This is a genomic window from Halorubrum aquaticum (assembly GCF_900113615.1).
In the GTDB taxonomy this organism is placed as follows: Archaea; Halobacteriota; Halobacteria; order Halobacteriales; family Haloferacaceae; genus Halorubrum; species Halorubrum aquaticum.
This window is the reverse complement of record NZ_FOPZ01000012.1, coordinates 1-57,671: the sequence shown is the minus strand read 5'-3', so window position 1 is coordinate 57,671 and position 57,671 is coordinate 1. Positions and strand designations below refer to the sequence as shown.

Sequence of the window (57,671 nt, the reverse complement as noted above, 5' to 3'; positions counted from 1 at the left end):
CTCGCCCGCCTCGGGGTCGAACCCGAGCGCCAGAAGGCTCAAGAGGTAGCTCCGGGCGTGCTCGTCGATCTCGTCCCAGGACATCCCGCGCGCGGAGTGGGCCTCGAGGTCGGCGATCAGCCCGAACACGTCGCCGCCCCGCTCCTGATGCCAGATCAGCTCGTCGAACACGAGCTTGTGGCCGATGTGCGGGTCGCCGGTGGGCATGAAGCCCGAGAGCGCGGCGAACGGCTCGTCGTTCGCCATCGCCTCCGCGACTGCGTCGTACTCGCGGTGCCCGAAGATGACGCCGCGGCGCATCAGGTAGTGCGGGTCGATCACGTCGTCGGCGACGTCGTCGAACGCCTCGATCCCGAACTCGGCGAAGAGGTCGGCGTAGTCGCCGACCGACGCCGACCCCCACGGGTCGAGCGCGACGTCCTCGCTCGGCTCGCCGTCGGCGCGCTCGGTCCCGCCGTCCGTGCGGGGGGTGTCCTCGTTCATACCTTCCCTCCCGTCGGTCGACGCAAAAACCGTTCGCTTGCGCGGGAGCGACTCGCACGCCTCCGGCGACTCGGAGGCGACCGACGGCTTGCGGGCTTTATGCCCCCGCCGGCCGATCGTCCGGTATGACCCCCGATCACGTGCTCGTTCCCCTCGACGGCTCGCCGCTGGCCGAGGAGGCGCTGGCACACGCGCTCGCGACCTTCGACCGTCCGGTGACGGTGTTGAACGTCCTCACCCCGCTGGACGCCGGCATGGCCGAGGGCGGCGTCCTGGAGCCGGACGGGAAACGGGAGCGGAACGCGGCGGCGCGCGCGGAGCGGCTGGTCGAGGACGCCCGCGATCGAGCCGCCGCCGACGGTCGGACCGTCGAGACCGCGGTGGAGACCGGCGATCCCGCGGAGACGATCCTCGGGTACGTCGAGGACCACGACGTCGACCACGTCGTGATGGGCGGCCACGGCGGCGAGCGCGGCTCGATCGCTCGACGGCTCCTCGGGACGGTCGCGACCGCGGTCGTCGGGGAGGCGCCCGTCACGGTCACCGTCGTTCGGTGACCGGATACGCGGGATCCCCCGGCCTCACGCGATCCCGAGGACCGTCGAGAGGAGCCGGTAGAGGCCGAAACCGATCGCGATGGACGTGACGAGCGTTATCACCCAGAACGCGAGCGTCACGCCGATCTTCCGGCGTGAGACGCCCGCGGAGCCCGCCGCGAGTCCGCCGCCGATGACGCCCGAGATGATGATGTTGTTGAACGAGATGGGGATCCCCAGCGTGATCGCCGCCTGCGCGATGACGAACCCCGGCACGAGCGCCGCGATCGACCGCCGGAGGCCGAGCTGGGCGTACTCCCGCGAGGTCGCTTGGAGGAGCCGCGGCGCACCCATCCACGCGCCCGCGAGGATCCCGGTCGCCCCGACGCCCATCAGCGCGATCGCGGGCAGGCCGAGCTCCGTCCCGTAGAGGTTCTCCAGCGGGCCGGTCGCGAGCCCCACCTGGCTGCCGCCGCTCGAGAAGGCGACGACGCTGCCGAGGAGGAGCAGAAACGTCCGGATCCCCTTCTCGACGGAGGCCTGTGTCCGCCGGCGGATGAACCGGAACCCGACGACTGCGAACGCGAGCGTCACGAGGGCGACGACGGGGTCGACGCCGAGCGCGGTCGGGAGGTCGACGCGACCGTCGACCGCTGCCGCGACCGCCTCGGCGACGGAGCCCTGCGCGCGCTCCGGGTGCGGGATCACGCCGAGCCGGACGTTCGCGAGGATCCCGGCGACCACGCCGGCCAGAAGCGGGACGCCGACGGTGTCGGGCACGTCGTCGCGCCGCAGCAGCGTCGCCGTGAGGTACGCGAGCCCGCCGGAGACGGGCGGCACCATGACCCAGAACGTCCCGATCCGCCGGTAGGTGTCGAAGGCGGGGTCGCCGCCGAGCGAGAGGCCGACGCCGACCATCGCGCCCGTCGTCGCGAACGCGGCCGGGACCGGGTAGCCGCTGTAGACGCCGAACGCCATGAACGACGCGGCCACGAGCAGGCCGGTCGTCGCCCCGAGCGGCGTGATGGCGATCCCGTCGATCAGGTCCGCGCCGACCGTCTCGGAGATCGCCCCGCCCTGCGTCAGCGCGCCTGCGGCGGCGAGGATCCCGATCAGGAACGCCGCGCGCATCGTCGACACCGCGTTGGCTCCGATCGCCGGGGCGAACGGCGGCGAGTTGCTGTTGGCCCCGAGCGACCACGCCATGAACAGACACGATATCGTCGCGAAGACGACGAGCGCCCAGAACGAGACCGCGAGGGTCACGGGAGTCCCCTCACGGCGTCAGCCTCCCGACCGAGAGCCACTCGATCCCGTCGTCGATTCCGTCATCGGCTCCGGGCTCACCCCGATCCCCGCTCCCGTCCGTCAGCGCGAACAGCAGCTCCTTGCGGACGCCGCCCGCGAGCCGCACGTCGAGCGAGAGCTCGCGCGGCGCGAACGCGTGACCGGGCTCGACCACCCGAACGAGGTGCTCGGAGTGCGGGAGGTCCTCGACCGTCTCGACGTCGAGGTAGGTCCGGAAGTCCGCGCCGAACTTGAATCCCGTCTTGGGGACGGTCCGGCGATCGCGGAGGTCGCGGTAGGTCGCCAGCCGACGGTCGAACCGGTCGCCCTCGACCGCGTGGCCGCGGGCGACGATCGCGGCCGCGGCGCTCACTGGGTCGGCGGCGGCGTCGGCGCTCACGGGGTCGTCGCCCGGCGGGTCGCCGTCGCCGTGGCTCGCGGGGTCGTCGTCCACGACCTCGGAGAGCCGGAGGACCCCGTCGGCCGCGAGCGACGCGGCCTCGACGAGCGAGAGCTGGACGACGCCCTCCACCGCGGCGGCCCGTCCCGTCAGCGGCTGGCCGTAGAACCCGCGCTCGTAGAGGGTCGGCGGCGCGTCCCAGACTACGACCCGGTCGGCGAGCAGGACTCCTGTCAGGTCGGCGGGCGGGTCGTAGTCGGTCGAGCCCTCCAGGTCGGGACGGCCGGTCTCGAAGTAGGTGATGTCGCTCTCCTCGTCGACGACGGCGAGGGTCTGGCCCGCCACGTCGCCGGCGGGGACCGACTCGCGTTCGCCCACCACTCGCACCGGGTAGTGAACGTTCCCGGTGTCGGGCGTCGACCCGCGCTCGTAGGCCACGATATCGACCGCGTCGGCGACCTCGGCCCGGCCGCCCGGCCACGGCTCGCGGGCGGGCGAGAGGTAGAACCCGCGGTCGCGGAGGTCGGCGTAGACGAGGTACCGCACCGCGAACCGGTCGACCGCGACCGCGCTGTCGACGAAGAACCGCTCGAATCCGGCGGGGTCGTCGTCGGACGCGAGGGTCACCCCCGCGAGGTCGCCGCGGAACAGCAGGTGGGCGGCCTCGACTCGCGAGAGCTCGATCGCGTTCCCGCCGACCGGGCGACCGTAGCCCCGCGAGTCGTAGAACCGCTGTTTGGCGTCCCCGCCGACGTGGACCGCGTCGCCGCGGAGGTCGCCTGTCGGTTGCATGCTCGCACACCCGGTCGGACGGGGTAAGGCGGTTGCGGTCGGCGGAGTGGCGTCACGCTCGGTGGACGCCCCGAGTAAGGGTAAAGGGCCAGCGGGCGGAAGGCGACCCATGAACGAGACCGCCGGCGTCAGTCTCACGGTCCGCGCCGCCGAGAAGCGCGACGCGGGCCGCGGCATCGCCAGGCTCCCCGAACCCGCGCGCAAGCGACTCGGCCTCCTCAGCGGCGACACGGTCCGGATAGACGGCGAGCGCTCGGCCGTCGCGAAGGTGTGGCCCGGCGGCCCCGACGCGCAGGACGGCTCCGTCCTCATCGACGCCGACACCCGCGCCAACGCCGGCGTGAAGGTCGGCGACGCGGTCACCGTCAGCCCCGTGGAGGTCGCCGACGCCGACCGGGTCGTCTTCGGCGCGCCCGCCCGGCTGGCGTCGGTCGACGTGAGCCGCGAGGTCGTCGAGCGGGCGCTCGCCCGCGACCTCCGCGACCGACCGATCTCCCGGGGCGAGGCCGTCCACGTCGAGCGGCTCGGCGGCCTCCGGTTCGTCGTCCGCGAGACGCGGCCGAGCGGCACCGTCCGGGTCACGACCGGCACCGACGTGTCGGTCGACTACGAGGAGGAGGACGGCGAGCCGAATCGAACCGGATCGGACGTCGACGGGAACCGGAAGGACCCCGGCACCGGATCCGGCGCGGAGTCGGGCGGGAGGTCCGGAACGGGATCGGAGGCGGCCGACGGGCCGCCCGGGACCGACGGCCACCCCGCCGGCGACGACCCGGCCCCGCCCGCGGACCACACCGCCGGCGCGACCTACGAGGACATCGGCGGGCTCGACGAGGAGCTGGAACTGGTGCGCGAGACGATCGAGCTCCCGTTATCGGAGCCGGAAGTGTTCACCCGGCTCGGGGTCGACCCGCCGAAGGGGGTCCTGCTGTACGGGCCGCCGGGCACGGGGAAGACGCTCATCGCCCGCGCGGTCGCCAACGAGGTCGACGCGACGTTCATCACCGTCGACGGCCCGGAGATCATGTCGAAGTACAAGGGCGAATCGGAGGAACGCCTGCGGGACGTCTTCGAGCGCGCGAGCGAGGACGCGCCCGCGATCGTCTTCTTCGACGAGATCGATTCGATCGCGGGCAAGCGCGACGACGGCGGCGACGTGGAGAACCGCGTCGTCGGCCAGTTGCTCTCGCTCATGGACGGACTCGACGCCCGCGGCGACGTGATCGTCATCGGCGCGACCAATCGGGTCGACTCGCTCGACCCCGCGCTCCGCCGCGGCGGCCGGTTCGACCGCGAGATCGAGATCGGCGTCCCCGGCGAGGCGGGTCGCAGACAGATCCTCGACGTCCACACGCGGCGGATGCCGCTCGCCGACGACGTGGACCTGGACCGGATCGCGAGCCGGACCCACGGCTTCGTCGGGGCGGACATCGAGGGGCTGACCCAGGAGGCGGCGATGACCGCGCTCCGGCGCGCCCGCGAGAGCGACGCCCGCGCGCTCGCCGAGGTGACGGTCACGCGGGGCGACTTCGAGGCGGCCCACGCCGCCGTCGAGCCGAGCGCGATGCGCGAGTACGTCGCCGAACAGCCGACCACCGACTTCTCGGACGTGGGCGGGCTCGACGGGGCGAAGGAGAAGCTGGAGCGCGCGGTGAGCTGGCCGCTGACGTACGGCCCGCTGTTCGACGCCGCGAACGCGGACCCGCCCACGGGCGTCCTCCTCCACGGGCCGCCGGGCACCGGGAAGACGCTGCTCGCGCGGGCGATCGCGGGCGAGAGCGGAGTCAACTTCATTCAGGTCGCCGGTCCGGAGCTGCTCGATCGGTACGTCGGCGAGTCCGAGAAGGCGGTTCGCGACCTCTTCGACCGCGCCAGACAGGCCGCCCCGGTGATCGTCTTCTTCGACGAGATCGACGCGATCGCGGCGGACCGCGACGGCGGGGGCGGCGACGGCTCCGGCGTCGGCGAGCGGGTGGTTTCCCAGTTGCTCACCGAACTGGACCGCGCGAGCGACAACCCGAACCTGGTGGTGCTCGCCGCGACGAACCGCCGGGCGGCGATCGACCCGGCCCTGTTGCGTCCCGGTCGGCTGGAGACGCACGTCGAGGTGCCCGAACCCGACCGCGACGCCAGGCGGGCGGTGTTCGCCGTTCACACCCGAGAGAAACCGGTCGCCGACGACGTGGACTTAGGGCGGCTCGCCGACGAGACCGACGGCTACTCGGGCGCGGAGATCGCGGCGGTCTGCCGGGAGGCGGCGATGACCGCGATAGAGCGGGTCGCGGACGAACACGGCGAGGCGGCAAACGACCACGCCGACGAGGTCGGGATCACCGGCGATGACTTCACGGCTGCGATCGAGAGCGTATCGGCCTCGAGGCCGTAGCGCGGCGTCACTCCTCGTCCTCGCCGGTCTCGTCGGCGCGCTCGATCCGGTCGTCGTGGTCATGGCCGTTTCCGTGATCGTGGCCGCCCCCGCTCGCGGCCTCCACGGCCTCGAGCCCGCCGGCGCCGAACTCGTCGACGGGGGTCACGCTGTAGTCGACGGTGAGGGTGTCCTTCGTGGCGCGGACCTTCCCGACGAACGTGGAGATCTCCGAGAGGCTCCCCTCGAGGACGAAGAGCTCCATACAGTACCGGGAGCCGACGTGGTTGTGGAAGTTGGAGGCGACGAGCCCCTCGTGTTCGTGTCGAAGTCGCATCATCCGCTCCTCGACGCTCGTGGTCTCGTAATCGAAGAGCACCGTCACGACGGCCATCAGCCGGCGGTCCTCCAGCCGGGCGTCCTCGAACTCGCCGAGGAGGTTCCGGGAGGCCTCACGGACCACCTCGCTGCGCCCGGTGTACCCGTGTTCGTCCGCGAACTCGTCGATCCGATCGAGCAGCTCCTCGGGCATCGACACGCTGACGACGGTCATATATTAATTTACTCCCTCGATGTTGTTAATCCTTTAGGTCGGCCGCGTCGCTGCCGGCGTCGGTAGCGGTTCACTCGGCGTCGTCTCGGGAGTCGTCGACTCCGGTGATTCGGTTTGCGTCGTCGACTCCGGCGTCCGTGGCGTCGTCGTCGTTTCCGACGATTCCGTCGGCGTCGTTCCCGCCTTCGTCGATCCGCTCGTTTCCGGCCGCGACGCGCTCGGAGATCCACTCGTAGTGGTCGAGGAGGGCGACCTCGCCGGCGTCGGTGAGCGTGTAGACGTCGGCGAGGCCCTCGGCACGGCGGGTGAGGTAGCCGGCCTCGACCAGGGCTGAGAGGGTCGCGTAGAAGCTCTGGGGGTCGATCCGCTCGTCGTAGTGGGACTCGAGCCGACTCTTGAGCGACTGTGCCCGCAGTTCGCCGGCCTCGTACACCAGCACACAGCAGTCGCGCCGCCGCCCGCTGTGGAACCACTTCGTCATACCCCGTGTTCCGGTCGAACCGCCACGACGGTTTCGGTCGACACCCGAGAACCGGAGGAAGTCACGGTCGGGTCCTCACGGAAGTCACGACGGATCCCTCGCGGAAGTCACGACGAGTCACTTGCGGAAGTCACGGGCGCGGTTCCCGTACCGCGCCTCACCCCTCCCCAACCTCGTCACCGGCGCTTCGCGCCGGTTGCCAGAGGCGCGGAGCGCCTCGCTGTCGCTCACGCTTTTCAAGCGTTCGCGACTCCCTCGCGCGCGACTCGCGGCTCCGCCGCTCGTTTCGCGCGCGCCACCGCGATCGAAGACATCGTCGAAGAAAAGCGATACGGCGTTCAGGTCGCTTCCAACAGCTCGTCGAACCCCTCCACGCGGCGGTCGCCGAGCACGCACCGTCCCCGGTCCGCGTGGCCGACGCGCTCGACGTGGACCGCGTCGAGTCCCGCGTTCCAGGCCGCGCCCACGTCGCTCTCGCCGTCGCCGGCGTAATACCCCCGGTCGCGGGGATCGACTCCCATCGCGTCCATCGCGACCTCCAAGGGGTCCGGGTCGGGCTTCCAGCCGGTCTCGTCGGTACAACAGACGATCGCGTCGAACCGGGAGCCGAGATCGAGCCGGTCGAGGACGGGCTCGGCGAGGAACCGCTGGCAGTGGGTGACGAGCCCGACCGGCCGGTTCACGGCGTCGAGCCGGTCGAGCAGCCGGGCCGCGTCGTCGTGGAGGTACGTCGCCTCCGCGCGGGCGATCGGGTCCTCCACGTCGTGAAACGCCGGCCAGAACCGGTCGGGGTCGACGCCCATCCCGCGGAGGGTCTCGCCGCGTGAACCGCCGAGCCCGTGCCAGAGGACGTACGCCTCGCGGTCCGTGAAGCGCCGGCCGAGGCGGTCGCCGACGCGGTCGAACACGCCGCGGGTGTACGCCCACTCCGCGTCGACGAGCGTCCCGTCGAGGTCGAACAGGTGGAAGTCGTACTCGGCGAGGACCATGGAGTCTCCCGTAGGCCCCGACCCGATAAGTGCGTTGTGGCGACGCCGCCGAGCGAGCGTCAGTCGCCGACGAACGGGAGCGGGACCTCGAGCGCGACGGCGAACGTGACGACGGCCAGCCCGAGCAGGGCGACCGCGATGGGGATCATGAGGAGCGACCCGTCGACCGCGCCGATCGCCGCGATCACGCCGAACCAGAGCAGCGCGACGGCGAGCGCGAGCGACACGATCGTCCAGAACACGTTCATCAACGCGTCCTCGACCGCCTTGCGGACGATCCAGTAACGGGTCGTCGCGTCGACGCCCGGCGCGTCTCCGGAGTCGTCATCGGACGGCCGATCGCGGGTCTCGGCCGCGTCGTCGGGTGGAGGGCTCACGGCCGGAACCACGGGTCGGCCCGATATATATCGTAGCGGTCGTAGCGGTCGTGGCGGTCGTGACCGTGGTGGCGACCGTGACGGTGGTGACGGTCGTGGCGTCGCCGCGGCACTACTCCCGAACGTGGATCGACGACCCGAGGTACTTGTGAAGGACCTCGTCGACGTCGTCGGCGTTGAACCGGTCCGGATCCGCGGCGATCTCGGTCTCGAGCGCCTCGAGGTACGTCCGGTCGGTCCGGAGTTCGCGAAAGTCGACTTCGACCACCTCGACGCCGAGCCGCTCGCCGAGGAACCGGCGGGCGGACGGTGCGTCGCCGACCTCGCCGCGCCAGAGCCGGTCGCGAAAGAGCAGCCACCCCTCCTCGCCCGGTTCGACCGCGGGGATCTCCACCGTCGTCTCGAAGCGATCCGGGTCGGCGCTCGCCCCGTCGGGATCGAGTCGGAAGGCGACGCGAAAGACGTACGCGGCGTTCACGCCCGTATCATCCACCGATCGGCGAATAACGGTTTCGGCGGCGTCAGGACGCGACCGCGTCCCTGCCAGCGAGAGCGACTGTCAACGAGGACGAACGACAAGCTACATACGACCGGGCGGCGTTACGCCGACCATGCTGGACCGGCTCCGCTCGGCCGTCGAACGCGCGTACCTGCGGTACCTCCACCGCCGGGTCGAGACGGTCCCGACCCACGTCGCCGTCATTCAGGACGGGAACCGGCGGTACGCCCGCAAGCGCGGCGACGACGCGCCCGACGGCCATCGTGCCGGCGCGAACACCACCGAGCGCGTCCTCGACTGGTGTGCGGACCTCGGCGTCTCGGAGCTGACGCTGTACGCCTTCTCGACGGAGAACTTCGAGCGACCGGACGAGGAACTCGAGCCGCTCTTCGACCTCCTCGAGGCCAAGCTGTTGGAGTTCGCCGACGCGGACCGCGTCCACGACCAGGGCGTCCAGGTCCGGGCCATCGGCGACGTCGACCGGCTCCCGCCGCGGGTCCGCGACGCGGTCGACTACGCCGAGGAGCGCACCGCCGACAACGACCGATTCACGCTCAACGTCGCCTTGGCGTACGGCGGCCGGACGGAGCTGCTCGACGCGGCCCGCGGCGTCGCCGGCGAGGTCGCGGACGGGGAACTCGACCCCGCGGACGTGGACGTCGAGACGGTCGAGCGCCGGCTCTACGACCGCCCGATCCGCGACGTGGACCTCATCGTCCGCACCGGCGGCGACGAGCGCACCTCGAACTTCCTGCCGTGGCACGCCAACGGCAACGAGGCGGCCGTCTACTTCTGTACGCCCTACTGGCCCGAGTTCTCGGAGGTGGACTTCATGCGCGCCATCCGGACGTACCAGGCTCGAGAGGAGTCCTGGCAGCGTGCCCGTGCGGAACGCGCCGCGGCCCTGGTGCGAGCGGTCGCCGAGGTCGAACTGGCGGAGGCGCGCCGGGTGGCGGGCCGGCTCCGCGGGCGGCTGCCGCGGAGCGAACTCGACGTCGTCGCCGAGGAACTCCCGGAAAACGAGGCCGTTCCGGAGGCCGACACGGACCCCGTCGCGTCGGCCTCGAGCGGCGCGGTCGACGCCGACGCCGAATCGGAGCCGGCCGACTGAGGCCGGCCGGAACGGCTCTCGTTCCGCCGACTACGCCGAAACCTACTTCTCGATCTCCGACTACGCCGGGTTCTTTCGCGTGAGGTCGCTGCCGCAGATCGGACAGCGCTCGCGGTTCTCCTCGAAGGTCCGGCTACAGCCGACACACTGGAACCGCCACTCCCGCTCCTCCGTGATCCCGTCGCGAGCGATGGGTTCGACGCCCAGATCGAGCCGCTCGGCGACGTTCTGCATCGCGTAGTCGTCGGTGACGAGGGTGGCGTCGAGCTCGAGGGCGGTCGCGATCAGTCGTACGTCGGTCTCGGACAGCTCCGCGGCGTCGCCGGAGCCGCGGGCCGCGCGCTGGACGTTCGTCACCGCCTCCGGGGCCGGCACGTGGATCGTCATCCCCGAGCCCTCCATCGCGTCGAACCGGAGCGCGGTCTCGCCCTGGAGTTCGTCGTGGACCTCCGGGACGGAGACCACGGGGTCGTCGGTGGTGTACTCGTGGATGAACGCGGACGTGTCGAGAACTCTCATCAGCGGCCGACGACGATGTAGTCCTTCACCGCCCGGACGTTCCCGACCGGTACCCGGAGTCGCCCCGTTTCGTCGACGTCGAACGCCACGCGCTCGGGGTTGAGCTGTTCGTGCGGGCTCACGAGCAGGTGGTGGAGCTGTCCCGATTTCAGGTCCATCGTGATGTTGTACAGATCGCCCAGTTCGGTCCCGTCCGAACCCATCACCGCCTTCCCCGACAGGTTCTCCGCCAAGATGTTCGCCATGTGCGCACACTTCCGGTCGACGGTATTAAACGCCACGGGCCGTCGGACGCCCGACGGACGCGCCCGATGGCGAGCGCGTTCTGAAAGGCTTAACTGACGGCCGAGCCGAACTGGAGGCAACCACCTTCTCGGGGGCGATTCTCATGACTGACGACACACACGCGGACACCCTTCGGACGCCGATCGTCGCCGTGCTCGGCCACGTCGACCACGGGAAGACGAGCCTCCTCGACGAGATCCGCGGCTCCGCGGTGAGCGAGGGCGAGGCCGGCGCGATCACCCAGCACATCGGCGCGACCGACATCCCGCTCTCGACGATCTCGACGATGGCGGGCGAGCTCGTGAACCCGGACGACTTCGACCTGCCCGGGCTGCTCTTCATCGACACGCCGGGTCACCACTCCTTCTCGACGCTGCGCGCCCGCGGGGGCGCACTCGCCGACATCGCGGTGCTCGTCGTCGACGTCAACGACGGCTTCCAGCCGCAGACCGAGGAGGCGATCGACATCCTCCGGCGCACGGGCACCCCGTTCGTCGTCGCCGCCAACAAGGTGGACACGACGCCCGGCTGGAACCCCCAGGAGGGCGAGCCGATCCAGCGGAGCCTCGAGGCGCAGTCGGAGCGCGCGGAGTCGATGCTCAACGAGAAGCTCTACGAGATAATCGGCCAGCTCTCCGACGCCGGCTTCTCGGCGGACCTCTACTGGCGGGTTCAGGACTTCCAGAAGAACATCGGGGTCGTCCCGGTCTCCGCGCTCACCGCCGAGGGGATACCCGACCTGCTCGCGGTGCTGATGGGGCTCTCCCAGCGGTTCATGAAGGAGGAGATGGAGATCGACGTGTTCGGTCCCGGCGAGGGGACCGTCCTCGAGGTCAAAGACGAGCGGGGGTTCGGCGCGACCGTCGACACCGTGGTGTACGACGGCGTGGTGAGGAACGGCGACCGGGTCGTCGTCGGCGGGCAGGCCGACCCGATCGTCACCGAGGTGCGCGCGCTCCTCCAGCCGCGCCCGCTCGAGGAGATCCGCACCGAGAAGAAGTTCGAGAAGGTCGCGGAGGTCGGCGCGGCCGCGGGGGTGAAGATCGCCGCGCCCGACCTCGACGACGCGATGGCGGGCGCGCCGGTCCGGGTCGTCCGCGACAGCCCGGTCGAGGACGTGATCGAGGAGGTGAAAGCCGAGCTCGCGGAGATCGAGGTCGACACCGCCGAGGACGGCGTCGTGATCAAGGCGGACACCCTCGGATCGCTGGAGGCGATGGCGAACGCGCTCCGGGAGGCGGAGGTGCCGATCCTGCGCGCGGAGGTCGGCGACATCGCGCCCCGCGACATCGCCGTGGCGGAGACGGCCAACCAGGACGAGCACAAGGCGATACTCGGGTTCAACGTCGACCTCCTCGCGAACGCCGAGCGGGAACTCGAGAGCGCCGACGTCAAGCTGTTCACGAACGACGTGATCTACCAGCTGATCGAGGACTACGAGACGTACGTCGAGGAGCGCCAGCGCGCCCAACAGGAGACGGTGCTCGACAAGGTGGTCCGACCGTCCCGCTTCCGACTCCTCCCCGATCACACCTTCAGACAGAACGATCCCGCGGTCGTCGGCGTCGAGGTCATCGCCGGAACGCTCCAGAACAACCGCAACGTGGGCTACTTCGAGGGCAACGAGTTCCACCGCGTCGGCGGGCTCTCCGGGATCCAGAAACAGGGTGACGACGTCGACGAGGCCCGCGCCGGCGAGCGTGTGAGCATCGCCATCGACGGCCCCACCGTCGGCCGCGACATCGAGGAGGGCGACACCCTCTGGACGGAGCTGCCCGAGAAGCACGCGAAGATCCTCGAACAGGAGCTCAAAGAGGAGATCACCGCCGACGAGCGTGAGGCGCTCTCGGGCTATCTCGAGACCCGCCGGAAGCGCGACCCGTTCTGGGGGAAGTGACGAAGAGGGCGGTTCCCGTGACGCGGGAGCGATCGCGGTATTAAAGCGACCGAAACCCCCAGAACCGACATGTACCGGAGACGGTTCCTCGAGCGGGCCGGCGCGGCCGGCGTCGCGGTCGGCTCCTCGCTCGCGCTCGCCGGCTGTCTCGCCGACCAGTATGACGTGGGGATGACCGCCACCGGGTTCGTTCCCGAGGAGGTGACCGTCGAGGTCGGGGAGAGCGTGGTCTGGGAGAACACGAGCGTCCGCGGCCACACCGTCACCGCCTACGAGGACGCGATCCCCGAGGCGGCCGAGTACTTCGCCTCCGGTGGGTTCGAGAGCGAGGCCGCCGCCCGCGAGGCGTGGTCCGACTTCGGCGGCCGCCTCGAGAACGGCGACCGCTTCTCACACACGTTCTCGGTCCCGGGTCGATACGACTACGTCTGTCTCCCCCACGAGACGGGCGGGATGGTCGGGGCCGTGATCGTCGAGGAGTGAGATGGGGGTCGCGCCCGCCCTCTCACGTCGCGGTTCGCCGCTTCCCTTCGGGCGGGATCCGACGAAACCCATTACCGCACGCGCACCCAACTCGCGGTGACCACGCGATGGACCCATCCAGCCTGCTCGGCGTCGACGTCCTGTTGTTCCTCGCCATCGGTCTGCTCGGCGGCGCCCACTGTATCGGGATGTGCGGGCCGCTCGTGACGACGTACGCGGCCCGGATGGACCCCGACGCGGGGCGGACCGACGGCGGCGGACACGGAACCCACGGCTCGGGCGGAGCCGACGGCGGCGCGAGCGGTGCGGCGACGACCCGGACCGGCCCCGACGCCCGCGGCGGCCACCTCACCACATACGAGGTGCGTCAGCACGCGCTGTTCAACCTCGGACGGACGGCGAGCTACGCGCTCATCGGCGCGGCGCTCGGCGCGCTCGGCGGGGTCGTCCTCGTGACGACCGCGACGGTCACCGGCGCGGCGGGGACGGTCCGCGGCGTCGTCGGCCTCGGCGTCGGCGCGCTCGTGATGGCCGTCGGCGTCCGGTACGTCCTCGGCGGCGCGACCGGCGGCGTCCACCTCCCGGGGCTCGGACGGGTCACGAGCTGGCTGACGGGACACGTCGACCGGCTCGCGAACGGGCCGGGGATCGTCGGGCTCGGGGCGGTCCACGGACTGCTCCCCTGTCCGATCCTCTATCCGGCGTACCTGTACGCGTTCGCGAGCGGGTCGGCGCTGTCGGGGGGACTGGCGCTTGCCGCGCTCGGCATCGGAACGATGCCCGCGGTGTTCCTGTACGGCACCCTGATCGGGAGCGTCGACGCGGTCCACCGGCGGCGGGTCCACCGCCTGCTCGGGGTCGCGTTCCTCGCGCTCGGGTACGTGCTGTTCGCCCACGGGCTGATGTCGGTCGGGATCCACGTCCCGCACCCGCGGCTCCCGTTCTGGAACCCGCTTGACGCCGGCATGGCCGGGATGGGTTTGGCGGGCGGGATGGCAGACGTGACCGGATTCGGCGGTCTCGGAGGTGCCTGAGCGATGAGCACGGACGACGGAACGACCGGTGACGGGTCGCCCGGCGACCGACCGTTCCCCGACTGTACGCTCTGTGACCTCCCGACCGAGGGCGTCGAGGTCGTCGACGACGAGGGCAATCGGTTCTGCTGTGTCGGCTGTCGAGACGTGTACGACGCGCTCGGGGACGTCGACGTGGACGCCGAGGACGTCGCGGCGCGGCGGGAAGACGACGGGTCCACCGGCGAGGGCGACGACTCCGCCGTTCCGGCCGACCACGAGGCGACGTTCCTCGAGGTGGACGGGATGCACTGTGCGACCTGCGAGGCGTTCATCGAGACGGTCGCGACCGACACCGAGGGCGTCAGCGCCGCGAGCGCGAGCTACGTCACCGACACCGTGCGGGTGGATCACGACCCCGACGACGTCTCCGCGGACGACCTCGCGGACGCCGTGAGCGGGCTCGGCTACAGCGCGTACTCCCGCGACGACGCCTTCTCTCGCCGGCAGGCAGACAACATGGCGACCGCCCGGCTCGCGATCGGCGTGCTCGTCGGGATGGCCGTCATGTTACAGTACGTCGTGTTGATCTACCCGACGTACTTCGCGTTCCCCTTCTACAACGAGCGGACGCTCGAGTACCTCAACGAGGCGATGGCCTCGACGTCGGGGACGTACTTCTTCATCGTGATCGGCGTGTTGACGACGATCGTCCTGTTCGTCACCGGCAAGCCGATCCTCCGGGGCGCGTACGTGAGCGCGCGGACGCGCTCGCCGAATATGGACCTGCTCGTGGCGATCGCCGCCGTCAGCGCGTACCTCTACAGCACGCTGGCGGTCGCGCTGCTCCCCGACCCCTCCATCTACTACGACGTGACGGTGGCGATAATCGTGATCGTCACTGTCGGCAACCACTACGAGTCCTCCGTCAAGCGGCGGGCGACCGAGTTGCTCTCAGATCTCACCGCCGTTCAGGTCGACACCGCGAGGCGGGTCGGCGGGGCCGGGGCTGACGAGAGCGGGGCCGACGGGGGCGGTGGCGTCTCCGGAGAACCGACGGAGGTCTCGATCGACGCGCTGGAACCGGGCGACCGCGTGCTCGTTCGCGCGGGCGAACGGATCCCGGTTGACGGCGAGGCGATCGACGGCGACGCCGCCGTCGACGAGTCGGTCGTCACCGGCGAGTCGATGCCGGTCCGAAAGGAGCCGGGCGACACGGTCGTCGGCGGCTCCGTCGTCGCCGACGGCTCGCTCACGGTCGCCGTGGGCGAGGAGGCGAGCTCGAGTCTCGACCGCGTCGCCGAACTCGTGTGGGACCTCCAGAGCGGCAACCACGGCGTCCAGAAGCTCGCCGACCGGCTCGCGACCGTCTTCGTCCCTGTCGTGCTCGCGGTCGCGGTCGTCGCGGCCGCGGTCAACCTCGCGCTCGGCAACGGGGTCACGACCGCGATGCTCGTCGCGCTCACCGTCCTCATCGTCTCGTGTCCGTGCGCACTCGGGCTCGCGACGCCGCTCGCGGTCGCCGCCGGGCTCCGCGACGCGCTCGAACGCTCCATCGTCGTCTTCGACGACACCGTCTTCGAGCGGATCCGCGGGGCCGACACCGTCGTCTTCGACAAGACCGGCACGCTCACGACCGGCGAGATGCGGCTGCTCGACCGCGACGTCGACGACGACCTGCTCGCGCTCGCCTCGGCGCTGGAGTCGCGCTCGGCGCACCCCGTCGGGCGGGCGATCGCGGCGGCACGGGCGGACGACGGGGGCGGCGAGGGAGGCGGAGGCGACGCGGGGAACGGACCCGCCACCGACGGCGGAGCGGTGACGGAGGGGACGGCCGAAGCCCCCGACGACGACCGCGACGCCGCCTCCGACGGCACCGCCGCTCCCGACGCCCCGACCGTCGACGCCTTCGAGAGCCACGCTCGGGGAGTGTCCGGCGTCGTCGAGGGGAGCGAGGTCGTCGTCGGCCACCCGGACCTCTTCGACGAGCGGGGCTGGGCGGTCCCGGAGGCGATCCGCGAGGCGGTCGCGGCCGCCCGCGACGTGGGGCGCGTCCCGGTCGCGATCGGTCGCGACGGCGCGGCCGAGGGGCTGGTGGTCGTCGGCGACGAGCTCCGTGAGGGATGGGAGGAGACGGTGACCGCGCTCGCCGACTCCGGCGTCGAGGTGGTCGTGCTCACGGGCGACGACGCGCGCGCGGCGACCGTCTTCCGCGAGCACGACGCGGTCTCGGACGTCTTCGCCGGCGTGCCGCCGGAGGGGAAAGCCGAGACCGTCGGGCGACTGAAGGAGCGGGGGCGGACGGTGATGGTCGGCGACGGGACCAACGACGCGCCGGCGCTCGCGGCCGCCGACCTCGGCATCGCGCTCGGGGGCGGCACGGCCATGGCGGCCGACGCCGCCGACGTGGCCGTGATCGACGACGACCTCTCGTCCATCGAGACGGTCTTCGAGCTCTCGCGGGCCGCGGGCCGGCGCGTGAAGGGGAACATCGGCTGGGCGTTCCTGTACAACGCGGTCGCCATACCGCTCGCGGTGACCGGCCTGCTGAACCCGCTCTTCGCCGCGGTCGCGATGGGCCTCTCGAGCCTGTTGGTGGTGACGAACTCCTCGCGCCCGCTGTTGAGCGAGTGAGCGCCCGATCGGATCCACTCGACTCCACCGGATTCCCCCGGATGCGACCGGTCTCCCGCCGGTACCCGCGCCCCGGAACCCTTTTGGACGAACACGGGTCACGACATGGTAATGAGCGATCTCGAAGCGGAGTACCGCCTCGATTACTTCGAGGAGGAGGGGTTCGAGCGAAAGGAGTGCCCCTCCTGCGGGGCGCACTTCTGGACGCGCGACCCCGACCGCGAACTGTGCGGCGAACCGCCGTGTGAGGACTACAGCTTCATCGACGACCCGGGATTCCCGGAGTCGTACACCCTCTCGGGGATGCGCGAGGCGTTCCTCTCGTACTTCGAGGACCACGGCCACGAGCGGATCGACCCGTACCCGGTCGCGGCGAACCGCTGGCGCGACGACGTCCTCCTCACGCAGGCGTCGATCTACGACTTCCAGCCGCTGGTCACGTCCGGGAAAACGCCGCCGCCGGCGAATCCGCTCACCATCTCACAGCCCTGTATCCGGATGCAGGACATCGACAACGTCGGGAAGACGGGCCGGCACACGATGGCCTTCGAGATGATGGCCCACCACGCGTTCAACACCCGCGAGGACGCCGAGGAGGAGTACGCCTACGAGGGGGAGGTGTACTGGAAGGACGAGACCGTCGAGTACTGCGACGGGCTCTTCGAGGAGCTCGGCGCGGACCTCGAGGAGATCACCTACATCGAGGACCCGTGGGTCGGCGGCGGCAACGCCGGCCCCGCGATCGAGGTCATCTACAAGGGCGCCGAGCTGGCCACGCTCGTCTTCATGTGTATGGAGCGGGACCCCGACGGCGACTACGTGATGAAGGACGGGAACACCTACTCGTTCATGGACACGTACATCGTCGACACGGGCTACGGCCTGGAGCGATGGACGTGGATGAGCCAGGGGACGCCCACCGTCTACGAGGCGATCTACCCCGACGCCATCGACTTCCTCAAGGAGAACGCGGGGCTCGCGTACACCGACGAGGAGGAGACGCTCGTCGCCCGCGCCGCCAAGCTCTCCGGCCGGCTGGACATCGACGACGTCGACGACGTGGAGGACGCCCGCGGCGAGATCGCCGAGCGGCTCGACGTCGACGTCGACCGCCTGCGCGAGCTGGTCGAGCCGCTCGAGTCGATCTACGCGATCGCCGACCACTCGCGGACGCTCGCGTACATGTTCGGCGACGGGATCGTCCCCTCGAACGTCGGCACGGGCTATCTCGCGCGGATGGTGCTCCGGCGGACGAAGCGGCTCGTGGACGAGGTCGGCGTCGACGCCCCGCTCGACGAGCTCGTCGACATGCAGGCCGACCGGCTCGGGTACGAGAACCGCGACACGATCCGCGAGATCGTCCGCACGGAGGAGCGGAAGTACCGGAAGACGCTCGAACGCGGCTCGCGGAAGGTCGAACAGCTCGCGGACGAGTACGCCGGCACGGGCGAGTCGATCCCGACGGGAGAGCTGCTCGAGCTGTACGACTCCCACGGGATCCAGCCGGACATGGTCGCGGAGATCGCCGCCGACCGCGGCGCGAGCGTCGACGTTCCCGACGACTTCTACGCGCTCGTCGCGGACCGCCACGAGGAGGACGGAGCCGAGGAGTCCGAGGGGGACCGCGACGAGCGGTTCAGCGACCTCCCCGAGACGGAGAAGCTCTTCTACGACGACCAGGGTCGGACGGAGTTCGAGGCGGTCGTCCTCGACGTGTTCGAGGCCGACGACGGCTACGACGTGGTGTTGGACCAGACGATGTTCTACCCGGAGGGCGGCGGCCAGCCGGCCGACCGCGGCCAGCTCGTCGGCGGCGAGACCACCGCCGACGTCACCGACGTCCAGGAGGTCGACGGCGTCGTCCTCCACCGGACCGACGCCGACCCCGGGAAGGGCGAGTTCGTCCGCGGGCAGGTCGACGGTGACCGCCGCGAGCGGCTGCGCGTCCACCACACCGCGACGCACCTGATCGGGCACGCGGCCCGCGAGGTCCTCGGCGACCACGTCCGGCAGGCGGGCGCACAGAAGGGGCTCGACTCCTCCCGGCTCGACGTGCGCCACTACGACCGGATCACCCGCGAGGACGTCCGCGACATCGAGCGCGTCGCCAACGAGTTGGTCCGCGAGAACGTCGCGGTGAGACAGGAGTGGCCCCACCGCCACGAGGCGGAGGCCGAACACGGCTTCGACCTCTATCAGGGCGGGGTGCCGCCGGGAACGAACGTCCGGCTGATCCACGTCGGCGACGCGGACGTCCAGGCGTGTGCTGGCACCCACGTCGACCGAACCGGCGACGTCGGGGCGGTCAAGGTGTTGAAGACGGAGCCGGTCCAGGACGGCGTCGAGCGGATCGTCTTCGCCGCCGGCGGGGCCGCCATCGAGTCGACCCAGCGGACCGAGGACGCGCTGTACGACGCCGCCGACGCCCTCGATGTCGACCCGCTCGACGTGCCCGAGACCGCGGAGCGGTTCTTCGAGGAGTGGAAGGGCCGCGGCAAGGAGATCGAGACGCTCAAAGAGGAGCTGGCGGCCGCGCGGGCGTCGGGCGGTGCCGACGCCGAGGAGGTCGAGATCGGCGGCGTCACCGCCGTGATACAGCGGCTCGACGGCGACACCGACGAGCTGCGCGCGACCGCGAACGCCCACGTCGACGACGGGAAGCTCGCGGTGATCGGCAGCGGCGCCGACGGCTCGGCGAGCTTCGTCGTCGGCGTGCCCGACGGGGCCGACGTGGACGCCGGGCAGGTCGTCGCGGAGCTCGCCGGTCGGGTCGGCGGCGGCGGCGGCGGGCCGCCGGACTTCGCACAGGGGGGCGGTCCGGACGTCGACGCCCTCGACGACGCGCTCGACGCCGCTCCCGACGTGTTGCGAACGCTCCAGGAGGCGTAACCACCGGTCATGCCGCGCGCGAGCAACGGCGGCGTCTCGGTCCGATACGAGGTCGACGAGGGACGCTCGGCCGACGGCGAGGCGGTCGTCTTCTGTGGCGACGTGGGCCTCGGCGCGTGGCAGTTCGGCTGGCAACACGCCGCGCTCGCGGGGCCACACACGGTCGTCACGCCGGAGACGCGCGGCGTGGGGCGCTCGGACGCGCCGCCGGGGCCGTACTCCGTGGAGACTCTCGCCGGCGACCTCGAAGCGGTGTGTGCCGCCGAGGGGGTCCGGAACGCCCACCTCGTCGGCTACGGGCTCGGCGGGATGGTCGCGCTCGCGTACGGGCTCGAATCCTCGCGGCCCGCGAGCCTGACGCTCGTGGGGACGCCGCCGACCGGCGACGCCTACAACCCGGCGGGCGTGTGGGCGGACCCGACGGACCCGGACGCCGTCCGTGGCTCGCTGTCCGGGTTGCTCTCGGCGGAGTTCCGGCGGACGCACGCCGACGCGCTCTCCCGGATCGTCGAGTGGCGGCTCGCCGAGGACGCGGACCGAGAGGCCTTCGAGGCGCATCGGGCGGCCGTCGAGGGGTTCGACCGCGCCGACCGGCTCTACGAGGCGACGCTGCCGTCGCTCGTGGTTCACGGGAGCGAGGACGCGGTCTGTCCGCTCGCTGCCGCCGGGGAGACGCTCGCCGAGGGACTTCCGCGCGGCGAGTTTCACGCGGTCGAGGGAGCGCGCCACCTCGTCGGCGTCGAGGCGTCCGCGGCCGTCAACGACGTCGTCGCCGGCTGGCTCGCGGAGCACGCGAGCGACCCGGACGCGTGAACGACCGGGTTCGTGGCCGATCCGGGCACGCGAGCGAGCGGATTCGACGAACTCCGAGCGACTGCGGCCGTCCCCGACACCGGACGGTTCCGTCGCCGCCACAACGGTTTTGAGCCCCTCGCCCGTCGGGTCGTTCATGAGCCAGCTCCGATTCGCCCTGTTGAACGCCGCCCACGACGGCGAACACACGCGGCGGAACTTCCGCCGGGAGATCGACGCCGACCTCGTCGAGTTCGACGCGACCGACGCACACCTCCCCGACCACACCGACTTCGACGGGATCGTCGTCACCGGCTCCCGCTCGTCGGTCTACTGGGACGAGCCGTGGATACCGGAGCTCGTCGACTACGTCGCCGAGGCGGCCGACGACGACGTACCGGTGCTCGGCGTCTGTTACGGCCACCAGGTCCTCGCCGAGGCGCTCGGCGGGCGCGTCGCCGGCATGGACGGGTTCGAACTCGGATACAACACGGTCCGGCACCGGGGAGACGACCTGTTCGAGGACGTGCCGGAGTCGTTCACCGTCTTCACGAGCCACGGCGACGCGGTCGTCGACCTCCCGCCGGGCGCGACGCTGCTGGCCGAGAACGAACACGGCGTCCACGCGTTCCGGGACGGCCACTGCTGGGGCGTCCAGTTCCATCCGGAGTACGACGTCGAGACGGCCGAGGACGTGGCCGACGGGAAACGCGACCGGCTCGGGGACGCCCGCGTCGACGAGGTCCTCGACGGCATCACCCCCGAGGCGTTCGAGGCGGCCTGCGAGGCGAAGGCGGTCTTCGACAACTTCGTCGCGTACGCCCGGGACGTGGAACGCGGCCAGGAGGCGGCCGCGGCGGCCGACGACTGATCGGCGGTGATCTCGAGGAGGGCGGGCCGTTTCGGTCGCGGTTCTCGTCGTGGTCGTCGTCGTCGCGGTCGATATCGCCGACAACTACATTCGCCGCGGCGGTGTAGCGGGAATCGATGATACTCCGTCGGGCGAACGAGTGGCTCGGGCACGTCAAAACCGAGATCCAGCACTCGTTCACCGAGGAGCACACGGTGGGAGAGACCGCCGGCAGCTTCTCCGTGGGCGTGTTCATCACGATGCTGCCGACCCTCGGGACCGGCCTCCTCGCGTTCGTCGTGCTCGCGTGGGTCTCGGAGCGGATCAACCGTGCGGCGCTTCTGGCGTCGGTCGTCGTCTTCAACCCCGCGGTGAAGTGGGGCGTCTACGCCGCCAGCTTCACGCTTGGCGTGGCGATCCTCGGCCCCGTTCCGGGCGTGACGGCCGCGGAGGTGTCGCTCTCGGCCGGTCCGGACATCGTCGCGCGGATACTCGTCGGCAACGTGATCCTCGCCGTCGTCGCGGCGGTCCCCAGCTACGTCGTCTGCTACCGGCTCGTGGAGGCGTACCGCGCCCGCGAGTTCGCCGTCGTCGAGACGGTCACGGAGGTCGTCACACCGGACGACGGGGAGGAGTCGGACACGTCGACGGGTTCGGAGGAAGCCGACCGGGAGAAGGCGGACGCGACCGCGGCGGATCCGACCGGCGCGGACGCGTCGGATCTCGAGGAGTCCGTCGACTTCACGACCCGTCGGTGAGCGACCGCGTCGGGGTCGCGGACGGGTCGAACACCCTTATACGGTTCCCGCCCGGAACTCGGGTATGAACGTAGTACCGGACACCAGTGCGGTCGTCGACGGCCGCGTGTCCGAACGCGTCGAGGACGGCAGCTACGAGGGGGTGACGGTCGTCGTCCCCGAGGCCGTCGTCGGTGAACTCGAGTCGCAGGCGAACGACGGGCTCGAGTCGGGCTGGGACGGCCTCGAGGAGCTCAAGCGGCTCGCCGAGCGCCGCGACGAGGGGGCGATCGACCTGCGATACGTCGGCGACCGCCCGAGCGGCGACCAGCGCTCACGCGCCGCCGAGGGCGACGTCGACGCGCTCATCCGCGACGTCGCCGCCGACAACGACGCGACCCTCCTCTCCAGCGACATCGTCCAGGCGGAGGTCGCCCGCGCAAAGGGGATCGACGTCGAGTACGTCGAGCCGGTCGCCCGCGGCGTCGTCGACGAGCTGCCCATCGAGGAGTACTTCACCGACGAGACGATGTCCGTCCACCTCAAGTCGGGAACGAAGCCGAAGGCCAAACGCGGCTCGCTCGGGGAGATGCGCTACGTCGTCATCGAGGAGGAGGAGACGGGAGAAGAGCGGATGGCCGAGCTGGCCAACTCGATCGTGGACCTCGCACGCCAGTCCTCGGACGGGTTCATCGAGCTCTCCGACGACGGGATGGACATCGTCCAGTACCGCAACTACCGGATCGCCGTGGCACGCCCGCCCTTCGCGGACGGGATCGAGATCACGGCGGTCCGTCCCATCGCGAAGACGACGCTCGACGACTACGAGTTCGCCGACGAGCTTCGCGAGCGGTTCCAGGAGCGGAAACGCGGCGTGCTCATCTCCGGGTCGCCGGGGGCCGGCAAGTCGACGTTCGCACAGGCGGTCGCGGAGTTCCTCAACGACTCCGATTACGCGGTCAAGACGATGGAGAAGCCCCGGGACCTCCAGGTCGGCCCGGAGATCACCCAGTACGGAGCGCTCGGCGGGGAGATGGCGAAGACGGCCGACTCCCTCCTCTTGGTCCGGCCCGACTACACCATCTACGACGAGGTCCGGAAGACGAACGACTTCGAGGTGTTCTCGGACATGCGGATGGCCGGCGTCGGCATGGTCGGCGTCGTCCACGCCTCCCGCGCGATCGACGCGCTCCAGCGGCTCGTCGGCCGGGTCGAGCTGGGGATGATCCCCCAGATCGTCGATACGGTCGTCTACATCGAGGCGGGCGAGGTCCACACCGTCTACGACGTGACGACGGAGGTGAAGGTGCCCGCGGGGCTCACCGCGGAGGACCTCGCGCGGCCAGTCATCCAGGTGTCGAACTTCGAGACCGGTCGGCCGGAGTTCGAGATCTACACCTTCAACCGGCAGGTCGTCACCGTCCCGCTGAACGAGGACGGCGACGACGCCGGCACGGACTCCGGGGTCGGACGCATCGCGAAAAAGGAGATCGAACGCGAGATCCGCTCGGTCGCGCACGGCCACGTCGACGTGGAGCTCAAAGGCGACGACGGGGCGATCGTGTACGTCGACGAGGGCGACATCGGCACCGTGATCGGGAAGGGCGGCGGCCGCATAAGCGACATCGAGGGGCGGCTCGGCATCGAGATCGACGTGCGGACCCACTCGGAGAAGCCGAAGGGTCGCGGGGGAGCCGGGAGCGGCGACCCCGGCGGAAACGGACGCGGCGGCGCGGGAGACGGCCGCGACGGACAGGTTGGCGAGGAGCGCGGCTCCGTCGTCACCCCGGAGATCACCTCGAGACACGTCGTGCTCGACGTCGACGGCGGAGTCGGCGAGACCGTCGAGGTCCGCGCGAACGGCGAGTACCTCTTCACCGCGACGGTCGGTCGTGGCGGTGAGGTACAGGTGTCACGCGGCTCGGCCATCGCCGAGGAGCTGGAGGACGCGATCGACCGGAAACGGACGATCACCGTCGTCCCCGCGCGCTGACCGGTCGGTCGTCTGTCGGTCGTCGGTCGCCGCGACGGCGAACCACGATCGTCGTACTCGGTTCCTCCTGAAAGATAACGCTTTTTTGGCGGTGGTCGGAAGGTCATGGCATGTCGAACGAGCTGAAACGCGGGTTGGAAGGCGTCCTCGTCGCGGAGTCGGAGCTCAGTCACGTCGATGGGGAGGTCGGTAAGCTCGTCTACCGCGGGTACGACATCGAGGAGTTGGCACGCGGCGCGAGCTACGAGGAGGTGCTCCACCTGCTCTGGCACGGTTCGCTACCGACGCGCGCGGAGCTCGAGGACCTCGAAGCGGAGCTCGCCGCCGAGCGAGCCGTCGACGACGACGTGCTCTCGACCGTCCGCACCCTCGCGGACGCCGGTGACCGACCGATGGCCGCGCTTCGGACCGCGGTCTCGATGCTCTCGGCGTACGACGGCGATGACGGCGACGACGGCGACGTCCTCGCGGAGGGCGCGAGGATCACGGCGAAGGTCCCGACGATCCTGGCGGCCTTCGAGCGGGCCCGACAGGGCGAGGAGGCCGTCGACCCCGACCCGGACCTCTCCCACGCGGGGAACTTCCTGTACATGCTCACCGGGACCGAACCCGACGACGTGAGCGAGGAGACGTTCGACATGGCGTTGACCCTCCACGCCGACCACGGGCTCAACGCCTCGACGTTCACGGCGTTGGTGATCGGCTCGACGATGGCCGACGTCTACTCCAGCGTCACCGGCGGGATCGGCGCGCTATCGGGGTCGCTCCACGGCGGCGCGAACCAGGACGTCATGGAGATGCTACACGAGGTGGACGACTCCGGGAAGGACCCGGTCGAGTGGATCGCCGACGCGAGGGAGAACGGTCGGCGGATCCCCGGGTTCGGCCACCGCGTGTACAAGGTGAAGGACCCGCGAGCGCGGATCCTCGAGGAGAAACTCCGCGACCTCGCGGAGTCCTCCGGCGACGAGAAGTGGCTCAAGTACACCACCGCCATCGAGTCGTATCTCGAGGAGGAGGGACTGATCGAGAAGGGCATCGCCCCGAACGTCGACTTCTACTCGGGCTCCGTCTACGACGCAATGGGGATCCCGATGGACCTGTACACCCCCATCTTCGCGATGAGCCGCGTCGGCGGCTGGGTCGCACACGTCCACGAGTACCAGGAGGACAACCGGCTCATCCGGCCGCGAGCACGCTACACCGGCCCCGAGACCGCCGAGTTCGTTCCGCTCGAAGAACGGTAAGCCGACCGACGGTCGGCCGGTTCGCCTTCTCAGGTCACGACGACCCGAACCGCCCGCGGAGGTACTTCGCCAGGATCGGGAGGTCGTCGAGGTGGAGCAGCTTCCGCATCGCGCGTTTGTCCCCGCGGTTGACCGCCGCGAGCGTGTCCTCGTCGGTCCGACTGAGGTCCCGCATGAGCCGGTCGTACCGCTCGTTGGGCGCGAGATACAACAGCTCGGTTAACAGCAGCCGCGAGTTCATCCGCGGGGCGACGTCGCGGTGCCAGAGCTGCTCGTAGATCGCGAGGCTCTCGGCGTCGGTGGGCTGGGCCGCGTCGGTGAAACACCGGTCTATCGACATCGCCGCGGCGCGCGCCGACTTCATGCCCTTGTGGATCCCCTCTCCCCACAGCGGGTCGATGGTGGGGACGGTGTCGCCGATGGCGAGGAAGCCGTCCGTGTGCATCCGTCCGGGTCGCTGGATGTGCGCGGAGCCGCGGTGGACCTTCCCCTCGATGCGCTCGGCGTCGGCGAACCGGGGATCGGACTCGAGCCACCCCTCGAGGTAGCCGTCGATGGTCTGTCCCTCCTCGCCGGCCTCGCGGTGACGGTCGTTCTGGATGTAACACAGCCCGACCTTCGCGGTGTCCTCGCCGGTGGCGAAGATCCACGAGTAGCCGCCGGGAGCGATGGCGTGGTCGAGCCGGAGCATCATCGCCCGCCGGAGGTCGCCGTACTCGGGATGGTTCAGATCGATCCCCTCGAACTCGTACTCGATGCCGATCGCCTGGTTCTCGCGTTCGAGGTCGACGACGTCGAGCGCGCTCGCGATCGGCGCGGCCGGGCCGGTGGCGTCGACGACGATGTCCGCGTACACCGCCTCGTCGCCGTTGTACCTGACGCCCTTGATGACGTCGTCGTCGTCGAGGATCGGCCGGGAGACCCGCGAGTCGAAGCGGTACTCCGCGCCCTTCTCGCGACCGTCGGCGACGAGGTATCGCTTGAAGTCGGCGAACTCCAACACCGCGCCCGGCTGGTAGGACTCGTAGTAGTCGTTGGGCGACTCCAACACCACGTCGTCGGTGTAGGACATCACGACGTCGTCCGGGATCCCGAACGCGGACATCATAGACGGGAACGTCCCCGCGGTCGACTTGTTGCTCTGCCGCGGGAACTCGGCTTCGGCTTCCGTCTCGAGAACGACGACGTCGTAGCCCCGAGCGGCCAGATCGCGGGCGCACTGTGCGCCCGCCGGCCCGGCCCCCGCGATCGCGACGTCGTAACGGTCGGACATACCGCGTACATGCCCACCCGTGTAATTAGGTTTGCCGAAACGGGACGGAACTCCGCTCGAACCCGCCGTCATCCGCCGTTTTTGACCGGATCCGGAGGTCGGATTCGGACGATGAGAAACGAGAGCGCGTCCGTTCGGACGCGACGGCTCAGTAGAACTCGCGGACGAGGTCGGTCGCGTTCTCGGGCGCGCCGTCGGGGATGTCGGACATGTCCTCGTCGACGCCGTGTTGCTCGTGGTACGGCACGGACTCTTCGTCCTGATAGATGACGCCCTGATACTCCTTGTCGGAGTCGAGGATGACGTCCTTGGCCGCGTCGTAGTCGGTCGGGTCGTGGTCCGCCTCCGCGAGGTCGACGAGCGAGTCGCGGAAGTAGTCGTAGGTGTCGACGTCGTTGAACGTCACGCAGGGCGAGTAGACGTTCACGAAGCCGAAGCCGTCGTGTTCGACGGCCTTCTGGATGATCTCCTGGTGACGCAGGGCGTCCGAGGAGAACGACTGCGCGATGAACGTCGCGCCCGACGCGAGCGCGAGCGCGTGCGGGTTGACGGGGGGCTGTTTGGGACCCTCCGGCGTCGTCGCCGTCTCGAAGTCCTCGCGGGAGGTCGGCGACGCCTGGCCCTTGGTGAGCCCGTAGATGCGGTTGTCCATCACGACGTAGGTCATGTCCACGTTGCGCCGCACCGCGTGGACGAAGTGGCCCGCGCCGATGGAGTAGCCGTCGCCGTCGCCGCCGGCGACCATCACTTCGATGTCGGGACGCGCCATCTTGACGCCGGTCCCGACGGGGAGTGCCCGACCGTGGACGCCGTGAAGCGCGTAGCTGTGCATGTACGTGCCGATCTTGCCCGAGCAGCCGATGCCGGCGACGACGAAGGTGTTGTCGGGGTCGTTGCCCGTCTCCGCGAGGGCCTTCATCATCCCGTTCATCGTGCCGAAGTCGCCACATCCCGGACACCACGTCGGCTGCTTGTCGGATTTGAAGTCGGTGAATCGAACGTCTGAACTCATTGGGTCGCCTCCGTCCCCGTCTCCAGGGTCGCTTTGATCTCGTGTGCGAGCTCGTCGGCCTTGAACCGCACGCCGTCGTACTTGTTGATCCGGTCGACGCGAACCAGCGCGTCGCGCTCGACGAGGTTCGCGAACTGCCCGGTCTCGTTACACTCGACGACGATGGTCCGCTCGGCCGCCTCGATGGCGTCCGAGAGGTCCGGTCGCGGGAAGACGTACGGAACCGAGAGCACGCGGATGTCGATGCCGTCCGCCTCGAGCAGGTCGAGCGCCTCCGCGAGCGCCCCCTCGTTGGATCCCCACGTGATCACGAGGTTCTCCGCGTCCTCCTCGCCGAACTCGCGGGGGCTCCAGTCCTCGCGTTCCGTCGCCGTCTCCACCTTCCGGTTGCGCTTGTCGACCTGCTCGACGCGCATCTCCGTGTCCTCGGTCCGTCGACCCTGCTCGTCGTGCTCCAGACCGGTCGACATGTGCGCGCCGTCGACGGTCCCGGGGAACGCGCGCGGGGAGACGCCGTCCTCCGTGAGCTCGTGCGGCTGGAACCCGCCGCTCTCCGAGAGGTGCTCCTCGACCGACGCGTCGTCGACGACGAAGCCGCGGTCGACCTCGACCGCGTCCATGTCGAAGGTGTCCGGCGAGAACGTCTGTTCCGTGACCGCCATCGAGAGGTCCGCCGTGAGGTAGACGGGCAGCTGGTACTTCTCGGCGAGGTTGAACGCCTCGACCGTCTTCCAGAAGCACTCGTCGACGGTGGTGGGCGTGAGCACGAACCGGGGAACCTCGCCGTGACCGCCGTACAGCATGTGGTTCAGGTCGCCCTGCTCCTGTTTCGTCGGCATCCCCGTCGAGGGACCCGACCGCATCACGTTACAGATGACGAGCGGGGTCTCCGAGGTGGCGACCAGCCCGAACGTCTCCGTCATCAGGTCGATCCCCGGCCCCGACGTCGCGGTCATCGCGCGTGCGCCGCCGCGGGCGGCCCCGAGCGCCATGTTGATCGCCGACAGCTCGTCCTCCGCCTGGACGACGTGGCCGCCGTACCGCTCGAGCCGGCCGGTGAGGTACGTCATCACGTCCGTCGCGGGCGTGATCGGGTAGCCGGAGTAGAACCGGCAGCCGGCCGCGATGGCACCCATGCCGATCGCCTCGTCGCCGTTGAGCAGGACGTAGTCCTCGTCGGTCGTCTCGAGGTCGTACTCGAAGTCGGCGTCGTACTCCTCGGCGACGTACGACTGCCCGGCGCGAGCGGCCTCCTTGTTGTTGTCGACGAGCTTCTGTCCCTTGTCGCCGAAGCGTTTCTCGAGGGCGGAATCGAGGTTCTCGATGGGGAACTCCGCGACCTCACACGCCGCGCCGAGCGCGACGACGTTCCGCATGATCGCGCCGCCGGCCTCCTCGGCGAGCCGCTTGAGCGGCACGTCGATGCCGATCATCCCCTCGGGGATCTCGACGTTCTGCATCGTGGTTCGCTCGCCGTCGTAGATGATCACGGACCCCTCGTGGAGTTCCTCGAGGTTCTCCTCGATGGTCCGCGGGGTCAACGCGATGAGCACGTCGAGTCTGTCCACGACGCTCTGTACCTTGTCGACGGAGGTTCGCACCTTGTACGCGGTGTATCCGCCCCGGATCCGCGAAGCGAAGTCCTTCGACGTGAACACGTGTCGACCCGATCGAGACAGGGCCTGCGCGAAGATCTTGCCCGTCGAGTCGATGCCGTCGCCGGCCTCCCCACCGACGGCCCAGTTGAAGTCCGCAGCCATTCTATGTCGACGGTTCACTCGGACTCATCAAAAGGCTTCTGGATGGCGGTATCAGTCGGTTATTCAACGTACGTCCTGTTTTTCGCGAATATTGTCGCGTTATTCGCCGCTCACGCCGGACGAACGCGTAGAGATTGGTCGTTCGTCAACCGGATCCGGCCCGATCGACACCGGCCGTCGCATCCCTTTTCGACGCGTGTCGAACCGTCCCCGGATCGATCGAACCGGTTTCGGTCCGGTCGATCGATCCGAACTCGCTCGCCGGACCCGGACTCGCTCGTCGGACGAGAGACGATCGCTCGTCCGACGAGACGAGAACACGTTTGTGCGTCAGGGACCGACGGGGCGTATGGACGCGACAGTCGCGGTGACGTCGGTCGAGGAGGTCGGATCGGACACGTACGCGATCCGGTTCGACACGCCGGACGGGTTCGCCGCCGAGCCCGGCCAGTTCGTGAAGCTGGGGACGGAGATCGACGGGGAACCGGTCTCGCGGTTCTACACGCTCTCCTCGCCCACCACGGAGGGGACCTTCGAGGTCACCGTCGGGATCGACGTCGAGGAGGGCGGCGACTTCTCGCGGTTCCTCGCCGACATCGAGCCCGGCGTCGAGATGTCGCTCTCGGGCCCCTTCGGCGACCAGCACTACGACGGCGAGGGACGCGTCGTGGTCCTCGCCGGCGGCCCCGGCGTCGGCCCGGCAGTCGCCATCGCCCGGCGCGCGCTCGACGACGGCGGGGAGGCCGCGGTCGTCTACCGCGACGACGACCCGGCCCACGGGGCCCGCCTCGACGACCTCCGCGGCTCCGGCGCGTCGATCGCGGTGCTCGGCGGCGACGACGACCTGTCGGCGGCCGTTACGGACGCGCTGACGGGCGCGGCCGACGAGGGCGTCTTCGTCTACGGCTTCGCCGACTTCGTCGACGACGCCCGGGACGCGATCGAGGCCGCCGGCGGCGACGCCGACGACGCGAAGGTCGAGAACTTCGGGTAGGAACCGACGGCCGTCGACGCCCCGTCGACGGCCGTCGGTACGAACCGGCACGTCTCGCCGGAGCCGCGGAGCGAACCGCTTAATCCGCGGACGACGCTTCGGTCGGACGAACCACCGTGGGTACCGACACGACGCCGGAAGGGGCCGACGAGATACCCGACGACGAGCGCGACGCGCTGGTGACGATCGCCGCCGGGGCCGTCGTCACCTCGGGCGCCTTCTCCGCGCAGCGCGGACTGATGGCCGCGACCGAGTTCGTCCTCGCCCGCGGGCTGGGGCCCGTGACCTACGGCGTGTACGCGCTCGCGTGGCGGATCGCCCAGGTGCTCGTTCGGCTCGTCCCGTTCGGGAGCGTGCCGGCGCTCCAGCGGTTCGTGCCGGGCGCCGACGACCCGGCCCGCCGGTCGCGGGTGGTCGGGCTGGCGTACGCGACGACCGCGGTCGCGGGCGTCGCGTTCGCGCTCGGCATCTGGGTCGCCGCCCCGCGGATGAACGACCTCACGGTGGCGGACCCGACGTTCCCGCCGACGATGCGCCTTTTCGGAGTCCTCGTGGGCCTGATCGGCCTCGTCACCGTCACCGGGGCGGTCTTCCGGGCGATCGGCTCGGCGCGCGGCGAGGTCCTGTTCAACAAACTGCTCCGCCCGGCGGTCCGGCTCGTCGGCGCGGCCGGGGCGCTGGCGCTCGGGTACTCCGTCGTGGGCGTCGCCGGGGCGATCGTGGCGTGTACCGCGCTCCTCGTCGCCGTCGGCGTTCCCGTCTCGGTCCGCGCGACCGGGATCACGCCGACCCTCCGTGGCGCGCGCCGCGAGGCGCGCCGCTTCTACGACCACGCCGCACCGGTCGCGATGAGCAGCTTCGGCAAGGTGTTTCAGAACCGGATCGACGTGCTGCTCGTCGGGGCGCTCCTCACCGCGGTCGCCGCCGGGGTGTACAACGTCGTCCTCGTCCTGGTCTCGATCGCGTGGATCCCCCTGCTCTCGTTCAACCAACTGCTCCCGCCGGTGGCCTCCGAGCTGTACGCCGCCGACCGAATGGGGACGCTCAACGCGGTGTACGCCTCGGTGACCCGGCTCATCGTCACCACGGTCATTCCGGTCATCGCGACGCTCGGCGTGTACGGCGAGCCCCTCCTCGCGCTGTTCGGGGAGACGTACGTCCGGGGGTACCTCCCGCTCGTCGTCTACCTCGGCGGGGTGTTCGTCGGCAGCGCGGTCGGCGCGACGGGCTGGCTCCTCATGATGACGGACCACCAGTACGCGCGGATGGCGCTCGACTGGCTGCTCGCGGCGCTCAACGTCGGGTTGACGTACGCGTTCGTGTTGCGGTACGGGCTCGTGGGAGCCGCGCTCGGCACCTCCGCCGCCATCGCCGTCCAGAACGGGGCACAGGTCCTGCTGCTCCGCCGGTTCGAGGGGCTGTGGCCGTTCGACCGGACGTTCCTCGTGCCGCTCTCGGCGGGAGCGGTCATGGTCGGCGTCATGTCGACCGTCCGGGCCGCGGTCGGCGGAACGCCCGGAGCCGCGGTCGGGACGGTCGTCGGGGTCGCCGCCTACCTGCTCACCCTCCGTGCGATCGGCGTCGACCCCCGTGACCGGCTCGTCGTCTCCGAGCTCGCCGGCCGCTACCGCGCGGCGATCAACGACCGGTAGCGGCCGGGAGGCGGCGGCCGTCGGGAGACGGCCGACGCCGGACGTCTCCGAAACCGCGTCGGCGACGCCGCCGAGCGTCGCGATCCGGGGATACATATACACCGGACGCCCGAGAGATCCGATCGAGACTGGTACTCATGGTGACGACCGATCCCCCGATATCCACCCTCCTCGTCGGACCGGAGCCCGACGCGGCGGAACGGGCCGCGGCCGCGCTCGAACGCGAGGACGATCGGCTCACTGTCGACCTCGCGGCGGACTCCGACGAGACGCTCGATCGGCTCGTCGCCGGGAGCTACGACTGCGTCGTCGCCGCCGCTCGTCCGAGCGACGGCACGATGTCGCTTCACGACCGCGTCCGCGCTCACGACCCGGACCTCCCGTTCGTCGTCTACGTCGACGACGAGGTCGGCGGCGACGGCCTCGGAAGCGACGACGCCGTCTCGGCTCGCGAGGCCCTCTCGGCGGGCGTCACGGACTACGTCCGACGGGACCCGGCGACCGACGGCGACGCCGTCTTAGCTCACCGCGTCGCGACCGCGGTGGAGTCGGCTCGCGCGATACGCGAAGCAGAGCGCCGGCGAGATCGTCTCGAGCGGTTCGTCGAGGTGGTCTCACACGACCTCCGCAACCCGCTTTCGGTCGCGCAGGGGCGGTTGGAACTCGCCCGTGCCGAGCGCGACGACGAGCACCTCGAGCCGGCCGCCGACGCGGTCGATCGGAGCCTCGCGCTGATCGGCGACCTCCTGACGCTCGCCCGCGAGGGCGAGACGATCGCCGAGATCGAACCGATCGCGCTCGCGGACGCGGTCGAGGCGTCGTGGACGAGCGTCGAGACGGCCGACGCGACGCTCGTTGTCGAGACCGACGGCGAGATCCGCGGACACCCCGGACGCGTGAGACAGCTTCTCGAGAACCTGCTCGGCAACGGCGTCCACCACGGCGGCGACGACGTGACGGTCAGGGTCGGGACCGTCGAGCCGATGTACACCTCGACGCGGGCGGAGAGCCACGGCGGGGCCGGGTTCTACGTCGCCGACGACGGCCCCGGGATCCCGAAGGCCGACCGCGAGCGAGTGTTCGAGACGGGCTACACCACCGCCGAGGACGGTACCGGGTTCGGACTCAACATCGCGAAGGAGATCGCCGAGGCACACGGCTGGGAGATACGGGTCGAGGAGAGCCGCGAGGGCGGGGCGCGCTTCGAGGTCACCGGCGTCGACGTCGTCGGGTAGGCGGTCGCGGGGGCGGACGGAGCCGCGGTTACCGTTCCGAGAAGTAGTCGACCAGCCGCTCGGCGGCCTCGAGCGACCGCGGGGTGACGAGGGCGAACCGGAGCCAGTCGTCGCGGGCGGTTCCGAAGGTGTCGCCGGGCATCCCCGCGACGCCCGCCTCGTCGATCAGCCGCTTCACGTTCTCCATGGTGCCGGGGAAGCCCTCGAACCGCGCCAGCACGTAGAAGCCGCCGTCCGGGCGGGTGTACTCCGCGCCCGCCGCGTCGAGCGCGTCGGTGAACGCGTCGATCCGGTCGGCGAGCCGCCTGCGGGCCTCCGCGTAGTACTCCTCCTCGGTCGCCTCCAGGGCGTGTGAGACCGCGTACTGGGCGGGCCGCGAGCCCGCGACGTTCACGAGCATGTGGCGCGTCTTCGCCGCGTCGACGTGTTCGTCCGGGAGGATCGCGTACCCGACGCGAAAGCCCGTGATCGCCATCGACTTCGAGAAGCCGCTGGTGACGACCACGCGGTCCGAGTCGAGCGAGAGCGCCGACTCGAAGGTCCCGGTGTGGTCGAATCGGTCGTACACCTCGTCGACGACGACGAGCGCGTCGACCTCCGCGGCGACGTCGACGACCTCCCGTACCTTCTCGAGGTCGTACACCGCCCCGGTCGGGTTGTTCGGCGTGTTGAGGACGATCAGTGCGGTCTCGGCGCTCGCCGCCTCCCGGATCGCGTCGACGTCGAGCCCGCCGTCGCGCCGGGTCGGAACGAGCGTCGGGTCGCCGCCGAGCAGCTCCGTCTTGCCGGGGTAGTACGGGTACACGGGGTCCATCAACAGCGCCTCGTCGCCGGCGTCACGCTCCAGCGCCCGCGCCATCCCGAGGTAGTTGGCCTCGCCTGTCCCGTTGGTGAGGACGATCCGATCGACGTCGACCCCGCGTCGCACCGCGATCGCCTCGCGAAGCTCCCGGATCCCCTCGCTCGGCGGGTACTGGAACTCGGCGGACGGCAGCTCCGCGTACGCCGCGACCGCCTCGCGGAGCGCGGCGGGCGGCTCCCAGTCGGGGTTGCCGCTCACCATGTCGATGACGTCGCGGTCGGCGTCCGCGCCGTACTTCATCACCTGAAAGAACTTCGGCTCCTCGTACTCCATGTCGGACCCTGGTGGTCGGCCCCCGTGGCTCTTTCGACGCCGGAGCCGCAGACCTTCCCCACCACCGACGGCGATCCGTGCCTTTTCGGTCGATGCCGCGAGAGACCGGTACATGAACAAACGCGGCCACGTGTTGAACGCGCTGCTCCTCGCCGTCGGGCTCGGGTTCGTGCTCGAGCCGGGCGTCGACGTCGACACCGCCCGGAAGATCGCACAGATCACGGTCCCGATCGTGTTGGGCGCGCTCTTTCCGGACGTCGACACGGCCTTCGGCAAACACCGGAAGACGCTACACAGCCTCCCGGTGCTGGCGGTCGTCTCCGCGTACCCGATCGTCTTCGACAACCTCCACTTCGTCTGGGTCGGCGTGTTGACCCACTATGTCCTCGACCTGGTCGGCAGCCGCCGCGGGATCGCGCTCTTTCACCCGCTCTCGAACGAGGAGTTCTCCCTCCCGTTCGGCGTCACCACGAGCAGCAAGTACGCCGACCTCGTGACCGTGATCATCACCGCCCTCGAGATCGCGGCGTTCTGGGCGGTCACCACCTACGTCGTCTCCCTCGACGTGGACCTCTCGTCGGCGACCGCCGGGTTCGGGCTCTGAGAACGGTATTAGTACGAGCGGTGGTGTCGCCGACGCCGTGCGTCGGCTGCCGGAGAACGTCCGATTTTCGCTGGGTGCGGCCGCGGCGGACCGGGACTCGATCGGCCTCCCGATCCATCGCTCCCCGTTCAAAACAGCAACAGCGGCACGCCGACCGCCAGTCCGACGGCGATGAGTACGAGGTTCCAGATCAGCACCGGACGGACGAGTTCCCGTCCGACGCTCGCGGCGAAGGCGGTCTTCACGAGGATGCTCGAGACCGTTCCAGCGACGATCCCCGCGACCGCGGTGTCGACCGTGATCTGGCCGGTCCCGAGAAGCGAGACGGCGGTCGTCGTCGCCGTCCCCGAGGAGACGAGCCCCGCGAGGAAGGCGGTGGCGACGAACCCGGTCGCGCCGAACGCCCGCTCGGCCCCCGCGGAGACGAGGAGCACGAGGAGGAACAGCCCGCCGAAGGTGAGCGCGTTCCGCAGGCTGAACGGGGAGGTGAGTTCGGCCTCCACGCCGGTCCGCCAGTCGCTCCGCCAGAGCGCGATCGAGACGCCGGCGATCGTGATCGCGCCGAGGGGCGCGCCGACGGCGAGCGCCGCCTCGGGGACGAACGCGACCACGAGCGCCGCGTTCCGCAGCGCCATCGCCGCGTTCGCGAGCAGGATCGACCCGACGGCGATGTCGACCAAGTCGGTCCGTCCGGCGGCGCGTTTGGCCATCTCCGCGACGACCGCGGTCGAGTTCACCAGTCCGCCGAAGAAGCCGGTGACGGCGTACCCGCGACCCTGGTACTTCTTGACGAGCACGTAGTTGACGAACCCGATCGCACTGATCGCGACGACGAGCGACCAGACCAGCCGCGGCTGGACCGCCCCCCACGGGTCGACCGTCTCGGCGGGGAGGATCGGGAAGACGACGAACGCGAGGATCGTGAACTCGACGGCGCTGCGCACCTCCTCGCGGGAGAGCCCCCACGCGAACTGGTGGAGCTCGCGTTTCAACACGAGCAGGAACGAGGAGAGCACCGCGACCGTGACCGCCTCCAGAAAGAGGCTCGCCGCGACGAGGACGCCGACCCCGTAGGCGACGAGCATCGAGACGGACGTGGTGAGAGAGAGGCCGTCGACGTCCGTCTCGACGAAGCTCCTGACCGCCAACAACACCGCGCTGGCGACGATCAGGACGCCGCCGACGACGAGCAGTCCCGGCTCGTCGGCGACCGAGAACACCGCCGCCACGAGGCTGACGAGCGCGAACGTCCGGATCCCCGCCGACTTCTGTGACCACTCGCGTTCGAGCCCCAGGAACATCCCCAGAAGCGTCGCCAACACCAGCTTGGCGACGTTCGTCTCCAGGTAGATCAGTGGGTCGATGCCGCTCATCACGCCGGATCACGTCTCCGTGTTCCGCGCCGGATCGGTCGTTGGCCGGGTCCGATCGGTCGTCGGTCGCACCCGATCGGTCGTCGGTCGCGTCGGATCGGTTCCACGGATCGACACCTCGTCACCGGTTGGTCGGCTCCCGCGGGAGGTCGAGCGCCTCCGTGAGGTCGTGTTCCTCGCCGGTGAGCACGTAGAGGACGTCCTCGAGGATCACGACGAGCTCCGGGAGCTGTCTGGCGACGAGGTAGGTGATCCCGATCAGCGCGACGACCGCGAGCAACTGGCTGATGATCCGGTCGGAGACCAGAAACGAGACGCGGTAGGGGTCGGTCGCGCCGAACATCGCCAACACCAGCTCCGGCTGCCACTGCATGTACTGGTTGCCGGCGACGACCGTGATGAACGTCGTCCGGAGGAGGTTGAGGACGTAGATGAGCGGGATCGAGACGGCGAGCGCCCGAAGCTTCCGGTCGAGCGGCCCCTCCACCGCGGCGACGAGCCCACCAAAGATCGCCATGCTGCCGAGACCCGTACACGCCAGCACGACGTTGATCCGCATGCGGTGGCCGTCCTCGAGCGTCCACGCGAAGGCGGCGTCGTACCCCTCGTAGTTCGCCACCCGCTCGGGCGCGTACCCGAGCAGGTCGATGAGCATGCCCGTCTGGTTCGCGACGATCTCGATGAGGATCCGCCGCGGCTCCGGGACCGCCACGCCGGCCAGCGTGAACGCCGGGATCGTCTCGAACGGGAGGTAGATGAACAGCATGATCGAGACGGCCCTCGTGAGCGTAAAGAGCGACGCCCGCCCGTCGTACAGCAGGTAGCCGACGTAGACGCAGGCGGGAACCCCGACGAGCGCGAGGATCGACTCGACGTAGCTCTGGTGTTCGAAGGCGAAGTACGGCACCGTCGTCAGCCAGAACAGCCCGAAGAAGCCCCAAGTGGCGGCCGCCAGCGTGCGCCCCGCCTCGTATCCCCGAGCGTCGAGCAGCCAGGCGGCCGCGAAGAGAACCGCGACGATCCACGCGAACGTGAACGTGTCGGGGATCACGCTCAGTATCGCGGGGACGCCGGAACCGAACATATCGAAGGAGTCGGGGGTCGTCGAATAAAGCCCTTGTCGTTGCCGGAGATCCGTGAGGAACCGTGCCGGTCGACGCTTACCGCTCCTCGCTGTCGAGCACGCGGATCTGGTCGCCGCGGACCGTGACCGGGATGGGGACGGTCGCCTCGTACAGCTCGACGGTCACCTGGTCTTTGCCCTCGTCGATACGCTGGACGCGGGCCTTCTCGCCCTTGAACGGGCCGGCGATCAGCTCGACGATGTCGCCCTCGGCGATCCCCTCGACGTCGGGGGTCGGCGAGAGGAAGTGTTCGACCTCCGAGAAGGGACTCTCCGCGGGACCGTCCGCGCCCTGGATGACGCCGCGGGCGTGGGGGATCTCGTCGAGGATCCGGGCGAAGACGCTGCCGTTGCTCGCCTCGACCATCACGTAGCTTGTGAGCTGGTCGGGCGCGATGACCGCCTGGATCTCCGGCATCTCCTTTTCGGCGAGCATGTCCGCGACGGTCCGCTCCTGGCGGGCGGTCGTCTTGACCGAGAAGATCGGCATTACGCGCCGACCCCCGGCAAGAGGCTCATGATCGCGAACATCAGGAAGCCGAGGAAGCCGATGAGCAGGATCCCGGCACCGGCGATCTTCGACACCTGGAGGAACTCGTCGGTGCTCGGCGTGCTCGCCAGTTTCAACACGCGGATATAGCTGTTGAGGTCGTACGGGACGTCCATGTTACGAGCGGGTTCGTGACGCGAGGGTTTTTACCTTTTGATGCGGGTTCGGCTCCGTCGGCCGATCACTCGACGTAGTCGATGTCCTCCATCTCGGCGTCGGCTCCCTCGGCGTCGCCGTCGTTCTGGCCGTATATCTGCGGCGACTCGACGCCGGTGACGACGATCATCGTCCGCATCTCGCCCTCGAGGTCCTCGTCGACGGAGGTTCCCCAGATGATCCGGGCGTCGGGGTCGATCCGGTCGTAGATCTCCTCGACGACGCCCTCGGCCTCCTCGATGGACATGTCCTGTCCGCCCGTGACGTTCACGAGCGCGGAGTTCGCCCCGGAGATGTCGACGTCGAGGAGCGGCGAGCGCAGCGCCGACTTCACCGAGTCCTGGGCCTTCGACTCGGAGTCGGACTCGCCGAGGCCGATCATCGCGACGCCGCCCTTCTCCATCACGGTCCGGACGTCGGCGAAGTCGAGGTTGACGAGGCCGGGTTTGGTGATGAGCTCCGTGATCCCCTTCACCGACCGCATCAGCACCTCGTCGGACACCTTGAACGCCTGCCGGACCGGGAGCTTCCCGACCGCGTCGAGCAGGCGGTCGTTGGGGACGACGATCACGGTGTCGCTCACGTCACGAAGGCGTTCGAGACCGGCCTCGGCGTTCGTCCGGCGGACCTCGCCCTCCGCGGTGAACGGGGTGGTGACGATGGCGATGGTGAGCGCGCCCGAGTCGCGGGCGGCCTTCGCGACCACCGGGGCGGAGCCGGTACCCGTCCCCCCGCCGAGCCCGGCGGTGACGAACACCATGTCGGAGCCGTCGATGGCGTCCTGTATCTCCTCTTGGGACTCGATGGCGGCCTCCTCGCCGACCTGGGGGAGCGAGCCCGCGCCGCGGCCCTGCGTCTTCTGTTGGCCCATCAGGATCTTGGTGTCGGCCTCGATGTTGACGAGGTGTTGGACGTCGGTGTTGGCCGCGACGAGCTTGGCGCCGTGGATCCCCTCCTCAGTCATCCGGTTGACCGTGTTGCCGCCCGCGCCGCCGCAGCCGACGACGGTGATGTTGGTCTGGAGGTCCTGTAAGACGTCCTCCAGCTCGTCGTCGGTCATCGTGCCGGTCTGTGGAGCCGCGCCGGCGTGTCCGTCCTGAGCGGGGTCGCCGGGACCCCCGGAGCCGTCCGCCGGGGATTCCTCGGCCTCGTCGATGGCGTCCTCAACGATGGAGTCCATTATATGGTTCCGTTGCGACCCCGACGTATTTATTCTTGCCCGATCGTCTGACCCGTGTCAGACGCGAGAGGGGACCGCGAAACGGGGCCGATCGGGCTCGAGACGCCGATACCCCCGGCCACGCTCACTCGATCGGGAACCGCTCCTCGCGACGTTCGGAGACGGACTCCGGATCGACCGTCTCGCCGTCGACCTCGACCGGTTCCCCGGACGCGAGCCGGCCGAACGCCGGTCCCTCCGGCACGCCCCGATCGGCCGCAAGCGCCGGGTCGAAGGCGGTCTCGCGGGCGATCACGACGTCTCCGTCGACGACGACCTCGTCGTAGCCGGACTCCAGCACGGCCGCGAGGTCAGCGACCAGTTCCGCGTGGCCGGGCGTCCCGTCGGCGGCCGCGAACGCGACCTTTCCGGCCGCGCGCGTTCCCGCCTGTTCGGTCCCGAACGCGACTGCGTTCGCCTCGACGGCGTCGCGCGCGGCCTCGGCGTCGACCCCCTGTGCCCGCGCCAGCAACTCGGCCGGAAGCTCCCGGACGGTCACCGCGTCGGCCGGGTCTCCGCCGCCCGTTTCCCCGGTCGCCGCCTCCACCGACCCGAACCGGAGCCCCTCGTCGACGGGACCGATCGTCGCCTCGAGACGCTCGACCAGCCCGAGCGGGCGATCGTCGACCGTCCGGACCCACGTCTCGCTCACGACCCGGTGGCCGAGGTCCTCGATCGTCGCCGCGAGCTCGGGGCGATCGCCCTCGATCACGGCGCGATCGGCGCGGCTCCGCGCGAACGCCTCCTCGATCACGTCGCGGTTTGTGTCCGCCGCACCCATCTCTCCGAGCGCCCAGTCGGCCCCGACGTGACCGACGCTCCACGCGGTCTCCCGGACGATCCGGGTGAACCGGGGGGCGTAGTGGCCGCCGCCGAAGCCGACGACGTGGCGGTTTCGGCCGTCTGGTCCGCGGCGGTCAGGCCCGGTCCCGCGGAGCGCGAGGACCGCCTCCGCGACCGCGCGGGCCCCCTCGGGGTCGCTCCACTGCGGCTCGTCAGAGCCGAGTTCGGCGAAGAGCGAGGGGACCGCGGTGTCGGTCGGGCCGTGGTGGGTACACTCGATCCCCACGCCGTATCCCTCGGGCGCGTGGGTCGCCATCGCGTCGACGACGCGGCTCACCGCGCCCGGCGCGGCCCGCGCGAGGGTCCGCGGCTCCCCGCCGTACTCCGCGGGCCCGAAGTTGCCCGTGACGTGGGCGGTCAGGAGCGGGCCGGTGTTCCCCGAGTGACGCGAGACGAACACGAGGAGGTCCGGGTCCTCCGGCTCCGCGTCGTTTCCGTTGGCTACCCTACCGAAGGCAGCCGCGGGGTCCGAGAGGTCGATGTGGAGGTCGTCGAACTCCCGGAGTTCGAAGCCGTCCGTCCGGTAGTAGGTCCCGCCGCCCGCGGCGTCGGGGCGGCTCCCGTCCTCGTGGTCCGTCCAGTCGCCGACCTCGAGGAGGCGCTCGCCGATGTGCTCGGAGGCGCCATCGGCCCGGCTGACGACGATCGCTATCACGGGTTCCGGTGAACGGTCGCCGACCGAATAGCCATCGGTTCGGGCCCGGTGGACCGTCATCGGAGGTGTGGCGATCCCCTCAGACGCCGAGCGCGTCGGCCAGTTCGTGGAACGACTCGACCGTCAGGTCGGGCGACCCGGCGAAGGAGTCCCACGGCGACCCCTTCCGGTCCACCCACACGCCCTGTGCTCCGGCGTGTTCGGCCCCTAGCACGTCGAACCAGGCGGCCGTCACGTGAGCGATCCCGTCGATCGGGGTCCCCGTTCGCGCGGCCGCGTGGCGGTAGAGCTCGGCGGCGGGTTTGAACGTCTCCACCTCGTCTGCGCTGATCGCGTCCTCGATGACGTCGCCGATCCCAGCGTGGTCGATCATCGCCGAGAGCATCTCGGGGTCCCCGTTCGAGACGACGTAGCAGTCGTACCCGGCGTCGCGGAGCCGCTCGATCCCCGATCTGACGTCGTCGAAGACGTCGAGTTCGTGGTACACCGCGAGTATCTCGTCGCGCTCCTCCGGCGAGACGTCGACGCCGTGGAAGTCGAGCGCGTACTGGAGCGCGTCGCGGTTCATCTCGTAGAACGGCTGATAGGCGTCGACGAAGTTCGCGACGAACGTGTACTCGAGCGATCGCGCCCGCCAGAGCCGCGAGACCGGCTCTGGCTCCGCGACGCGGTCGGCGAGCGCCTTCTCGGCGGCGTCCACGTCGACGAGGGTGCTGTACGAATCGAACGTGAGCGTCCGTACCCGCTCCGGTAGGAACGACATTCGACGGGTCTTCGGCCAACGGCGTCATAACCGTGCCGCCCTCGTGTGAGTTCGCCACACACCGACCGGCGGCCGTGTGCGGTGGTACCCAACACGCGCGGGCTCTTTGTGGGACCGGGGCGTGAGCGGAACGGTTGAGCACCCGGCCGCGACGATCTCACGGCAACAGCAGGTAGACGAAGGTCACGTACGCGGTCACGAGGACCGCGCCGTCGACCCGCGTGAGCCGGCTTCCGCGGTACATCAGGCCGACGACGAGCAGGGTGAACGCGAGAAGCGCGGGGAACTCGAACGCCCGCACTCCCGGGTTCACGTCGATGGGGGAGACGAACGCGAGGAGCCCGATCACGGCCAGCACGTTGTAGATGTTCGATCCGACGACGTTGCCGACGCTGAAGCTCGCCTCGCCGCGGACGGCGGCGACGACGCTGGCGGCGAGTTCGGGAAGCGAGGTGCCGACCGCGAGCACGGTGAGCCCGATGAACAGGTCGGAGAAGCCGGCCGCGGCGAGCAGGTCGCGACCCCCGTCGATCAGCCAGCGGGAGCCGACGACGAGCGCGACGATCCCGCCGACCACGGCGAGTGCGTCCCTCGGCTCGGCGTCGGGCATGCCGTCGCGTTCCGCGGCGGAGATGCCCGCCTGCGTCCGCCGGACCTGCCGCAACACGACGACGGTGAAGGCGACGAGCGTCGCGAGGAGGACGCCCCCCTCGAGGGGGCCGATCCGGCCGTTCCAGCCGAGCCCGACGAGAAGCAGCGCCGCGAGGACCATGAACGGGACGTCGCGGCGGAACACCGTCGCGGAGACGTCGAGCGGGCGGATCAGCGCGGCGATCCCGAGCACGAGCCCGACGTTGGCGACGTTCGAGCCGACGATCGCCCCCAGCCCGATGTCGGTCGAGACGGTGAGCGCGCCGAGGATCGCCACGAACAGCTCCGGCGCGGTCGTCGCGAACGCGACGACGGTGACGCCGACGGTCGAGGCCTTCAGCCCGACCGCGAGCGCGAGGTCGCGAGCGCCTGCGACCAGCAGCTCCGCGCCGGCGTACAACAGGCCGACGCCGGCGAGGAGGAGCATGAGTTCCGTCACCGGCGATCCGAGAACCATGTCGCGCCGTTCACGCCGTCGTTTCAAAAGCGGCGCGATACGATGCGCGGGGCAACGGGGCGAGCCGATCGAGCCGGCGGACCCGGTGACCTGGCGGCGGTGGGGGAGCGGTGGGTCGGCTCCCTACGCCCGCGTCGCGCGGAACTCGCCGTGTTTCATGCCGACGACGAAGACGACGGCCCCGAAGACGACCATCGACGGGAGGACCATCATCAGCGTCGTCGAAAGCGGCATCATGCCGCCCCCGACGAGCCCGCCGACGCCGAGGGCGATGAGCAACGCCACGAGACCGGCCGCACGCGGGAGGTCGAACTCCATACGATCGGTACGGCTCTCGCGGACGTAAGCGTTCGGTCGATCCCCACGCGACGGTGACCGTCGTTCACGGCGGTGGCGTGCCTCCGAGCGCTCGAACGGGCGAGGAGTTCGCGAGGCTGGGGAGGCGTGAGGTTCGGGTGCGGTGCTGTGCGGGGTGGGACTCAAAGGCAGCCGCGCGAGTCCTCGTGGCAGCGAGGCGCTACGCGCCTCTGGCAGCCGGCGGCGGAGCCGCCGGCGACTGGTGCTTTGGTGGCGTTCACCGCGCCGGCAACGACGTAGACCCGAACGACCCGACCTACGCCTCGATGATCTCGTCGTCCTCCTCCTCGGGGATCCGAAGCTCGCCCTCAAGCGAGATGACCGCGTCGCCGCCGACTTTCACGGTCACGTCGTCGTCTCCCCCGTTCTCGACGCTCTCGTCCTCCCCGACCCGAACCTGAACGTGTCCCGGTCGGTCGACGAAGTGACCCTGCTCGAAGCGGAGTTCCTCGGGGAAATCGCCGTCGAACGCCTCGACCGCGCGGAGGTAGCCGCCGACCGCGCCGCTCGCGGTGCCCGTAACCGGGTCCTCCGGAACGCCGATGGCGGGCGCGAACGCCCGGCCGTGAAGCGTCGAATCGGCCTCGAGCGCGTCGAAGGTGAAGGCGTACACCCCCGCCACGTCGAACTCGGCCGACAGGTCTTCGATCGCGCGCATGTCCGGGTCGGCCTCGCCGAGCCGCTCGAGGAAGTTGACGGGCACGACGAGGAACGGGAGGCCGGTGGAGGCGACCGCGACGGGGAGGTCCGCGCCCACGTCGCGTAACGCGGCCGGGTCGATCCCGAGCGCGGCACCGAACCGGTCCGCGTCGACCTCGACCGTCTCCACCGTCGGTGGCCTCTGTCGCATCCAGACCCGCCCCGTCTCGGTCACTGTGATCGTCAGGTCGCCGACGTTCGTGCGAAGGACGTGGTCGCCGGCGTCGATCGCGCCGTCCGCGAACAGCGCGGCGTACGAGCCGACCGTGGCGTGTCCACAGAGGTCGACCTCGTCGGTGGGGGTGAAATACCGGACTCGCCGGCGGGAGTCGGCGTTCCCGCCGTCGACGTCCTCGTCATCGTCCCCGCCGTCGTCAACGGGCGCGAGGAAGGCGGTCTCGGACGCGCCGAGCTCGCCCGCGATCCGGCGCATTCGGTCGTCGCTCAGTCCCGCGGCGTCGGGCACCACGCCGGCGACGTTGCCGGCGAGGGGGTCGTCGGTGAACGCGTCGACGAGTAGCGTGCGTCGCGTCTCCATGCCGACCCCTCGTCGTGCCCGTAAAAAAGGCTCCCGGGGCGGGCGGGATCTCCCCGTCTCACTCGTTCGCGCGAACCGACGTGACGCCGCGGAGCTCGATCCGCGCCCCGCCGCCCTCGGCCTCGGTCGCGGCGGGGGTCCACCCGTGTGCGGCCGCGATCTGGGAGACGATCCCCAGTCCGAACCCGGTCCCGTCTGAAGCGGTGGTGAACCCGACCTCGAAGGCTTTCTCGCGGTCCGCTTCGGGGATCCCCGGGCCGTCGTCCGCGACGAACAGCGTCGTTCCCTCGCGACCGATCGTGACCGTCACGTCGTCGCCGCCGTGTTCGACCGCGTTTCGAAACAGGTTCTCGAGCAGCGTCCGGAGCCGCGAGGCGTCCCCGACGACCTCGCCGGGGTCCTCGACCCGCAGGGTCGCGCTCCCGGTCTCGACGGTCTCCCACGCCCGCCTCGCGACGGCCGTGACGTCCACCCGTTCGGCGTCGACGACGCGTTCGCCCATCCGGGCGAACGAGAGCGCGTCCTCGATCAGCTCCGTCATCCGGTCGAGCGCCCGCGACGCGGTGTCGAGCCGCTCCTCGTCGCCCGTCTCCCGGGCCAACTCGAGGTTGCCGATCGCGACCGAGAGCGGGTTCCGGAGGTCGTGTGAGACCATGCTCGCGAACTGCTCGAGGCGGTCGCGCTCGCGGGCGACCTCGATCTGTGCCTCCCGGCGCTCAAGCTCGTAGCTCACCCACCGGCCCATCAGCTCGACGAGGGTCACGTCCCACCTCGAGAACGGCTCCGAGCGCGCCCCGCGGTCGTAGAAACAGAACGTGCCGTACACCTCGTCGTCGACGACGACCGGCGTGCCGACGTAACAGCTGAGATCGAGGGCGACGACTCCGTCGCGGTCGGTGAGTTCGGGGTCGTCGTCGGCCGACTCGACCTGGAGGGTCCGCTCCGTCGAAACGACTCGCTCGCAGACCGTCGCCGACAGCGGGACGACGTCGCCCTCGACGATCTCGCCGGCGTCGTCGTCGACGACCACCGCCCGGTATCGATCCCCCTGGACCTGCGAGAGCAGCCCGGACTCGACGCCCAGGACTTCCCTGCCGAGCGCGAGCAGCGACCCGACCTTCTCCTCGAAGGTCGCGTCCTTCTCCGAGATGGCCTCGTAGAGCCGTCGCATGACCTCCTCGCGCCGCTCGAGTTCGCGTCGCTCGTACATCGCCTCGGTGACGTCGCGGGAGTAGACGGAGACGCCGGAGTCCGACGGGTAGATCCGCGTCTCGAAGAACCGGTCCGCCGGCTCGTAGTGGATCGTCGCAGTGGCCGCCTCGCCGGTTTCGCGGGCGCGTTCGAAGGCCGCTTCGAACTCCGTGTCGAGCACGCCGGGGAACACGTCCCACGCGCGCTCGCCGACGAGATCATCGCGGTCGCCGTCGCCGGCGGCGAGCGCGGCCGCCCGGGCGTTGAGATAGGTGATCCGGTCGTCGCCGTCGAGCGCGACGAACGCGTCGGTCATCCGGTCGAGCAGTTCCGCGCGCTCCTCGGCGAGCCGTAGCTCCGCCGTGACGTCGGTCGCGATCCCGTAGACCGCGTACGGCTCGCCCGCGTCGTCGAAGAGCGGGACGCGGACCGTGACGAACCGGCGCTCCCCGTCGGGGCTCGGATAGCGCTCGTCGAAGCGTCTGGCCTCGCCGGCCTCGATGGCCGCCTCGTCGTTGCCGCGGAACCGGTCGGCGAACCCGCCCCCGTGGACTTCGGTGGTCGTCGACCCGAGGATCTCCTCGCGCGGTTTGCCGACCAGCGACGCGAACGCGTCGTTGACGAGGAGGTAGCGGTCCTCGGTGTCCTTCATGAACACGAGGTTCGTCGTGTGCTCGAGGATCGTGTCCAGCCGCTCGGCGAACGTCCGGAGCCGCTCCGTGGTCTCCGTACGGTCGACGTGGACGGCCACGAGCCGGGCGATCGACTCGAGAAAGGACTCGTCTCCGTCGAGGCCGTCGCGTCCGTCCGCCTCGTCGTCCGCGAACGGGATCGATCCGTTCGCGGACGCGATCACGACCCTGACCGTCACGTCGCCGGCGGTCGCCGATACGGTCGTCTCCGAGCGATCGTCGCCGGCGGCGGTCCGGTCGGGTTCCTCGCCGGGAGCCGCGGTCCGCGCCTGGAACGGGACGCCGCCGACCTCGATCCGGGCGTCGACGTCGCCGGAGTCGCTCCGATCGGTCGCGAGCGCGTCCGCAGCCGCCGCCAGTCGGTCGTGAAGCGGGGCGTCGTCGACGAGCGCGGCACAGACCGCGTGGAGGACTGACGCCCGGTGCTCGCGGTCCCGCTCCGACCGCTCCGCCCGGTAGTCGGCCGCGGCCCGGGCGATCCGATCGGGGAGCTCCTCGAGCGCGTCCGGGTCGCCCTTCCGCACGTAGGCGGTCGCCTCGGCGTCGATCGCCGACGCCGCGAACGCCTCGTCGCCGTCGGCGGTCACGAGGAGGACGGGAACGGCCGGCTCCGTCCCGCGGACGGCCGTGAGCAGGTCGAGTCCCGTTCCCGAGCCGAGGTCGCGCTCCGCGAGCACGCAGTCGTGGCGATCGGGGTGGAACGTCTCGCGGGCGGCCTCGAGGTCGTCGACCTGCTGGAGCTCGAACTCGTCGGCCGCGTCGGTCAGTGCCGCCTCGAGCGCCCCGGCGAAGTCGTCGTCGGGGTCCGCGAGCAGCACGGGTACCGGGCGCTCAGTCACGACCCCCCGTTCTCGACGGTCCCACTTGTGTGTGGCGGGGATCCGGCGTCGATCCGTCTCGGCCGTCGAAACGCGCCTCGTGGGGCGTCGAAACGGACTCGGTCGTCCCGGTCGATATCAACCCTTTTGCTCCTCTCCGCCGATGGGGGCGTATGGGCCTCTTCGACCGGTTGCGGGGGAACGACACTCCGCGCGTGGCGTTCGTCGGGATCGACGGGCTTCCGTACGACCTCGTGGCGAACGAACCCGAGACGTTCCCGACGCTCTCGGCGATCGCCGAGGCGGGCGACGCCGGAGCGATAGACAGCACCGTCCCGCCGGAGTCGAGCGCCTGCTGGCCCGTCCTCACGACCGGCGTGAATCCGGGCGAGACCGGCGTCTACGGCTTTCAGGACCGAGAGATCGGGTCGTACGACACCTACGTCCCGATGGGCCGGGACGTACAGGCGACGCGGGTGTGGGACCGGGCCACGGCCGCCGGCCTCGACGCGACGGTGTTGAACGTCCCGGTCACGTTCCCGCCCCAGCGGGACCTCCAGCGGATGCTCTCCGGATACCTCTCGCCGGAGGTCGACAAGGCCGCACACCCCGAGGAGCTTCGGACGCACCTCGCGGAGGCCGACTACACCCTGTCGGTCAACGCGAAGCTCGGACACAAATCGGACAAGACGGCGTTCATCGAACACGCCCGCGAGACCCTCGAGAACCGGGCGGCGCTTTTCGAACGCTACGTCGAGCGCGACGACTGGGACCTGTTCGTCGGCGCGTTCACTTCCCCCGACCGGGTCAACCACTTCCTGTGGGGCGACTACCTCGATTCGGGCCCGTACCGAGAGGACTTCCTCGAGTTCTACTCCGCACTCGACTCGCACATCGGGTCGATCCGAGCGGCGCTGCCCGACGACGTGACGCTCGTCGTCGGCTCGACGCACGGGTTCACGCGGCTCGACCACGACGTGTACTGTAACGAGTGGCTCGAGCGGGAGGGATGGCTCGAGTACGAGGACGACGACCACGACTCGCTCGCGGACATCGGCGGCGACGCCCGGGCGTACTCGCTCGTCCCCGGCCGCTTCTACCTCAACCTCGAGGGGCGCGAGCCGGAGGGGGTCGTGCCCGAGAGCGAGTACGACGAGGTGCGCGCCGAACTGACCGCGGCCCTCGAGGCCTGGGAGGGGCCGAACGGGAGGCCCGTCGTCGACCGCGTCGTCGAGCGCGAGACCGCCTTCCGTGGCGACCACGACGCGATCGCGCCCGACCTCGTGGCGATCCCCAATCCGGGATTCGACCTGAAGGCCGGGTTCCGGCCGCGCGACCGCGTCTTCGACCCCGACGGGCCGCGGACGGGCATGCACACCTTCGAGAACGCGGCGCTGTTCGTCGACCACTCGGCCGCGGCCGTCGAGGACGCCGACCTCCTCGACGTCGCGCCCACCCTCCTGAAGCTGCTCGACGTGGACTACGCCCGGACCGACTGCGACGGCGCGAGCCTGGTGTGAGACTCGGCTGACGCCGCCCGTGAGCCTCATCACATGACGGCCCTTCTACAAGCCGCATTCCTCGCGTTCCTCGCGGGGATCCTCGGAACGACCTTCGTCGGCGTGTTGTCTCGGGACCTCCAGGCGGTCGTGAACGGGATCGCGTCCCTCCTCGCGACCGCGACGCCGACGCTCGCCGAACTCGCGATCGCGCACGGAAGCGGGGCGGATATCACGTTCGGCCCCGAACTCTCGGTGTGGATCGCGGGTGCGGGGTTTCTCCATATGCTGGGGATGCTTGGATGGTACGACACCGTCTGGTGGTGGGACCACCTCACACACACCGTCTCCGCCGCGCTCATCGCGGCGCTCGTTTACGCGAGTCTGAGCCAGTACGTCCTCGGATCGCAGGTCACGGACGTCTACGCGGCCGTCTTCACCGTCCTGTTCACGCTCGGAGCCGGCGTCCTCTGGGAGTTCGTGGAACTCGCCGCCCGCGAGATCGGCGAGTACATCGACAGACCGCCCGTGCTCGAGTACTACGGCCTCCGGGATACGGTTCTCGACATGGCGTTCAACGGGGTGGGCGCGATCGCAGTGGTCGCGTTCGACGTTCGCCTGTTCGTACCGATCGTCGAGCAGATCCCGCGGATCGCGGAGGCGGCCGTGGTCGGGAGCACGCTCCTTCTATTCGTCGGGGCACTCGGCCTCGGCGTCGTACTCGACGTCGTTCGAACCACCGCGACCGACACCGGATGAAGTCTCCACCCGATACCGTCGGTCGTCCCCCTTCCCGCAGCGATCCCCGGAACCGCCAACGCTTATTCGCGGCCGCGCGATAGCCGCACGCATGCTGGTCGTCTTTCGGGCGTACGGGCCGGTCCGGGACGTCGTCGGCGCGAAGACGGTCGAGCGGGAACTTCCGCCGGGCGCGACCCTCGAGGACCTCCTGTCGGGACTGCTGGAGGACCACCCGGACCTGGAGGACCTCCTCTACGCCGACGGCGACCTCGGCGACGCCGTCAGTCTCACCGTCGACGGCGTCAACGTCTCGCGGCTCGACGGCCTCGAAACGGCGCTGTCTGCGGGCGATGAGGTGCGCGCCGCCCCGCCGATCCACGGCGGGTGAGGGCTCGTCGACGACCCCGCGATCGACTCGGACGTCCTCAATCGTCGGCGACGCCGCCGGCCCCTCCGGCGACGTGGCCGTCGGGGACCGTCCCGTCCGGGTTCCAGCCGCGCAGGTCGTAGTACTCGTCGAGTGCCGCCTCGAAGTCCGGCAGGTCGTAGGGGAGCCTGTCGTCCTCGCGGTCGAAGCCGCGCCGGTTGTTGAAGTGCCGTTCCAGTTCGATCACGCGGTCTCCCATCGCGAGGAGGTCGTCGAAGTCGGCGTCCAGAAGCGTCGCTCTGGCCTCGTCGTCGACGTACCCGCTCGCGAACGCACAGAAGATCCCGGAGTCGCGGACGACCTGTCGGTTCTCCCGTTCGATCAACCGCTCGGGTTTCCCTTCCAACCCCTCGGGGTCGACCTCGCCGTCGTACTCGAGGCTGAGGAACGACGAGTACATGTGGTCGGCCCCGCGGTTCGCCACCGCATAGGAGAGGCCCTGGCCGTGGATCGCCCGGCCGTCGTGGGCGGCGAACTCCAACCCTTTTACCGACCAGTTCTCGACGCCCAACTCGTCGTGACAGCGGGCGACCCCTTCCGCGAGCGTGTCGCCGATCCCCTCCCGACGGGCGACCTTCTCGAGCGTCTCGTGGACCAGCTCCGCGTTGCCGAACTCGCCTTCCGACGCGAGGTACGCCGCGACCGTGTCACCGGCGGAGATGGTGTCCATCCCGAGGTCGTCACACCGGTCGTTCGATATCATCACGTCGACGACGTCGTCGACGCCGGCGTTGCTGCCGAACGCCATCACGGTCTCGAACTCCGGGCCCTCGGTCTCGACGCCGCGTTCCTCGTCGCGGGTCGGCAGCTTACATGCGAACGCGCACATCGAACACGCCGCAGTCTTGTACTTCTTCTCCTCGACGGCGTCGCCGCCGATCCCCTCGACGCCCTCGAAGCTCATCTCCGAGAAGTAGCGGGTCGGCAGGCCGAACTCGTCGTTGATGAACTCCGTCCCGTTCGTCGTCCCCTGCCGTTTCATGATGTCGTCCGTCGTCGCCGCCTCGCGGTGGATCTCCGACTGGATCTCCTCGGGGAGGTCGACGCGCGCGGGCGAGTCGCCCGCGAAGGTGAGACACTTCACGTTCTTCGCGCCGAGGACCGCCCCCAGCCCGCCGCGGCCGAACGCGCGCGAGTCCGAGGTCATCACGCAGGCGAACCGGACGCGGTTCTCGCCGGCCGGGCCGACGGTCGCGAGGTGTTCGCTCTCGAGGCCGTGGCGCTCACGCATCGCCTCGGTCACCTCGGGGACCTCCGCGCCGGCCAGCTCCGAGACCTCCTCGAACTCGACGACCGGCGTGCCGTCCCCGCCGTCCCGGACGTGAACCGCGAGCAGTTCGTCGCTCGCTCCGGTCACTTCGACGACGCTGTGGCCGGTGTCGACGAAGTTCCGCGAGAGGTAGCCCCCGGCGTTCGTCGACAGCAACCCGCCGGTGAGCGGCGAGAGGCCGGTCATGTTCATCCGGCCCGTGAAGCTCATCTGTGAGTGCTGGAGCGGCCCGGTAGAGAAGTACACCCGGTTCTCCGGGCCGAACGGGTCCGCGTCGAACGGGATCCGGTCGTGTGCGAGCTTCGTCGCCGCCCCGCGGCCGCCGACGAACGTCGACAGCACCCCGTCGATGTCCGTCGTCTTCGCCTCACGGGCCCCGACGTCGATGGTCAGGAGGTCGCCTTTCGCGTGGTTCATGCGGACACGTACCACGCGACGGATTAGGGAGTCTGGGGAACCGTACAGGTTTTCCGGTACTCGGCGCGAACACGTCCGATCCCGTGCGGGTCGTCCTCGCGTCGAGGCGGTGCTCGGCCCCTCTCGCGTCGAGTTGAAGTGTCTCGGGACGGATCGACGGACATGGAACGGACGCCGGAGGGGACGCCCGTCGGGGTCGACGATCCCTACGCGGTCGCGGGGACGTGCGATCACCTCACCGACGACGGACGGTGTCGGTTCGCGCTGACGCGGGCCGGCGACGACCCCGCGTTCGCGGCCGAACGGCACGCGGACGGGGACGCCTGTCACGTCGGGCCCGAGGGCGAGTGGCGGGCGTGCCCGCACTACCGGTCGACGACCGACGGCCGCGAGTGCGCACGCTGCGGGCTCGAGGAGGTCCGGCTGGCCCACGAGGACGCCCGGCCACTCGTGGAGGAACACCACCTTTCGTACGGGAACGCGCCGGACGCGAACGCGGACGTGGACGACGACGCTGGTCCCGACGACGCCGGCCCCCACGAGATCACGGTGGCGCTGTGTCGCTGGTGCCACTCGAAGGTCCACGCCTCCTTCGCGCGGATCGACGACGACGCGAGTCCGGATCCGGAGGCGATCGCGGAGCGGGAGGGTCGCCGGACGAGAGAGCGCGAGGAGTCGGCGTTCTCGACGGCGCGCGAGCGATACGGTTCTGGCGAGTGAGTGAGAGTCGGTGAGAAGAGGGGCGTGAATACTGTGAGAGACGGGCACTCTCCCGAGCGCACGTGTTGATGCTCACCAGTATGATCAGTAAAACACCGAATTAAACTGGTTGAATGTATTCATTCATCCTAATGGAGGAGTGTTTCAATTGCGCGGCATCGACACCAAAGTGTTACACGCTGATTCTGGAGGGATCCACTGTCCTGAAGGACGTAGCGGTCTGTCGAGAATGTGTCTCCGATCTTCGGAACGTCGAGTGGATCGAGGTCGAGCGACCTTCGACTCCGACGAACAGTCAGTGACCGATCTCCAGCGACGTCGTCGGATCCCGTCGCATTCTGACTGCTTGCCGGACACGGTCCGGCAATGACGAACATCTCGGATTTTCGAACCGCAAGCGGTTCACCGACGGGGCCATCGAAGACGGCGGAGTCGGATCTCTCCGTCTAGGTCTTTCGAGGAGCGATTCCCGACGCGAACGCAGTGCGTGAGGAGGCCGGACGGGAAAGAGGTGGGTGGGAACCCGACGAGAAAGAGGTGGAGGTCCGACTACTCCTCGGGCTGCGGGCGGACGAGGTTCGCGAGCGCGACGAGCGCGCCGAGGAACCAGCCGAGCGGGACCGAGATCCCGATCCACATCAGGACGTAGCCGAGTCCGGGGAGCCCCCACTGCTCGCCGAAGGTATCAAGGTCGAAGGCGTTCCGGAGCGTGTCGTTGAGGTCGCCGAACGTGAGGAACGTGTCGAGGATCCAGACGGCGAGATCGTAACTCGGTGGGAGGATGATCGACTCGAGGCTCGGCGTGACGAGCGCGGCCACGACGGGCGGCAAGAAGAGCGCGGTCATCGCGAAGGGGTACGCCAACAGGACGCTGACGAGGCGACCGCCGGCCTTCGAGAAGCCGGCGGCGAGCGCGGCGGAGACGATCGCAACGACGCTGGCCGCGCCGACGGCGATCACGTCCGCGGTGGCGAGTTGGAGGTAGGTGACGAGGGTGAGTGCCCCCCAGACGACGGTCGCGACGAGCACTGCACCCGCGATCCCGATACGGGTCACGGCGGAGTCGAGCTTCGCGGCGTAAAACCGGGTTGCGAACCCGACGAGAAGCAGGGGATACGCCACCGCGACCAGCGGGGCCCCGAGGACCGCCCAGAGGTAGTAGCCCGCGGTCTGGGGGACGGTTTCCGGCTTCCACTTGCCGAGCACCGTGCTTGGGTCGAGCTGTCTGGGGAAGACGATCTCCATCCAAGTCTCGTGGAGTCGGACGACGTCCAAGAGAAGCGCCTCCAGCAGGCCGATCTGTCCTCGTCGTTCCATTTGGCTCACATCGCGCGCGGGGTGACGTGAACTTTGTGCCTCGCGGCGGGACCCGCGCGACCTGGAGGCGACGCCGCCCCACTTTCGGCCGGAGCGGCCACTCTCACCCACCTCTACGCCCGTCGGTATGGTTAAACCGGGACGGCGACGTACTCCGGGTATGTACCGAAGACGACTGCTGGGGGTAGTCGCGACGTCGGGGGCGGTCGCGGCCGCGGGATGTCTCGGCGGCGAAGACGGGGCCTTCGAGTTCGATGCGGAGCCGGCGCGGGTGCCGGATGCGGCGCTGTCGGACGCGGGCTACGAGGGCAAGGAACCCGAGTCGTTCGAGATCGAGCAGACGTTCGAAGTCGCCGGGATCGAGAGGCAGGTGTCGGCGACGTCGTGGGTCGCGAGCTACGAGAACCTCGAGCGAGCGTCATCGCTGCTCGTCGCGAGCACGCCGGACGCGACGGTGGCGGGCCGGTCGGTCAACCCGCTGGTTCGCGCCGACGACGCGGAGCTGCTCCGGCGACTGCTCGAGCAGGGCGGCAGCGGCGGCGTCGACGGCGAGAGCGTCGGCGACCTCGAGGAGGTCGGCACCGAGACCCGGACGATCCTCGAAAGCGAGACGACCGTGACCACGTTCGCGACCGAGGTCCGGTTCGAGGACGTCGCGGACGCGCCGGTCGATACCGACGGAAGCGTTCCGGCGCTTGTCCACGTCGCGACCGTCGAACACGGCGAGGACGTGCTCGTGCTCGTGGGCGTCCACCCGCGCGCGATCGAGGAAGGTGAGACCCAGGGCGCGCTGATGGAGTCCGTCGAGCACTGAGACGGCGGCGAGCGGATCCGTGGGACCGAGCAGTGGCCTCCGTAGGCGTTGAGGTTCGTGTGTGACGACTCCGAGTGTGGACGCGGTCGCGTTGCTCTCGGCGTCGCCGTAACTCGACGGGGAGACGGTCGTCGCCGACGGATCGTGAATTCGGTCCGACAACGGAGTCTTGTCGATTGGCCACGTTCGCGCTCGTGAGATGTTCGACGGCGACTCACAGGAACCCGCTGGGACGAGCGTTCTCAGATGCGAAAACGAGCGTCTGACCCCTGTCAGACTCCCTTGTGTCGCGTTCACACACCCCGACGAATTCACACAAAGCATTTATACTGAACCCCACAACAAACAGTCGCAACCCCTATCCGAAATGCGTCAGTGGACGAGTAATCCCCGACCGAGTCCGGCTGTACAACGAGACAGGGTAGGTGATGACGACCGGGCGCGTCTCGAAGGTCAGGAGAAAGCCGCTGATGCGATGCGAACGAAACAAACTATGACAAACGAAACAAACACACGCAAGAAGGCCAATGCGGTCTTCTTCAGCCTGATCGTGGTACTCTCCATGGTCACGGTTGGGTTTGCCGGCTTTGCCGGCTCGGCAGCAGCACAGGCAGGAAATAATTCGGACTACGTCGATATTGACGGCGGATCCGCTGACGTGGTCTTCCAGGGACAGAACGTCTACCTGGTCTCCGACGACTTCGATACCGGATCGTCCGGTGATCTAGGGGCTACAGTGAACCTCCGGAGTGTCGACAACTACGACACTGATGCCGACGAGGTTTCATCCAGCTCTCAGGTCGAACAGCTTGAGGTCGAAGACGTTGACGACACCGACCTCAGTTCGACGCCGACTAGCAATGATCTGGTCGTTGAGATAGACACCGGCGACCTCGAGTCCGGAGACTACTTCATCTCGGGACTCGACTTCCTCGCGTCCTTCCCCGACCAGGACGATACCTTCGAGGTCACGACTCAGAGCCTCAGTGCCGAGTTCGATGACGAGGAAGTGACGGATGAGGGTGCAAACTCCGACACTGACCTCGATATCTCCTCGAACCGTGGTACCTACAGCCTCAACGTGAGCGCTGACGGTGACCTCAGTACCGAGGAACTCATCGAGATCTTCGTCGACCAGAATGCCGCTGGTGGTCTCCTCGTTGACCTTCACCTGACCGATCAGGTCCGTAATGAGGTTACGGTGGGTGCCGATGATGATCCGGAGATTGATGGCGGGTCGTACGGCGACCTCTCAGACTCGGCATTCGCAACCGTAATTGAATCCGCTCTGAACGATGACAGTAACTTCGATAATTCTGAGCGGCAGACCTTTGTGGATGCTGTCAACGATCTAGACAGCAGCAGTGATCCGCTCAGCACGGATAGCAGCGGAGATGTCTCTATTGACGATGCTTCGGAATTCCGCGATCGCTTCGAGACGCTGAACCCGTACCGGGCGTTCGCGTACTCGGACAGCGGTTCCAACTCGGCCGAAGACGCCGGCGAGAAGATCGCCCTGATCGACATCAACGACCGTGACGAAACGGTCGACTTCGTTGGTACTCCTACTGGCGACTACGAGTTCTCCTTCGATGTCGGTGACACGGAGGCTTCGGATACCTCATCGATCACGGTGAACGAGCAGGACCAGAGCGCGAGCTGGGGCCAGGGTGTCTACACCCAGGCTGCCGGTGACGTCGTGAACATGAGTGTCGAGCTTGAGGACGACGACAGTGCGTACGTCCAAGTCGGCGACGAGGATTCCGGCTACCTCGACATCCTTTACGTTGAAGACGACGACGACGACCAGGAAGTCTCCTTCCAGGTCAACACGCGGACGGTCGGCACCAATCCGTCCAGCGCTGATGGTTCGTACTACTCCGAGGACGACATCGTCGAGAGTATGGCCGAGGACGGTGGTAGCAACTTCGACGATGTAACGTTCTGGGATGAGGAAGTCGATAGTGGTTCGACCTACTCTACCCTCAACGATTACCGCAACGCGCTCGACATAAACCCGCTTGTTCGTCCGATCCAGCCCACTGACTACCCGCTTGCTGTTAACGGGAACGGTGACTTCATCGTGAACGACGATGACGAGTCCGAGCTTGACAACGAGCTCGCTCTCGCCACGCTCGATCTGATCCAGCCGGAACTGGGCGATGTCACTACGTGGACTGCACCCTCGGATAATGCTGACGCGGACGATAGCCGCCAGGCGATCGTCGACGCGGCTACCGAGCGGTCGGACATCGCGGAGGACGACCGTCTCGTCATCCAGATGGAGGCAACCGGCCTCTACGGCGCGATGGTCGAGAAGGCGGGTGGCGACTACACTGCGCTTGAGGATGGCTTCGCTCCTGGCACGGTCCAGAGCCTCCTAAATGAGGACGGCGAAGGAATCAACCTCAACGTCGAGGCTGAATCCGCAACCGGTAATCAGGAGGAGACTGGCCTCGACTTCGGGGCTTCTGACGAGAGCGACATCTTCACGCTTGCCGACAACGAAAACGGCGAGCTCTTCATCGTCGTCGACACAAGTTCGAGCAGTGCCTTCACCAACGACATCGATACTGGTGAGGAGTTCACTGCCGAACTCGAGTACGAGACTGACGACGAAGATCAGTACCGGTTCCAGTCTGGACCCGTGAGCGCACCGGGTGACTACGACACCTTCGCTCCGTTCACTGGTGGTGCCGACGGTGACTCCACCGAGGCTGCTTACCCGTACTTCCAGACTGATAGCACTGAAAGCACGAGCAGCACGTTCACCATCGTTGAGGAGGAAGCGAGCTTCGACAACGTCAACGCAGACGGCCAGGTTCAGATCGCTCTCAGCGAGTCTGGAACCGTCAGTGGTTCGACGAGTGTCGCGCCCGGCTCGGATGCTAGCGTGCGTATCCAGTCTGATCAAGATGTCACGCCATCGTTCATCGAGACGAGCGATGTCAACATCAGCAACGATGGCTCCTTCAGCGCCGAGTTCGACGTGAGTGCTCAGTCCGTCAACGACACGGGTACGGTCAACTTCCGTGTGGGCGGTAGCTCCATCACTAGCTCGGACATGCAGATCGTCGAAACGGTCGGCGAACCCGCCAACTTCGAGGTCTCCGATCTCGACCCGCAGGACGTGACCGTCACGCAGGGTGACGTCATCTCCGTCTCCGCGACGGTCGAGAACACCGGCGAGAATTCGGCCACGCAGACGGTCGAGTTCCAGATCGACGGTGACGCCGTCGCCGAAGAAGAGGTCGAACTCGGCAGCGGCGAGGACACCACGGTCGAGTTCACCGACATCGACACGTCCAGTCTCGATGCCGGTGACTACGAGCACGGCGTCTTCACCGACGACGACAGCCAGACGGCCACGCTGACGGTCGAAGAGGCTGACACTGGTGGCGACGACGATTCCACGGACGACTCGACTGACGACTCCACGGACGACTCGACTGACGACTCCACGGACGACTCGACTGACGACTCCACGGACGACTCGACTGACGA

Annotated in this window: 50 protein-coding genes (1 of these 50 running past the window's edge); 23 read left to right on the top strand and 27 right to left on the bottom strand. The window is 69.4% G+C overall.

Annotation, left to right across the window (positions count from 1 at the left end; genetic code table 11):
- Positions 1-483 carry the 5' portion of a tryptophan--tRNA ligase gene (locus tag F3H10_RS10745; protein ID WP_149784768.1) on the bottom strand. The gene continues 1,119 nt to the left of window position 1, outside the view, so 483 of the gene's 1,602 nt are visible here — the first part of the coding sequence; its start codon is at positions 481-483; its stop codon lies beyond the left edge, outside the window.
- 125 nt (positions 484-608) lie between these two features.
- Between F3H10_RS10745 and F3H10_RS10740 the strand changes: the two genes are divergently transcribed.
- The gene (locus F3H10_RS10740) at positions 609-1,040 is read left to right on the top strand and encodes a universal stress protein (protein ID WP_149784767.1); all 432 of its coding nucleotides are present in this window, start codon (positions 609-611) and stop codon (positions 1,038-1,040) included.
- Positions 1,041-1,064: 24 nt separating this feature from the next.
- Here the strand turns inward: F3H10_RS10740 and F3H10_RS10735 are convergent, their stop codons facing one another.
- Both F3H10_RS10735 and endA read right to left on the bottom strand, forming a co-directional pair.
- The gene (locus F3H10_RS10735; RefSeq protein ID WP_149784805.1) at positions 1,065-2,225 is read right to left on the bottom strand and encodes an inorganic phosphate transporter; all 1,161 of its coding nucleotides are present in this window, start codon (positions 2,223-2,225) and stop codon (positions 1,065-1,067) included.
- Between the two features lie 70 nt (positions 2,226-2,295).
- A complete protein-coding gene (gene endA / locus F3H10_RS10730; protein ID WP_149784766.1) occupies positions 2,296-3,498 on the bottom strand; it encodes a tRNA-intron lyase in 1,203 nt (400 codons plus the stop codon).
- A 109-nt stretch (positions 3,499-3,607) separates the two neighbouring features.
- Here endA and F3H10_RS10725 point away from each other — a divergent pair, with 109 nt between their 5' ends.
- Entirely contained in the window at positions 3,608-5,884 is a 2,277-nt protein-coding gene (locus tag F3H10_RS10725) for an AAA family ATPase (protein WP_149784765.1), read from the top strand.
- Positions 5,885-5,891: 7 nt separating this feature from the next.
- On the opposite strand, the gene F3H10_RS10720 is transcribed toward F3H10_RS10725, so the two are convergent.
- The 5 genes from F3H10_RS10720 to lwrS form a co-directional block, all read right to left on the bottom strand.
- Positions 5,892-6,416 (bottom strand): CopG family ribbon-helix-helix protein, encoded by a 525-nt coding sequence (locus tag F3H10_RS10720; RefSeq protein WP_149784764.1) that lies wholly within the window; start codon positions 6,414-6,416, stop codon positions 5,892-5,894.
- A 70-nt stretch (positions 6,417-6,486) separates the two neighbouring features.
- Positions 6,487-6,897: a PadR family transcriptional regulator gene (locus F3H10_RS10715; RefSeq protein ID WP_149784763.1), complete on the bottom strand. Its 411-nt coding sequence runs from the start codon at positions 6,895-6,897 to the stop codon at positions 6,487-6,489.
- Between the two features lie 338 nt (positions 6,898-7,235).
- The gene (locus F3H10_RS10710; RefSeq protein ID WP_149784762.1) at positions 7,236-7,886 is read right to left on the bottom strand and encodes an HAD family hydrolase; all 651 of its coding nucleotides are present in this window, start codon (positions 7,884-7,886) and stop codon (positions 7,236-7,238) included.
- A gap of 59 nt (positions 7,887-7,945) precedes the next feature.
- The gene (locus F3H10_RS10705; protein WP_149784761.1) at positions 7,946-8,263 is read right to left on the bottom strand and encodes a hypothetical protein; all 318 of its coding nucleotides are present in this window, start codon (positions 8,261-8,263) and stop codon (positions 7,946-7,948) included.
- A gap of 112 nt (positions 8,264-8,375) precedes the next feature.
- A complete protein-coding gene (gene lwrS / locus F3H10_RS10700) occupies positions 8,376-8,741 on the bottom strand; it encodes an LWR-salt protein (protein ID WP_149784760.1) in 366 nt (121 codons plus the stop codon).
- A 133-nt stretch (positions 8,742-8,874) separates the two neighbouring features.
- Between lwrS and uppS the strand changes: the two genes are divergently transcribed.
- Positions 8,875-9,873 carry a polyprenyl diphosphate synthase gene (gene uppS, locus F3H10_RS10695; protein WP_149784759.1) on the top strand — a complete coding sequence of 333 codons (999 nt, stop codon included), beginning with the start codon at positions 8,875-8,877 and terminating at the stop codon, positions 9,871-9,873.
- 60 nt (positions 9,874-9,933) lie between these two features.
- On the opposite strand, the gene F3H10_RS10690 is transcribed toward uppS, so the two are convergent.
- Together F3H10_RS10690 and F3H10_RS10685 are read right to left on the bottom strand one after the other, a co-directional pair.
- Positions 9,934-10,392 carry an NOB1 family endonuclease gene (locus F3H10_RS10690; RefSeq protein WP_149784758.1) on the bottom strand — a complete coding sequence of 153 codons (459 nt, stop codon included), beginning with the start codon at positions 10,390-10,392 and terminating at the stop codon, positions 9,934-9,936.
- Positions 10,392-10,637 (bottom strand): PRC-barrel domain-containing protein, encoded by a 246-nt coding sequence (locus F3H10_RS10685; RefSeq protein WP_112077878.1) that lies wholly within the window; start codon positions 10,635-10,637, stop codon positions 10,392-10,394. Before F3H10_RS10685 ends, F3H10_RS10690 begins: the two co-directional genes overlap by 1 nt.
- 143 nt (positions 10,638-10,780) lie before the next feature.
- Here F3H10_RS10685 and infB point away from each other — a divergent pair, with 143 nt between their 5' ends.
- From infB to citZ, 10 genes are all read left to right on the top strand, one after another.
- Positions 10,781-12,574, top strand: a complete 1,794-nt coding sequence (infB, locus tag F3H10_RS10680) for a translation initiation factor IF-2 (protein ID WP_149784757.1) — start codon at positions 10,781-10,783, stop codon at positions 12,572-12,574.
- Between the two features lie 69 nt (positions 12,575-12,643).
- Complete coding sequence (locus F3H10_RS10675) at positions 12,644-13,057, top strand: plastocyanin/azurin family copper-binding protein (RefSeq protein ID WP_149784756.1); 414 nt, start codon at positions 12,644-12,646, stop codon at positions 13,055-13,057.
- Between the two features lie 107 nt (positions 13,058-13,164).
- Complete coding sequence (locus tag F3H10_RS10670; RefSeq protein WP_149784755.1) at positions 13,165-14,091, top strand: sulfite exporter TauE/SafE family protein; 927 nt, start codon at positions 13,165-13,167, stop codon at positions 14,089-14,091.
- Between the two features lie 3 nt (positions 14,092-14,094).
- Positions 14,095-16,704 (top strand): heavy metal translocating P-type ATPase, encoded by a 2,610-nt coding sequence (locus F3H10_RS10665; protein WP_149784754.1) that lies wholly within the window; start codon positions 14,095-14,097, stop codon positions 16,702-16,704.
- Between the two features lie 111 nt (positions 16,705-16,815).
- On the top strand, positions 16,816-19,593 hold the full coding sequence (alaS, locus tag F3H10_RS10660; protein ID WP_149784753.1) for an alanine--tRNA ligase: 2,778 nt from the start codon (positions 16,816-16,818) through the stop codon (positions 19,591-19,593).
- A 9-nt stretch (positions 19,594-19,602) separates the two neighbouring features.
- Positions 19,603-20,406, top strand: a complete 804-nt coding sequence (locus F3H10_RS10655; RefSeq protein ID WP_149784752.1) for an alpha/beta fold hydrolase — start codon at positions 19,603-19,605, stop codon at positions 20,404-20,406.
- A 136-nt stretch (positions 20,407-20,542) separates the two neighbouring features.
- Entirely contained in the window at positions 20,543-21,256 is a 714-nt protein-coding gene (locus F3H10_RS10650; protein ID WP_149784751.1) for a type 1 glutamine amidotransferase, read from the top strand.
- Positions 21,257-21,372: 116 nt separating this feature from the next.
- On the top strand, positions 21,373-21,993 hold the full coding sequence (locus tag F3H10_RS10645) for a DUF2062 domain-containing protein (RefSeq protein WP_149784750.1): 621 nt from the start codon (positions 21,373-21,375) through the stop codon (positions 21,991-21,993).
- 64 nt (positions 21,994-22,057) lie between these two features.
- Positions 22,058-23,965: a PINc/VapC family ATPase gene (locus F3H10_RS10640; RefSeq protein ID WP_149784749.1), complete on the top strand. Its 1,908-nt coding sequence runs from the start codon at positions 22,058-22,060 to the stop codon at positions 23,963-23,965.
- Between the two features lie 110 nt (positions 23,966-24,075).
- Positions 24,076-25,212: a citrate synthase gene (gene citZ, locus F3H10_RS10635; protein WP_149784748.1), complete on the top strand. Its 1,137-nt coding sequence runs from the start codon at positions 24,076-24,078 to the stop codon at positions 25,210-25,212.
- A gap of 34 nt (positions 25,213-25,246) precedes the next feature.
- Here the strand turns inward: citZ and F3H10_RS10630 are convergent, their stop codons facing one another.
- From F3H10_RS10630 to F3H10_RS10620, 3 genes are all read right to left on the bottom strand, one after another.
- Positions 25,247-26,485 (bottom strand): digeranylgeranylglycerophospholipid reductase, encoded by a 1,239-nt coding sequence (locus tag F3H10_RS10630; RefSeq protein WP_149784747.1) that lies wholly within the window; start codon positions 26,483-26,485, stop codon positions 25,247-25,249.
- A gap of 148 nt (positions 26,486-26,633) precedes the next feature.
- A complete protein-coding gene (locus F3H10_RS10625) occupies positions 26,634-27,497 on the bottom strand; it encodes a 2-oxoacid:ferredoxin oxidoreductase subunit beta (RefSeq protein WP_149784746.1) in 864 nt (287 codons plus the stop codon).
- A complete protein-coding gene (locus tag F3H10_RS10620) occupies positions 27,494-29,257 on the bottom strand; it encodes a 2-oxoacid:acceptor oxidoreductase subunit alpha (RefSeq protein WP_149784745.1) in 1,764 nt (587 codons plus the stop codon). The genes F3H10_RS10625 and F3H10_RS10620 overlap by 4 nt, the downstream gene beginning before the upstream one ends.
- A 349-nt stretch (positions 29,258-29,606) precedes the next feature.
- Between F3H10_RS10620 and F3H10_RS10615 the strand changes: the two genes are divergently transcribed.
- The 3 genes from F3H10_RS10615 (at position 29,607) to F3H10_RS10605 (ending at position 33,138) form a co-directional block, all read left to right on the top strand.
- On the top strand, positions 29,607-30,251 hold the full coding sequence (locus F3H10_RS10615) for an FAD-dependent oxidoreductase (protein WP_149784744.1): 645 nt from the start codon (positions 29,607-29,609) through the stop codon (positions 30,249-30,251).
- 116 nt (positions 30,252-30,367) lie between these two features.
- Complete coding sequence (locus F3H10_RS10610) at positions 30,368-31,903, top strand: lipopolysaccharide biosynthesis protein (protein WP_149784743.1); 1,536 nt, start codon at positions 30,368-30,370, stop codon at positions 31,901-31,903.
- Between the two features lie 137 nt (positions 31,904-32,040).
- Positions 32,041-33,138 (top strand): sensor histidine kinase, encoded by a 1,098-nt coding sequence (locus F3H10_RS10605; protein WP_149784742.1) that lies wholly within the window; start codon positions 32,041-32,043, stop codon positions 33,136-33,138.
- Between the two features lie 28 nt (positions 33,139-33,166).
- Here F3H10_RS10605 and F3H10_RS10600 read toward each other — a convergent pair whose 3' ends face one another.
- The gene (locus F3H10_RS10600) at positions 33,167-34,273 is read right to left on the bottom strand and encodes a pyridoxal phosphate-dependent aminotransferase (RefSeq protein ID WP_149784741.1); all 1,107 of its coding nucleotides are present in this window, start codon (positions 34,271-34,273) and stop codon (positions 33,167-33,169) included.
- Positions 34,274-34,385: 112 nt separating this feature from the next.
- On the opposite strand from F3H10_RS10600, the gene F3H10_RS10595 reads away from it, so the two are divergent.
- Entirely contained in the window at positions 34,386-34,877 is a 492-nt protein-coding gene (locus F3H10_RS10595; RefSeq protein WP_149784740.1) for a metal-dependent hydrolase, read from the top strand.
- A 128-nt stretch (positions 34,878-35,005) separates the two neighbouring features.
- Here the strand turns inward: F3H10_RS10595 and F3H10_RS10590 are convergent, their stop codons facing one another.
- The 11 genes from F3H10_RS10590 to F3H10_RS10540 form a co-directional block, all read right to left on the bottom strand.
- On the bottom strand, positions 35,006-36,253 hold the full coding sequence (locus tag F3H10_RS10590) for an MgtC/SapB family protein (RefSeq protein WP_149784739.1): 1,248 nt from the start codon (positions 36,251-36,253) through the stop codon (positions 35,006-35,008).
- Positions 36,254-36,371: 118 nt separating this feature from the next.
- The gene (artA, locus tag F3H10_RS10585) at positions 36,372-37,334 is read right to left on the bottom strand and encodes an archaeosortase A (protein WP_149784738.1); all 963 of its coding nucleotides are present in this window, start codon (positions 37,332-37,334) and stop codon (positions 36,372-36,374) included.
- A 76-nt stretch (positions 37,335-37,410) separates the two neighbouring features.
- Positions 37,411-37,863 carry a transcription elongation factor Spt5 gene (locus tag F3H10_RS10580; protein ID WP_149784737.1) on the bottom strand — a complete coding sequence of 151 codons (453 nt, stop codon included), beginning with the start codon at positions 37,861-37,863 and terminating at the stop codon, positions 37,411-37,413.
- Positions 37,863-38,039 (bottom strand): protein translocase SEC61 complex subunit gamma, encoded by a 177-nt coding sequence (locus tag F3H10_RS10575; RefSeq protein ID WP_066414288.1) that lies wholly within the window; start codon positions 38,037-38,039, stop codon positions 37,863-37,865. Before F3H10_RS10575 ends, F3H10_RS10580 begins: the two co-directional genes overlap by 1 nt.
- A gap of 65 nt (positions 38,040-38,104) precedes the next feature.
- Positions 38,105-39,259, bottom strand: a complete 1,155-nt coding sequence (gene ftsZ, locus F3H10_RS10570) for a cell division protein FtsZ (protein WP_149784736.1) — start codon at positions 39,257-39,259, stop codon at positions 38,105-38,107.
- A gap of 124 nt (positions 39,260-39,383) precedes the next feature.
- The gene (locus F3H10_RS10565; protein WP_149784735.1) at positions 39,384-40,796 is read right to left on the bottom strand and encodes a D-aminoacyl-tRNA deacylase; all 1,413 of its coding nucleotides are present in this window, start codon (positions 40,794-40,796) and stop codon (positions 39,384-39,386) included.
- 79 nt (positions 40,797-40,875) lie between these two features.
- A complete protein-coding gene (locus F3H10_RS10560; protein ID WP_149784734.1) occupies positions 40,876-41,559 on the bottom strand; it encodes a haloacid dehalogenase type II in 684 nt (227 codons plus the stop codon).
- 157 nt (positions 41,560-41,716) lie between these two features.
- Positions 41,717-42,667 (bottom strand): calcium/sodium antiporter, encoded by a 951-nt coding sequence (locus F3H10_RS10555; RefSeq protein WP_149784733.1) that lies wholly within the window; start codon positions 42,665-42,667, stop codon positions 41,717-41,719.
- A gap of 123 nt (positions 42,668-42,790) precedes the next feature.
- Positions 42,791-42,985 (bottom strand): DUF7333 family protein, encoded by a 195-nt coding sequence (locus tag F3H10_RS10550; protein ID WP_149784732.1) that lies wholly within the window; start codon positions 42,983-42,985, stop codon positions 42,791-42,793.
- 295 nt (positions 42,986-43,280) lie between these two features.
- Positions 43,281-44,261 carry a PhzF family phenazine biosynthesis protein gene (locus F3H10_RS10545; RefSeq protein ID WP_149784731.1) on the bottom strand — a complete coding sequence of 327 codons (981 nt, stop codon included), beginning with the start codon at positions 44,259-44,261 and terminating at the stop codon, positions 43,281-43,283.
- Positions 44,262-44,319: 58 nt separating this feature from the next.
- On the bottom strand, positions 44,320-46,983 hold the full coding sequence (locus F3H10_RS10540) for a PAS domain-containing protein (protein WP_149784730.1): 2,664 nt from the start codon (positions 46,981-46,983) through the stop codon (positions 44,320-44,322).
- A gap of 152 nt (positions 46,984-47,135) precedes the next feature.
- Here F3H10_RS10540 and F3H10_RS10535 point away from each other — a divergent pair, with 152 nt between their 5' ends.
- From F3H10_RS10535 to F3H10_RS10525, 3 genes are all read left to right on the top strand, one after another.
- The gene (locus F3H10_RS10535; protein WP_149784729.1) at positions 47,136-48,482 is read left to right on the top strand and encodes an alkaline phosphatase family protein; all 1,347 of its coding nucleotides are present in this window, start codon (positions 47,136-47,138) and stop codon (positions 48,480-48,482) included.
- 33 nt (positions 48,483-48,515) lie between these two features.
- Positions 48,516-49,220 (top strand): hypothetical protein, encoded by a 705-nt coding sequence (locus F3H10_RS10530; RefSeq protein WP_149784728.1) that lies wholly within the window; start codon positions 48,516-48,518, stop codon positions 49,218-49,220.
- A 91-nt stretch (positions 49,221-49,311) separates the two neighbouring features.
- Complete coding sequence (locus tag F3H10_RS10525; RefSeq protein ID WP_149784727.1) at positions 49,312-49,590, top strand: ubiquitin-like small modifier protein 1; 279 nt, start codon at positions 49,312-49,314, stop codon at positions 49,588-49,590.
- Between the two features lie 37 nt (positions 49,591-49,627).
- Here F3H10_RS10525 and F3H10_RS10520 read toward each other — a convergent pair whose 3' ends face one another.
- Positions 49,628-51,316, bottom strand: coding sequence for an aldehyde ferredoxin oxidoreductase C-terminal domain-containing protein (locus F3H10_RS10520; RefSeq protein WP_149784726.1), 1,689 nt, complete (start codon positions 51,314-51,316; stop codon positions 49,628-49,630).
- Between the two features lie 162 nt (positions 51,317-51,478).
- On the opposite strand from F3H10_RS10520, the gene F3H10_RS10515 reads away from it, so the two are divergent.
- Positions 51,479-52,036, top strand: a complete 558-nt coding sequence (locus tag F3H10_RS10515; RefSeq protein WP_149784725.1) for a DUF7097 family protein — start codon at positions 51,479-51,481, stop codon at positions 52,034-52,036.
- A 549-nt stretch (positions 52,037-52,585) separates the two neighbouring features.
- Here the strand turns inward: F3H10_RS10515 and F3H10_RS10510 are convergent.
- Entirely contained in the window at positions 52,586-53,326 is a 741-nt protein-coding gene (locus F3H10_RS10510) for a hypothetical protein (protein ID WP_149784804.1), read from the bottom strand.
- A 187-nt stretch (positions 53,327-53,513) separates the two neighbouring features.
- Between F3H10_RS10510 and F3H10_RS10505 the strand changes: the two genes are divergently transcribed.
- Together F3H10_RS10505 and F3H10_RS16100 are read left to right on the top strand one after the other, a co-directional pair.
- On the top strand, positions 53,514-54,167 hold the full coding sequence (locus F3H10_RS10505) for a DUF6517 family protein (protein ID WP_149784724.1): 654 nt from the start codon (positions 53,514-53,516) through the stop codon (positions 54,165-54,167).
- Positions 54,168-54,660: 493 nt separating this feature from the next.
- Positions 54,661-57,671 (top strand): BGTF surface domain-containing protein (locus F3H10_RS16100; RefSeq protein WP_188127927.1); only part of this gene is annotated, 3,011 nt, incomplete at its 3' end.

Coding starts and splice junctions, on each gene's coding strand:
- F3H10_RS10615 (WP_149784744.1), top strand. CDS start 29,607: ATGGACGCGACAGTCGCGGTGACGTCGGTCGAGGAGGTCGGATCGGAC.
- uppS (WP_149784759.1), top strand. CDS start 8,875: ATGCTGGACCGGCTCCGCTCGGCCGTCGAACGCGCGTACCTGCGGTAC.
- F3H10_RS10625 (WP_149784746.1), bottom strand. CDS start 27,497: ATGAGTTCAGACGTTCGATTCACCGACTTCAAATCCGACAAGCAGCCG.
- F3H10_RS10505 (WP_149784724.1), top strand. CDS start 53,514: ATGTACCGAAGACGACTGCTGGGGGTAGTCGCGACGTCGGGGGCGGTC.
- F3H10_RS10560 (WP_149784734.1), bottom strand. CDS start 41,559: ATGTCGTTCCTACCGGAGCGGGTACGGACGCTCACGTTCGATTCGTAC.
- F3H10_RS10545 (WP_149784731.1), bottom strand. CDS start 44,261: ATGGAGACGCGACGCACGCTACTCGTCGACGCGTTCACCGACGACCCC.
- artA (WP_149784738.1), bottom strand. CDS start 37,334: ATGTTCGGTTCCGGCGTCCCCGCGATACTGAGCGTGATCCCCGACACG.
- F3H10_RS10725 (WP_149784765.1), top strand. CDS start 3,608: ATGAACGAGACCGCCGGCGTCAGTCTCACGGTCCGCGCCGCCGAGAAG.
- F3H10_RS10655 (WP_149784752.1), top strand. CDS start 19,603: ATGCCGCGCGCGAGCAACGGCGGCGTCTCGGTCCGATACGAGGTCGAC.
- F3H10_RS10740 (WP_149784767.1), top strand. CDS start 609: ATGACCCCCGATCACGTGCTCGTTCCCCTCGACGGCTCGCCGCTGGCC.
- F3H10_RS10525 (WP_149784727.1), top strand. CDS start 49,312: ATGCTGGTCGTCTTTCGGGCGTACGGGCCGGTCCGGGACGTCGTCGGC.
- alaS (WP_149784753.1), top strand. CDS start 16,816: ATGAGCGATCTCGAAGCGGAGTACCGCCTCGATTACTTCGAGGAGGAG.
- F3H10_RS10665 (WP_149784754.1), top strand. CDS start 14,095: ATGAGCACGGACGACGGAACGACCGGTGACGGGTCGCCCGGCGACCGA.
- F3H10_RS10710 (WP_149784762.1), bottom strand. CDS start 7,886: ATGGTCCTCGCCGAGTACGACTTCCACCTGTTCGACCTCGACGGGACG.
- F3H10_RS10580 (WP_149784737.1), bottom strand. CDS start 37,863: ATGCCGATCTTCTCGGTCAAGACGACCGCCCGCCAGGAGCGGACCGTC.
- F3H10_RS10640 (WP_149784749.1), top strand. CDS start 22,058: ATGAACGTAGTACCGGACACCAGTGCGGTCGTCGACGGCCGCGTGTCC.
- F3H10_RS10630 (WP_149784747.1), bottom strand. CDS start 26,485: ATGTCCGACCGTTACGACGTCGCGATCGCGGGGGCCGGGCCGGCGGGC.
- citZ (WP_149784748.1), top strand. CDS start 24,076: ATGTCGAACGAGCTGAAACGCGGGTTGGAAGGCGTCCTCGTCGCGGAG.
- F3H10_RS10515 (WP_149784725.1), top strand. CDS start 51,479: ATGGAACGGACGCCGGAGGGGACGCCCGTCGGGGTCGACGATCCCTAC.
- F3H10_RS10530 (WP_149784728.1), top strand. CDS start 48,516: ATGACGGCCCTTCTACAAGCCGCATTCCTCGCGTTCCTCGCGGGGATC.
- F3H10_RS10650 (WP_149784751.1), top strand. CDS start 20,543: ATGAGCCAGCTCCGATTCGCCCTGTTGAACGCCGCCCACGACGGCGAA.
- F3H10_RS10575 (WP_066414288.1), bottom strand. CDS start 38,039: ATGGACGTCCCGTACGACCTCAACAGCTATATCCGCGTGTTGAAACTG.
- F3H10_RS10595 (WP_149784740.1), top strand. CDS start 34,386: ATGAACAAACGCGGCCACGTGTTGAACGCGCTGCTCCTCGCCGTCGGG.
- F3H10_RS10675 (WP_149784756.1), top strand. CDS start 12,644: ATGTACCGGAGACGGTTCCTCGAGCGGGCCGGCGCGGCCGGCGTCGCG.
- F3H10_RS10605 (WP_149784742.1), top strand. CDS start 32,041: ATGGTGACGACCGATCCCCCGATATCCACCCTCCTCGTCGGACCGGAG.
- F3H10_RS10520 (WP_149784726.1), bottom strand. CDS start 51,316: ATGAACCACGCGAAAGGCGACCTCCTGACCATCGACGTCGGGGCCCGT.
- F3H10_RS10645 (WP_149784750.1), top strand. CDS start 21,373: ATGATACTCCGTCGGGCGAACGAGTGGCTCGGGCACGTCAAAACCGAG.
- F3H10_RS10550 (WP_149784732.1), bottom strand. CDS start 42,985: ATGGAGTTCGACCTCCCGCGTGCGGCCGGTCTCGTGGCGTTGCTCATC.
- F3H10_RS10720 (WP_149784764.1), bottom strand. CDS start 6,416: ATGACCGTCGTCAGCGTGTCGATGCCCGAGGAGCTGCTCGATCGGATC.
- infB (WP_149784757.1), top strand. CDS start 10,781: ATGACTGACGACACACACGCGGACACCCTTCGGACGCCGATCGTCGCC.
- F3H10_RS10690 (WP_149784758.1), bottom strand. CDS start 10,392: ATGAGAGTTCTCGACACGTCCGCGTTCATCCACGAGTACACCACCGAC.
- ftsZ (WP_149784736.1), bottom strand. CDS start 39,259: ATGGACTCCATCGTTGAGGACGCCATCGACGAGGCCGAGGAATCCCCG.
- F3H10_RS10685 (WP_112077878.1), bottom strand. CDS start 10,637: ATGGCGAACATCTTGGCGGAGAACCTGTCGGGGAAGGCGGTGATGGGT.
- endA (WP_149784766.1), bottom strand. CDS start 3,498: ATGCAACCGACAGGCGACCTCCGCGGCGACGCGGTCCACGTCGGCGGG.
- F3H10_RS10735 (WP_149784805.1), bottom strand. CDS start 2,225: ATGGCGTGGTCGCTCGGGGCCAACAGCAACTCGCCGCCGTTCGCCCCG.
- F3H10_RS10620 (WP_149784745.1), bottom strand. CDS start 29,257: ATGGCTGCGGACTTCAACTGGGCCGTCGGTGGGGAGGCCGGCGACGGC.
- F3H10_RS10600 (WP_149784741.1), bottom strand. CDS start 34,273: ATGGAGTACGAGGAGCCGAAGTTCTTTCAGGTGATGAAGTACGGCGCG.
- F3H10_RS10715 (WP_149784763.1), bottom strand. CDS start 6,897: ATGACGAAGTGGTTCCACAGCGGGCGGCGGCGCGACTGCTGTGTGCTG.
- F3H10_RS10555 (WP_149784733.1), bottom strand. CDS start 42,667: ATGGTTCTCGGATCGCCGGTGACGGAACTCATGCTCCTCCTCGCCGGC.
- F3H10_RS10535 (WP_149784729.1), top strand. CDS start 47,136: ATGGGCCTCTTCGACCGGTTGCGGGGGAACGACACTCCGCGCGTGGCG.
- F3H10_RS10670 (WP_149784755.1), top strand. CDS start 13,165: ATGGACCCATCCAGCCTGCTCGGCGTCGACGTCCTGTTGTTCCTCGCC.